This window comes from Actinomadura sp. NPDC000600 (assembly GCF_040492135.1).
Lineage (GTDB): Bacteria > Actinomycetota > Actinomycetes > Streptosporangiales > Streptosporangiaceae > Spirillospora.
Genome location: NZ_JBEUPD010000042.1, coordinates 1 through 57671, shown reverse-complemented (window position 1 = coordinate 57671; position 57671 = coordinate 1). Strand labels below are relative to the sequence as shown.

Sequence of the window (57671 nt, the reverse complement as noted above, 5' to 3'; positions counted from 1 at the left end):
GGGATCGGCGCCGTCTACACGGCCCTCGCCGCGGAGACGGGCGTGCCGATCGACACCGACCAGGTGGTGCGCCGCATCGGGCCTCCGCTGGAGGAGGAGCTGGCGTACTGGTTCCCGCCCGCGGAGGTGCCGGCGATGGCGGCGCGGTACCGGGCGATCTACGCCGACATCGCGGTCCCGGCGACCGTCCTCATGCCGGGCGCGGCGGCCGCGCTGGACGCGGTGCGCGCCCGGGGCGGGCGGGTGGTCGTCGTGTCGGGCAAGAACCAGGCCGACACCGAGCGGACCGTCCGGTTCCTCGGGCTGGCGGCGGACGCCGTGGTGGGCGGCCTGTTCGGCGCCGACAAGGGCGCGGTCCTGCGCGAGCACGGCGCCGGCGCCTACATCGGCGACCACACCGGCGACGTGGACGCCGCCCGGGCGGCCTCGGCGGTCGCGGTGGCCGTCGCGACCGGCGCGTTCGACTCGGCGGCCCTGACCGCCTACGGCGCGGACGTCGTCCTGCCGGACCTGCTGGCGTTCCCGGCGTGGCTCGGCGGGTTCCGGACGGGCTGAGCTGCGGGCCGATATTCGGATGCCGTCCCGGGGCGTCCGGGATAGCTTCTATCCCGTTGCCCCGCAGGCGTCGCGGGGGCACCCGGCATGTTCACCGGCCCGCGGCGAGGCACTAATCTTGGGGTCGATTCAGGACGATTACCGAACGAGGTCTCCGGTGCCGACTGGCAAGGTCAAGTGGTACGACTCCGACAAGGGGTTCGGCTTCCTCACCCGCGACGACGGCGGTGAGGTCTTCGTGCACTCGTCGGCGCTGCCGAGCGGGGTCACGACCCTCAAGCCGGGCCAGCGCATCGAGTTCGGGGTGGTCGAGGGGCGCCGCGGCCAGCAGGCGCTGCAGGTGCGGGTGCTGGAGACGCTGCCGTCGGTGGAGAAGACCATCGCCAAGCAGCGGCGCAAGAAGCCCGACGAGATGGTCGTCATCACCGAGGACCTGATCAAGCTGCTGGACGGGATCTCCAACACCTACCGGCGGGGCAAGCACCCGGCCCCCGCGGAGGCCAAGAAGATCGCCATCGTGCTGCGGGCCGTCGCCGACGACCTGGCGCCCTAGCGCTCCAGGGCCCGGAGGTCAGGCGCGCATCTCGTGGTGCGCGTCCGTCAGCGTGCCGCCGTGCTCGGTGCGGTGCGGGTGGCGCCGGGCTCCGGCCTGCCGCATCACCAGCACCCCGAACGCCAGGGCCAGCGCGGCCGCGACGACCGCGAGCGCGAGCCGCCCGTCCGCGACGATCGACATGGCGAGGCCGAGCAGCCCGCCGAGCACCCAGCTGAGCTGGTGCAGGGTCTCCGACACCGCGAACGTGGACGAGCTGACCTCCTCGCCGATCTCGCGCTGGACCACCGCGTCCATGGACAGCTTGCCGAGCACCTGGCCGAGTCCGGCCGCGGTCGCCACGGCGAGGGCCGCCCACAGCCCGAAGAACGCGGCGCCCGCGGCGGTGACGCCGGTGACGCACGCCAGCGTCGCCGACACGATGAAGCGCGGCGCCCGCGCCTTCATCCAGGCGCCGAGCGCGGTGCCGATCAGCCCGCCCGCGCCCGCGCACGCCGCCAGCAGGCCGAGCGCGACATGGTGCGACACGGGGTCGAAGCGCTCCTGCCGGAGCAGGAACGCCAGGTAGATGATCAGGAAGCCGGAGAACGCGCGGAGCACGGCGTTGGCCTGCATCGCCTCCGCGACGACCGGGCCGAAGCGCGGCAGCGCATGCCACCGCCGGCGCGGAGCGGCCGTCTCCGCCGCCGGCTCGGCCTCGGGGACGTCCACGTGCCGGGGCAGCCGCATGGTGAACACGACGCCGAGCAGGAACAGGGCCGTGCCGATGCGCAGCACCCAGCCCGGCCCGATGAGCAGGGCGAGGCCGGCCCCGGCCGGCGCGGCGATCGACGCGGTGATGAGCCCGGCGAACGAGCACCGCGCGTTCGCCGTCACCAGCGAGATCTCGTCCGGCAGGACGCGCGGGGTGACCGCGGCCCGCAGCACCCCGAACGCCTTGGACAGCACCAGCACGCCGAACGCGGCCGGCAGGAAGGTGACCTGGTCGCCGTGCGGGAGGGCGCTCGCCAGCGCCCAGCACAGCAGCGCCCGCATCACGAACGTGCTCGCGATCGCGTACCGGCGGACGTGCCGGGCCCGGTCCAGCGCCGGGCCGATCAGCGGGGCGACCAGCGCGAACGGGGCCATCGTGACGACGAGGTAGAGGGCGACCTGGCTCCGCGCCTGGTTGACGTCCAGGCCGAAGAACAGGGTTCCGGCGAGCGCGACGGTGACCAGCGCGTCCCCGGCGGAGTTGATCGCGGACGCCTCGATCAGGCTGCCGAGCCCGCTGCGGCCCGCGCCCTGCGCGTGGGTGACGCGGCGGGTGAGCCGGCCCGTCCCGAGCACGGCCGAGCGCGCGGCGCGGCACGCCCGCGCCGCACCCCCGGTGGCGGCGCGCACGGACCGACCCGCCCGTGTCCGGTCTGCCATGCGCCCTGATCTCTCCTCGCGGTCGATCGACCCGGCCCAGGGGCCGGGGGCGGCCATCGGAGTCCTTGATTGATGAGAGTACGTTCCCCGATGGAATGCGGGATCACCTCGCGGACGGCGCCCGTCTTGTGCGGGTCACGTGCCCGCATGGGCGAGAATTGACATGTGAGCCCACAGCGCCAGTCCAGCCCCGCGCGATCCGCCGCCGCGCGCACCACGTCCGGGGCCGCCCGCCGGCCCCGCACACCCGCCGTCGACACCGCCTGCGCCGAGGCGGTCGACCTCGCCCGCGAGGCCGCCGAGGAGACCGCCGGCGCCGCGCAGGTCGGCGAGCACCTCGGCCTGCGCGCCGAGGGCGACCGGGTGGTCACGCACTACTTCGCGTGCCTCGACCCCGCCTACACGGGGTGGCGGTGGGCCGTCACGGTGGCCAGGGCCTCGCGCGCCAAGAACGTCACGGTCAGCGAGTGCGTCCTGCTCCCCGGCGACGACGCGCTCCTCGCGCCGCCGTGGGTGCCGTGGCTGGAGCGGCTGCGCCCGGGCGACCTCGGCCCCGGCGACCTGCTGCCCACCGCGCCCGACGACGTGCGGCTCGCGCCGGGCTTCACGCAGGTGGACGACTCCACCGACCGCGAGGCCCTGTGGGAGCTCGGCCTCGGCCGCGTCCGGGTGCTGTCGCGGGAGGGCCGCGACGAGGCCGCCGCCCGCTGGTACGAGGGCGTCGCCGGGCCCCGCGCCCCGATCGCCGCCTCCGCCCCCGCCCAGTGCTCCACGTGCGGCTTCTACGTGGCGCTGGCGGGTGCGCTGCGGCAGGTCTTCGGCGTCTGCGCCAACGAGTACGCGCCCGACGACGGCCGGGTCGTCTCGGCCGACCACGGCTGCGGCGCCCACTCCGAGGCCGTGTCCCTCCCGGCGGTGTCCGAGCACAACCCCCCGGTCATCGACGAGCTCGGCTACGAGATCGTCCCCACCGGCGGTGACGAGGACGCCGCGTCCCTCGACGGGGCGTCCCTCGACGACGAGGCCCTCGGCCACAGCTGATCCCCATGGAGGACGTGTTCGGCGCGCGGGCGCTGCGTGAGCGGGTCCTGCGCGCCTGGGCGGAGTCCCCAGCGCGCTTCCGTGAGGACGCCAACGTCGAGGAGGACCACGCCCTCGGCGGCTACCGCGACCGCGTCATCATCGAGCTGGCGCAGAACGCCGCCGACGCCGCGCGGCGCGCCGCGGTGCCCGGCCGCCTCGCCCTGAGGCTGCGGACCGGCGGGGAGCCGGTGCTGGTCGCGGCGAACACCGGAGCGCCGCTGGACGCCGCGGGCGTCGAGGCCCTCTCCACGCTGCGCGCCTCGGCCAAGCGCGACGAGCCGGCCACCGTCGGCCGGTTCGGCGTCGGTTTCGCCGCGGTCGTCGCCGTCACCGACGACCCGGCCATCGCGTCCGGGGCGGCGGGCGTCCAATGGTCGGCGGCGCGGGCCCGGGAGCTGGTCGAGGAGATCCCGACCCTCGCCGAGGAGCTGGCGCGGCGGGGCGGGCACGTGCCGCTGCTGCGGTTGCCGTTCGCCCTTGAGCGGGCACCCGAGGTCCCGGCGGGCTTCGACACCGTCGTGCGGCTGCCGTTGCGGGGCGAGGCGGTCGAGTCCGTCCGGCGGCAGCTCGGGCAGGTGGGAGCGGCGCTCATGCTGGCGCTGCCCGCACTTGAGCGCGTCGACATCGACATCGACGGCGACGTCCGGACGCTGACCGCCGAGCGGCCCGCCCCGGGCGAGGTCGTCATCGACGGCGGCCTCTGGCGGACGGTCGAGGAGCATGGGGAGATCCCCGCGGCCCTCTTGGAGGACCGTCCCGTGGAGGAGCGGACACGGCCGTTCTGGCAGGTGCGGTGGGCCCTCCCAGGGGACGGTCTCCCCGAGGGCACGCCCAGCGTCCTGCACGCGCCCACGCCGAGCGACGAGCGGCTCGACCTGCCCGCGCTGCTCATCGGGTCGTTCCCGCTCGCCCCTGACCGGCGGCACGTCGCGCCCGGGGCATTGACCGACTTCCTCGTCGACCGTTCCGCCGATGCCTATGTTCGGCTGCTGGGCGAGCTGCCCGTCTCCCCGAAGGTGCTGGGGCTCGTGCCCGGTCCGGTCGGCGCCGGAGAGCTGGACGCGCGGATCCGGCGGGGGATCAGGGAACGCCTCCCGGAGGCGCCCGTCCTGCCCCACCGGACGCGCGGGCGCGACGCGGTCGCCGTGGACGCGCCGGCCCCGTTCGTCGAGGTGCTCGGCGGCCGCGCCGGCGACGGCGAGGGGGACATCGGCGAGGCCGCCGTCGTCGGCGGCCTGCTGCCGCCGGAGTGGCCCGCGCGGAGCCCGGCGCTGGCGGCGCTCGGCGTGCGGCGGGTCGAACTGGCCGACGTGGTCGACGAGCTGGCCGCTGTGGACCGGGAACCGGCGTGGTGGCACCGGGTGTACGAGGCGCTCGCCGGGGCCGCCACGGACGCGCTGGGGGCTCTCCCGGTACCGCTGGCGGGCGGGACGGGCCGGGTGATGCGCGGGCCGCGCGGGCTGCTGATCGCGGACGGCGTCGACCCCGCGGGCCTGGACGCGCTCGGGCTGCGCTTCGTCCACCCGGAGGCCGTGCACCCGCTGCTGGCGCGGCTCGGCGCGGTGGAGGCGGGGCCGCGGGCCGTGCTGGCGGACGCCGCCGTCCGCGCCGCCGTCGAGGAGTCCTTCGAGTCCGACGATCCCGACGCGGTCGCCGAGGCCGTGCTGGGGTTGGTCTCCGCCGCGCATCTCGATCCCGGCGACGAGCCGTGGCTGGCCGAGCTGGCCCTGCCAGGCGACGACGGCGACCTCTATCCGGCGGGCGAGTTGCTCCTGCCAGAGAGCCCGCTACGAGGGCTCATGGCCGAAGACGCGCCGTTCGGCGTCGTGGACGGCGAACTCCTGGAGCGCTGGGGCACGGAGACGCTCACGGCCGTCGGCGTCCTGGACGGTTTCGCCCTGGCCAAGGCCGAGGACGTCAACCTCATGGGCCTCGCCGACGAGGCCGAGAGCCTGGACCTCGACGACGAGGACGTGTGGGCCGACGACGTTCTGCGCCGGATCGGCGAGCAGGACCTTCCGCCGCTCGTCCCCGAGTTCACGGCCGTCCGCGACCTCGAACTCGTCGACGACTGGGGGGCGGCCCTCAGGGTTCTCGCCGAGCCGCCGTGGCGGGCCGCGATCGTGGACCCCGCCCACGTCACCCTGCACAACGGGCGGCGCGTCGCCGTCCCTTCCTACACGGCGTGGTGGCTGAGCCGTCATCCCGTTCTGGAAGGCCGCAGGCCGGGCGAGTTCCGCCTGGGCGGCGACGAGGCGCTCACGGGGCTCTACGACGTCGCGCCGTCGGGCCTGGAAGAGCGGCTCCTGCTCGCCTTGGGCGTCCGCACGTCACTGGCGGACCTGCTCGATGAGCCTGGGGGAGCGCAAGAGCTGCTCGACCGCCTCGGTGATGCCCGGCGGTCCGTGGGGCGGTCCCAGTTGGGCGGGCTCTGGACGGCGCTGGCCGACGCCCCGGACGCGGCCGTCGAGCCGCCCGACCGGGTGCGGGCGGTCGTGGACGGCGAGGTCGAGGTGGTCGACGCGGCGGACGCCCTCGTCCTCGACGGCCCCGACCTCCTCCCCCTGCTGGAGGGGCAGCCGCTCGTCATCGCCGGGCAGGGCCGCGACGCGCGGCTCGCCGAGCTCCTGGACCTGCCGCTCGCGGGCGAGGAGATCCCGGGGCTCGTGGAGTCGGCGGGTGAGGAGCGCCCCGTGCCGGAGGCCGTCAGGGCGGTCCTGCCGGACGCCCCTGCTGGGTACCTCGCCCACGAACGCCTCGTCGTGGACGGCCAGGACGTCCCGTGGTGGACCAGGGACGGCCGGATCCACGCGAGCGGTGCGGGCGGCCTGGCACGGGCGCTCGCCTGGTCCACCGGGCACTGGGCGGACCGCCTTCTGCTGGAGGCCGTCCTGCGCGCCCCCGAGGCCCTGCCCGTGCTACTCGCCGAGGACGACCTGGAGCCCTAGCCGGCGCCTTCGCGCTTGGCGGCGCGTTCGGCCTCCTGCCGGGCCCGCCCGGCCTGGAGCCTGGGGGTGTACCACATGCCGAACAGCCCGATCCCGATGCCGACCGCGCACACCCACAGCCACCAGCGGTCCTGCGACGGCAGCCCGACGATCAGCAGCACGACCAGCGCCACCGCCCAGGCGACCGCCCCGGCGGCCGCGACGCGGACGTCGTTGGTCTGCATCGGCGGCGGATCCGGGCGGCGCGGAGGGCTCATGCGCTCAGGCTACGCGGCTCCGGCCCGCCAGTCCGCCGGTGGTCATCGTGATGAGCAGCTCATAACTGGCCTCCAGGTCCTCGGGCAGCCCGAAGCCGCCCGCCGCCTCCAGGACGGCGAAGCCGTGGACGGCCGAGCGCAGGCAGCGCGCCGCGTGGACGAGATCCGGGCCCGCCAGGGCGTAGCCGCGCAGGGCCCCGTAAATGACGTTCAGCAGACGCTCGGCGGCGACGTGCACCGGGCCGTCCTCCGGGGCCGCCTCCTGCTCCAGCGCCCCGTAGCGGCCCGGATGCTCCACCACATAGGACCGGTAGGCGTACATCAGCGCTCGGACGGCGTCGTCGCCGGACCGTCCGAGCGCGGCCTCCCCGAGCCGTTCGGTGAGTTCTTCCAGGACGCGCGCGGTCACCAGATGTCGCAACTCGGCGAGATTGCGGACATGCTTATACAGGGAGGGCGTCGCGACCCCGGCCCTTCCCGCCACCGCAGCCAGCGTGAGGGCACCGGGGCCCTCGGCGTCCACGACGGCGACGGCGGCGTCCACGACCGCGTCGGGCGACAGTCCCGCACGGGGCATCGCGACCCTCCTCTGTGACTCTGTAGCTATAAGGCTAAGGACATTAGCAACAGTGTCAAGTGGCGGCGTGGCAGCATGGGCAGCACAGGAGACCGAGGACGATGACATTGCCACCGATCCGGGGCCGCACGGCGTCCGCGCCGGGCCTGGCCGAGGAGCTGCGCATCTCGATCGCGCGGCTGTCGCGCCGGCTGCGCACGCTGCGGCCGTCCGCGGCGGGCGGGAGCGGCCAGAGCCCGCTGTCGCTCACGCAGTTCGCCGCGCTCGCCGCCATCGAGCGGCACGGGTCGATGACGCCGCGCGAGCTCGCCGACCACGAGAAGGTGCAGCCGCCCTCGATGACCCGCGTCATCGCCTACCTGGAGGAGCGGGGGCTCGTCGCGCGCAGCCCGCACCCGACCGACGGGCGCCAGGTCGTGCTGAACGCGACCGACGCGGGCGCCGCCCTGCTCGCCGACGAGCGGCGCCGCAAGGAGGCGTGGCTCGCCATGCGGCTCGGCGAGCTGACCGACGACGAGCGCGAGATCCTCCGCCGCGCCGCCCCCATCATCGACAAGCTCAGCCGTTCCTGACCCCGGTTCGCGGGCACTTGCCGGAATGTACGCGCGGCCATTACCGTTAGCCTTGGTAATGACTTCTGCTAACGAACACCCCGACGAACCCGAGGGGCCCGCGACGCGCGGGGGCCGCGGGCGGAGGTCCGCACATCCGGCCCGGTCCGCCGCCCTGGCGAGCCCCGCCCGACCGCGCCGCCGCCGCCCCGCACCCCGTCCCGCCGCGCACGCGCCGACCCGTCCCGCCGCGCGCCCGGACGCCGCCCCTTCCTCGACCGCCCCCTCAGCGGCCGGGACCTCCGAGGCCTCCGCGGCCGATCCTTCGGTGAACGGTGCTTCCGTGAACGGTGCTTCTGTGAACGGCAGGGCCGGAACGTTCCACGAGCCCGTCGCGGACGCCCCGGAGCCCGCGCGCGAACCGTCCGCCCCCGAACTGCCGGAGACGGAGCGCTCCGCGGGAGCCGAGGCCCCCGGCGAGGAGCCCGAGGGCGGCGGCGGCATGTTCCGCTCGCTCCGCAACCGCAACTTCCGCCTGTACGCCGCCGGGCAGGTCGTCTCCAACACCGGGACGTGGATGCAGCGCGTCGCGCAGGACTGGCTCGTCCTCGACCTCGCCCACGGCAGCGGCACCGCGCTCGGCATCACGACCGGCCTGCAGTTCCTGCCGATGCTGCTGTTCGGCCTGTGGGGCGGCGTGATCGCCGACCGCTACCCCAAGCGCCGCGTGCTGATGCTGACGCAGGTGTCGATGGGCGTGCTCGCGCTGATCCTCGGCCTGCTCTCGATCTCGGGCTCGGCGCAGGTGTGGCATGTGTACCTGCTGGCGTTCGGCCTCGGCGTCGCGACCGTCGTCGACAACCCGAGCCGCCAGGCCTTCGTGGTCGAGATGGTCGGCCGGCGCGACCTGCCGAACGCGATCGCGCTGAACAGCGCCACCTTCAACGGCGCCCGGCTGCTCGGCCCGGCCGTCGCGGGGGTGCTCATCGCGCTGATCGGCACCGGCCCCGTCTTCCTCGTGAACGCCGCGTCGTTCGGCGCCGTCCTGTTCGGCCTCTACGCCATGCGGGCGGACGAGCTGCACCCCGCCGCCCCCGTCAAGCGCGCCAAGGGGCAGCTGCGCGAGGGGCTCCGCTACGTGCGCGGCCGCCGCGACCTGATGCTCGTCCTCACCCTCATCGGGTTCCTCGCCATGTTCGGGATGAACTTCAACATCACGGTCGCGCTGGTGGCGAAGCAGGTCTTCCACACCGACGCCTCCGCGTTCGGCCTCGCGTCCAGCATGCTGGCGGTGGGCGCGCTCAGCGGGGCCCTGCTGGCCGCCCGCAGGGTCGCCCGGCCCCGGCTGCGGCTGCTGGTGGCGATGGGCCTGGTGTTCGGCGTCCTGGAGGCCCTCACCGGCCTGATGCCGACGTACTGGTCGTTCCTGGCGCTGCTGGTGCCGACCGGGATCGCGATGATGACGATCATGACGGCGGCGAACGCGACCGTCCAGCTCGGCGTCGCGCCCGAGATGCGCGGCCGCGTCATGGCCCTCTACATGCTGGTGTTCCTCGGGACGAACCCGCTGGGCGCGCCCGCGATCGGCTGGCTGGCCCAGCAGTTCGGCGCGCGGGCGTCCCTCGTCCTCGGCGGGCTGATCTCCGTTGTCGCCGCGCTGGCCGTGGGAGCCCTCGCCATGCGGTGGTCGTCGGACGAGGCCGGCGGCTCACCGGACGGGCCGAAGGCGGCGCGCCCCGCGCCGGCCCGGTTCCGCCGCGTCCGCGCAGGCGTGCGGTAAGGGCCCGGCGCGGCCCCTGCGGTCCGCCGGGCACCAAGATTCGGGTGGCCCCATTTGCGTGACAAGGAGTGCCACCTGTTGACAAGCTGGCGGGGTGGCCCTGTGGACGGATTCATGAGGCTCTTCGTGGCACTCGTCCCGCCGGACGACGTTCTGGACGAGCTGGCGGAGGCGGTCCGGCCGCACCTCGGGGCGGTCCCCGAGCTGCGCTGGGTCCGGCGCGACCTGATGCACGTCACGCTGACGTTCCTCGACGAGGTCGACGACCGCACCCTGGAGAAGCTGCTCCCGCGGTTGGAGCGCGCCGTGGGCCGCCACGAGCGGATGGCGCTGTCACTGGCGGGCGCGGGCGCGTTCCCCGGCAGCGGCGCGCACGCACGCGTCCTGTGGACGGGCCTGTACGGCGACCGCCGCGCGCTGGCCCGGCTGGCGGCCTCCACCACCGCCGCCGGCCGCCGCGTCGGGACGCTGCCCGACAAGCACCGCGGCTTCCGCCCGCACATGACGCTGGCGCGGTCGCGGCGGCCGGTGGACGTGCGGTCGCTGATCGAGGCGCTGTCGTCGTTCGCGGGCATGCCGTGGACGGCGGACTCGGTCCAGCTGATGCGCAGCCACCTGCCCGGCAAGGACTACACCCGGCTCACCTACGAGCCGCTGGTGACGTGGCCGCTGCGTCACAGCTCCGGCGGCGGGGGCGCGGGACGGTCGGCGTCCGGCGGGCCCCAGGGGACGCCGTAGCGCTCGCAGGCGCGGCGCAGCTCGCCGAGGTCCGGCGGGAACGCGATCTGACGCAGCACCCGCCCGGACGGCCCCCACACCACCAGCCGGGGCATCCGCTCGACCGCCTCGTCGACGCCGACGCCGCCGAGCCGGTCGTGGGCCACGTCCCACTCGACCTTGCCGCGCCGGGTGATGACGGCGACCCCGGCCGACGACACGCGCAGCTGCGACCGGTTGCGGTCGTACAGCCAGTAGCCGACGAGCCCGATCACCAGCCCGGCGGGCACCGACCACATCGCCGTGGTGTTGAACCCGCCGAGGTCGGGGCCGAGCCATACCGCGCCCAGCAGTGCCACCGCCTCGCACAGCAGGACGCTCATCCCGTAGGTGCCGACGCGGGACCGGCGGGTCGCGTCCAGGACCGTGCCCGGCGCGGTCACCGGGCTGGGCGCGGTGTGGACGGGGAAGGCGAGCCCGGGTTCGTCGGACGGCTCCGGCCGGGGAGCCGCGCCCTCCCGCACGGCGCTCTTGGCGGACAGGGCGGGGGCGGGCTCCGGATCGGGGGCGGAGAGCGAGGACATGGCCGAGTGGAACGCGGCGCTCAGGTAGGCGTCGTACTCCGCGTCGTTGACCGGGAGCCCGGCGCGGCGCGCGGAGTCGCGCAGGTCGGTACGGGAGATCCGCAGCGCCGACAGGGGCGCGGCGAAGAACTCGTCGCCGTCGGCGTCGTACAGCCGGACCCAGGCGTGCCCGGAGACGGTGAGCAGTTCGATGCCGCCGATGCGGTCCTGGGGCATCTTCAGCACCACGTCGCCGGCGGCGTCGGCCCAGCCGAGCCCGTCGTCCTCGACGACGAGGCGCCCGCCGGGCACCTGCGCGAAGATCTCCGGCAGCCCTTCGAGCCCGTAGTCGGGGCGGCGCGGCGACCGCGCCCCCGGGGTGATCACGCGGTAGCCGTGGTCGTCGAGGGCGTGCGCGAGCTGGAACCCGTCCAGGCCGTGCGCGGGGAGCCGGGCGACCAGCTCCATCCGGTGGCCGAACGCCAGCGCGGCGAGGTCGGCGCGGCGCGGCTCGCCGCTCACCGGGTCCAGCCGCAGGCCGGGCCCGACGACGACCGCCGCGACGTCCCGGGCGCGCAGGTCCTGGATCTCGCGGCGGCGGCCGGGGCGGGCCCGCACCAGCAGCCGCTCCGCCGTGATCGTCCAGCGGACCTGCGCGGCCCGCAGCAGCCGGCGGCGCGCCGCGAAAACGCCGCCGACCGCGGCGAGCGTCCAGCAGCCCGCGGCGAGCCGGGCGCCGAACTCGCTCGTCCCGTCGAGCGCGATGCGGACGACCATGACGGTGCCGAGCAGGACGGTGAGCGCGCCGAGGAGCACGATCCGGCGGCGGCTCGGAAGGGGCTCGGGCGTGGCCAGCCGCTGCTCGTCGGGCGTCGCCGGGGACGTGCCGCGGGCGGGCGTCTCGGCGGGCGGCTCGTGCGCGGCCGACAGCAGGGCCGCTTCCTGGTCCAGGAGGCGCTTCTCGGCCGCGTGGTCGCGCGGCAGGGCGCCGCCGCCGGGGACGTCGTCCTCCAGCCCGGACATGCGCAGGGCCTCGTCAAGCGCCGGGTCGAGCAGGTCGGTGGCCTCGCCGTCCAGGACGTGCATGGGGATGCCGAGCCTGCGGGCTGTCACGAACACCGACAGCGGCTCCAGGCCCATCGCCGTCATCCCGCCCACGGCGGTGCGCCCGAACCGGTGGAAGACGGTCAGCACGCCGTCGCCCGTCGTGATGGCCAGGCCGTCGATCCGGGACCGCTCGTAGGAGGTCATCGTCAGCCCGCCGGGGCCGATCCGCTCCAGGCCGGCCGCCGACAGCCGCCAGTACGGGCGCGGGCGGCGGCGGCGCGCCTCCGGGACCGCGCCGAGCAGCCACGGGAACGCGGCGACGGCGCCGATCAGCGCGGCCCACAGCCACACCGGCCGGATCGGCAGCAGCGCGAGCGCCACCGCGAGGACGGTGAACGGACCCGCGGCGACGGGGCGCCAACGGCCGCCGGATCCCGCGAGGCCCACCAGCTCATGCTCCACAGTCCGCATCCTCACACGGGTCCCCGCGGGCCCGTCGCCCCCTTCCACGATCCGGTCGCCCTCCGGAACCGACATCCATCGCGCCGGTCAGGTCGGGGCTCCACTTCCGCCACATGAGTCTCACCGGTCATGCGGAAACCCCCGGTCACCGGCGCCGCCGAAGCAGGCCGTAGCCGACCGCCCCCGCGATGGCGAGCGCGAACAACAGCCCCATCCGTGTGTTGGTCGCGTCCCGCCGGCCGCTTCCGGCGTCCTTTGCCGCTCCCGCGTTCTTCGCGCCCGGGGACGGGGCCGGGAGCGCCTCGTCCGGCAGCGGAACCCGGTAGACCGGCTGGTTCGTGCCCTCCGACCCCACCAGCAGCGACCTGCCGTCCGGGGTGTAGGTCACCGACTCGCCCTGCACCTGCCGGGGCAGGTCGAGGGACTTGATCGTCTCGCCGGGGCGGCCGTCGGCGCCGACCGAGTACAGGCGGGCGCCGAAGTAGGTGCGGATGACGCAGGTCCGCCCGTCGGGGGCGAACGCGCCGTCGGTCGCGATCGGCGGCGCGTCCCCGGCCTTGCGCAGCACGTTGAACCCGCCGGTCCGCAGCCGCGCCGGCGCCTCGTAGACCTTGCCGCCGAACAGCTTGCTCGCGATGTAGAGCCGGTTCGTGCGCGGGTTGATCATCATCGTCTCGGCGTTGCGCGGCCCGTCCTCGTACTTCATCCGGAACCGGACGGCCTGGAGGGTCCGGCTCCGCAGCCGGGCCGGCTCGGGAATGCGGTAGACGGTCACGTACGGCCAGGCGCCGCCGAGGTTGTCGCCGATGTCGGCCACGAAGATCGCCGGACGGCCGCGGCCGTCCCTGCCGATCGCCATCGCCTCCCAGTCGCGGGCGCCGGCCCCGGCGAGCGTGAGCACGGCGACGACCTGCCCGCCCGGCCCGAGCGCGTAGATCTTCGGGACGCCGCCGGAGTCGTTGTGGGTGTACACGACGCCCTTGTGCACGGCGCTGGCGGCCAGTCCGCTGGACTCGGTGATCCGCGGATCCTTGATCGTGAAGGCGACCGTGTCGCCGCGGGCCGTGCCGCCGGCGGGGGCGGCGGAGGCGGGGGCCGGGGTCAGCAGGCAGGCGGGGGCGGCGGCGAGGACGATCGCGGCGCCCGCTCGGACGGCGGCCCGGCGTGCTGACATGGATCGATCATCCCCGTTCCGCGCCCCGACGATCACCTGATCCGCGCCGCTCAGCCCAGCAGCGCCCCGACGACCACGGCCAGGATGAGCGCGGTCAGAACGGTGGGCAGCAGCCATTGGGGCGCGCGGTTCACGCCCCTGAGCTTATTCGTCCTCCCGGCCGCCTCGAACCGTCCACCCATGATCTGCATCTCATCCTGCATGTGCGGATTGTTCGGGGTGGTGCGCTCGCCGTTCGCGGCCGACCCGGGGCGGGCGTCGGACGTGGTCGTCATGCTGGGCGCGCTCGCCGAGGAGCGGGGGACCGGCGCGGCCGGCCTGGCGCTGCTCGGCGGCGCTCCGGGGCTCGGCGGGCAGGCCGCCGGCGGCGGGGGCTGCCGGGTGGTGCGGGGAGGCGGCCGCTTCTCGGGGGTCTGGCGGCCGGAGCTGCTGCCCGAGCTCGACCGCGCGGCCGCGGCCCTCGGCCACACCCGCCGGGCGGGCACCGCCGACGGGGAGCCGATCTACCGGCTCCTGGCGGGCCGCCGGACCCCGGCCGAGATCACCGGCGTCCTCGGCGCCCTGGCCGGACGGGTCGCGCTGGCGTGGGTCGAGCGCGACCGCCCCACCGAGGTGCACCTGGCGCGCGGCGCGCTCAGCCCGCTGGCCATGGCCGTGGACACCGACCAGAACATCTACTGGGCGTCCGACCCGCGCTGGTTCCGGGAGGCCGAGCGGCACGCCCGGGTCCGGTTCGCCACCGTCGTGCTGCTGCGCGAGGGGACCTATCTGAAGGTCGGCATGGAGCGCCGCCCGGGGCGCCGCGACCTGCCCGAGGTCCTCGCGTCGGCGGCCTTCACGCCGGCGGCGCGGGACGCCGGCACGGATCCGCGCGTCTGGACGGGCTTCACCCCGGCCGGCACCGGGGGCGACCGCGACGGCCTGATCCACAGCGTGGTGGAGCGGGCGGGCGGTGCCGGCGGTCTGCTGACCGTCGCCTGAACCGGCCCTCGGGGGAGCGGCGTGGCCCCCCGAGGGCTCCGGTCAGGGCTCGCGGATGCTCAGAGGCGCTCGACGACGTAGTCGACGCAGGCGGTCAGCGCCTCGACGTCGTCGGGGTCGATCGCCGGGAACATGCCGATGCGCAGCTGGTTGCGGCCCAGCTTGCGGTACGGCTCGGTGTCGACGATCCCGTTGGCGCGCAGCGCCTTGGCCACGGCCGCCGCGTCCACGTCGTCGTTGAAGTCGATCGTGCCGACGACCTGCGAGCGCTGCGCCGGGTCGACCACGAACGGCGTCGTGTACGCCGTCTTCTCGGCCCACGTGTAGAGCCGCTGGGACGACTCGGCCGTGCGGGACGTCGTCCACCGGAGGCCGCCCTGCCCGTTCATCCACTCGATCTGCTCGGCGAGCAGCAGGAGCGTGGCCACGGCGGGCGTGTTGTACGTCTGGTCCTTGGCGGAGTTGTCGACGACCGTCTTCAGGTTGAAGAACTCCGGGACGTACCGGTCGGACATGGCGATCTCGTCGATCCGCTCCAGCGCCGCCGGGGACGCGAGCGCCACCCAGAGGCCGCCGTCCGCCGCGAAGCACTTCTGCGGCGCGAAGTAGTAGACGTCGGTTTCGGTAACGTCGACGGGCAGGCCGCCCGCCCCGGACGTGGCGTCCACCAGGACGAGACCCTCCCGCGCGGTGGTGCCCGCCGGGCGCTTGATCGGCATCGCGACGCCGGTCGAGGTCTCGTTGTGGGTGAGCGCGTAGACGTCGACGTCCTCCTCGGCGGACGCCTCGGGGTGCGTGCCGGGCGGGCTGGAGATGACGGTGGGGTCGCCCAGCCAGGGCGCTCCCGTGGTGACCTTGGCGAACTTGCTGGAGAACTCGCCGAACGTCAGGTGCTGCGACCGCTGCCGCACGAGGCCGAACGCGGCCGCGTCCCAGAAGGCCGTGGTGCCGCCGTTGCTGAGCAGGACCTCGTACCCCTCCGGCAGGGAGAAGAGATCGGCCAGCCCCTCGCGGACGCGGCCGACGAGGGACTTCACCGGCTTCTGCCGGTGCGAGGTGCCCATGTAGGTCGAGCCGGACTCGGCCAGGGCGGCGAGCTGCTCGGGACGGACCTTGGAGGGACCGCACCCGAAGCGCCCGTCGGCGGGCTTGAGATCGGCGGGAATGTCGATGGTGGGATTCGCGCTGTCGGTCACTCACCCGAGGCTATCTGACCTGCGGCGAAGATCGCGGGTCGGGTTCACATGCCGAGACGGCGGCGCCGCCACGCCCAGGTGAGCAGGGCGATCAGGCCGAGGGCGCAGGCGCCGCCGACGACGCCCGGCGGGTAGAGCCAGTCGTCGCCCCTGGAATGCGCCTCGACGGCCGTGCGCGCGGAGTCGTAGGTCAGGAACGCCAGGAAGAGGGCGGCGAGCACGACGGCGATCCGCCCCGCGACGGCGTCGGTGCCCCGGCGGCGCTCCTCGCGCTCCGCGTCGAACCGCCGCAGCGCCTCGGCGGCCTCGGTTCTCTCCCGCCCGGCCCCCGGCGCCCCGGGCCGCGCGGCCGGGCCCGAGCCGGCCCCGGACGCCGCACCGGACGCGGGGCCGATGTCGCCTTCGAGCGGCTCGTCCGCCGCGGAGGGGACTTCTCTCATGCGGCCAATGATGACAAAGTGGCCGAGTTTCGCGAACCCGCACATGATCAGCGGGAAGTTTCGATCCAATACCTCCTTGTCCGCGTCCAATCCAGACGGGGGCTAGAGGCGCGGGGGGAGCGGCCGGGGCAGAGGCGAGCACGGAAGCGAGGCGGGACATGGCGGGCGACGGCGACCGGATCCTGAGCGAGGATCGGCTGCGCGGGGTGCTCGACCTGTTCGAGCGGCTGCGGGAGCGGCCGCCGAGGCGGTGGCGGGAGCGGCTGCGGCCGCTGCTCCTGCTGCTCGGGCCGGGGCGCGCCACCTCCCACGTCGCGGAGATGCTCAAGTCCCGCTGCGAGGACGAGCGGGCCCCGGTGTCGCACATCGCCGCCGACACGGCGGCCACCGACGTCGCGGGCGTCCTGCGGGAGGCCAAGCGCGAGCTGTCGCAGCCGAGCAGCCGCGCCCGCGGCGAGCCGGCGCTGCGGTTCCCGCTGCTGGAGATGGCGCTCTGGCTGCGCGACCTGCGGGAGATCCGGCTGGCCGGCGACCGCCCGCCGCCGCGCGGCGCCTCGTCGGCCGAGCGCGAGAACCACCTGCTCGTCCGGCGGCTGACGCACCCGCCGGTCGGCGACAACGAGAACGCGCGCCGCCGCGAGCTGAACCGGGTGATCCGCCGGCGCGGCCGGGACGTCCTGCGCGATCTCGAGGAGGTGCGCAGCAGGCCCGCGATCTTCTTATCCTTCCTGGAGCAGATCGCTCCCATCGGCATCGCGGCCGTCGCGCTGATCAGCGCCGGGACGGCGGCGGCGCTCGACCTCGCCTCCGCCGTGCTCGCGGCCGTCATCGGGCTGGCGTTCGTGACCGTGCAGATCGTCGCCCGGACGCGCGGCTGGTACGGGGTGCGCCGGTTCGGCTGGTTCCTGCGCCAGCCCTACGTCGACCGCGACTCCACCGGCTTCCTCGGCTTCGCGCTCGGCGTGTTCGACCCCCGCCCGGTCGAGCCGGACGACCACGGCGAGCAGCTCGACCTGCTGCTCGTCGCCGCGTTCCTGGAGGACCTGCGCCGCAACTACCGGCGCGACTACCGGCGGGCGGCGTGGGCCCGGATCCGCTACCCGGTGCTGATCTTCGAGCGGCTGTCCGCCGGGCATCCCGGGGTGGAGTTCGTGGAGCTGGTCGAACGGGTCCGCGCCGACAGCCAGGCGAGCGACCGGCTGCCCGGGTTCGACCCGCTCGTCGTCGTCGCGGGCATCGACCCGACCGCGCCCGCGAGCGACGACCCGGCCGCGGCGTCCGGGCCCCTGCTGCTCGACCGGATCGCGCGGGCCGTCCGGGTGGACGTGGCATCGGACGAGCCGCAGAGCGTCATCGCCGCGCGCGGCCTGTGGGACCGCTACACGCGCGAGCAGCGGCGCGTCGGCGCCCTCGGCTCGCGCCGCGAGCTGCGCGTGGACATCACCCGCGACCCGGGCGGCGACCTGCCGCCCGTCCGGCCGGTGCGGCGCCGCCCCCGGCTCGCCCATCCGGCGCTGCCGTGGATCGCGATGGTCGCGGTCGCCGCCGCGTCCGTCTCGGTGATCTCCGTGCAGGCGGTGCGCTACTGCTCGCCGTTCGGCATCAGGCGGATGGCGAACGGCGAGTGCGTCGGCATCACCGACGGCTCGTTCCGCTTCGGCGAGGACTCCGGCGGCAAGAACAACGACAACCGGCTCAACAAGGTCCTCGACCGGATCCAGGCGCTGAACGACCATGTCATGGAGTCCGGCAAGCCGTACGCGACCGTGGTCTACCTCGGCCCGGTGACGGCCGACCCGTCCATCAAGAACAAGCGGATCGACCTGCTCGCCGGGGTGCAGGGCGAGCTGATCGGGCTGGCGATCGCGCAGAAGCGGTTCAACGACGCCGCGGAGGGCGACGACCTGCGGCTGCGGGTGCTGGTCGCCAACGCGGGCGCGAAGTTCCGCTACGCCGAGGACGTCGCCCAGCAGATCCGCCGGCGCGCGCTGGAGGACCGCTCGATCGTCGCCGTGATCGGGTTCGAGCAGAGCCGCCGGCAGACCCAGCAGGCGATCAGGCTGCTGGCCAAGTCGGCGCTGCCCCTCGTAGGCACCGCCAACAGCTATGACGGGACGGCGCTGCTGGACGGCGACGCGGGCTACTCGCCGTACTACTTCAGGCTGGCGTCGCCGAACGCGCGGACCGCCCAGCACGCCGCCTACTGGGCGCGGCACGGAGACGTCGGCGACACGAAGGCCGACGACGCCGTGGTCATCTACGACGGCGACCGCGACGACCTCTACAGCGCGAACCTGGCGACCGACTTCCAGAAGTCGTTCCGGCCCGGCAGGGCGCTCATGCGCCCGTACCGGAACCCCGGCGAGCTGAACAAGTCGGTCAGGGAGGCGTGCCAGGACCAGCCCGACCTGTTCTACTACGCGGGCCGGTCGGACGAGTTCCGCTCGTTCGTCAACGTCCTGGAGCTGTCGTGCCCCCGGCGCCCGCTGGTCCTCGCCGACGACGAGATCGCCAAGTACGTCAGCGACAACGCCGAGGAGCTCGGCCGCAAGAACACCTTCGACCTGTACTTCACGCCGCTGGCCGCGCGGGAGGCGTGGACGTGGCGCTGGATCGGCGACCAGTCGCCGCAGACGTTCTACTCCGACTACGACCCCGCCGTCCGCGAGATGACCGACGACGAGGACGACCCGACGGGGCGGCGGCCGTCCATCACCCGCGCCGCCGTCAGCTACGACGCGGCGACCCTCGTCGCGACCGTGGCGAGCAAGGTCTACTGGCAGGAGAAGGCGCTGCCGTCGGCGGGCTCGGTGTTCGCCGCGCTCAACGACCCCGACCACGACGTCCTGCGCAACGGCGCGAGCGGCGTGCTGCGCTTCGGCCCCCGCGGCACCGGCCACCAGGTGCTCGACCGGCCGGTGATCCTCGCGACGATCGAGCAGGACGGGACGACGGAGGTCAAGCAGGTCTGCGGCCGCCTCATCGCCGGGGTGCAGGGCCGGGCCGACTGCCCGCCCGGAGAGAAGCGGGGCGGGGGCGCCGCGCGGTAGGCGCCGGACGGGCGCGACCCCCGGACACCGCACGACCTCCGGACACGGCAAAGGCCCCCGGTTCTCCCGGGGGCCTCAGGCGCGTCGGTGCGGGGGGACGGGCCGGTCAGCCGGCCTGGCGCTTGAGGACCTCCGCTGCGCCGGCGACCTCGCTGAGGGAGCGGCTGCCGGGGCCGGTGTACCGGGCGCTCGGCCGGACGAGGCGGCCGGTGCGCTTCTGCTCCAGGATGTGCGCCGCCCATCCCGCGGTGCGGCCGCAGGTGAACATCGCGGGCATCATCGCGGTCGGTACCTCGGCGAAGTCGAGGATGACCGCGGCCCAGAACTCCACGTTCGTCTCGATCGGGCGGTCCGGGCGGCGCTCGCGCAGCTCGGCCAGCGCCGCGTCCTCCAGGGCCTTGGCGGCCTCGAAGCGGGGCGCGTCCAGCTCCTTGGCGGTGCGGCGCAGCACGCGGGCGCGCGGGTCCTCGGCGCGGTAGACGCGGTGCCCGAAGCCCATCAGCCGCTCGCCGGAGTCGAGGATGTCGGTGACGACCTTGCGGGCGTCGCCGAGCTGCTCGACCTTCTCGATCATCGGCAGGACGCGGGCGGGGGCGCCGCCGTGCAGCGGGCCGGACATCGCGCCGATCGCGCCGGACATGCTGGCCGCGACGTCGGCGCCGGTGGAGGCGATGACGCGGGCGGTGAAGGTGGAGGCGTTCATGCCGTGCTCGGCGGCCGAGACCCAGTACGCGTCGATGGCCCGGACGTGCTTGGGGTCGGGCTCACCGCGCCAGCGGACCATGAACCGCTCGGTGATGGTGCCGGACTCGTCGATCCGGCTCTGCGGGACCATCGGCTTGCCGACGCCGCGCGCGGACTGCGCCACGAACGACAGCGCCGTCACCGACACCCGGGCGAGGTCGGCGCGGGCCTCCTCGTCGGAGATGTCGAGCAGCGGCTTCATCCCGTACGCGGTGGCGAGGGTGGGGAGGGAGCTCTGCACGTCCACCCGCACGTCGCCGGAGGTGACCGGGAGCAGGTGCGGGTCGGCGGGGGCCAGGCCCGGGTCGAGGCTGTCGTCCACCAGGAGCCCCCAGGCGTCACCGAAGGAGACGCGGCCGACGAGCTCCTCGATGTCGACGCCCCGGTAGCGGAGGGCGCCGCCCTCCTTGTCCGGTTCGGCGATCTCGGTCTCGAAGGCCACGACCCCCTCGAGACCGGGTTTGAAGTCGGACATGTCGTCCTGCCTTTCGTCCCCAAGAGTGATAAGGCGGTGCCGTGCCATTGAACCCTGTCCGCCTTACTGACCAGTACCCAGGGGTCATGTGAGTTGCACAAGGCCCAGGTGAGAGGCTCGGACGCTGTGGATTCCCCAACGCCCGATCCCGCACGGCTCCGCAGATCCTACGAGGGGGGCGAATTGTCCGAGTCGGCGCTCCCCGCCGACCCGCTCGCCCTGTTCGCCGCCTGGTTCGCCGAGGTGCACGCCTCGGGGCTGGCCGAACCGAACGCGATGATCCTCGCCACCGCGTCCGGCGACGGCGTCCCGAGCGCCCGGACCGTCCTGCTCAAGGGCTACGGGCCGCAGGGCTTCCGGTTCTTCACGAACCTGACGTCCCACAAGGGGCGCGACCTCGCGGAGAACCCCCGCGCGGCGCTGGTGTTCCCGTGGCATCCGATGTACCGGCAGGTGCGGGTCGCGGGACCGGTCCTCGAGCTCGCGCGCGAGGAGTCGGCCGCCTACTTCCGAACCCGCCCGTACGGTTCGCGGATCGGCGCCTGGGCGAGCGAGAACCAGTCCGGCGTCATCCCCGGCCGCGAGGTGCTGGAGCGCCGCTACGCCGAGGCGGCCTCGCGCTGGCCGGATCCGGCCTCCGGACGGCCCTCCGGCGCGGCGGAGGCGGACGCGGCCGACGCCGTCCCGCTGCCGGACTTCTGGGGCGGCTACCGCGTCGTCCCCGAGTCGATCGAGTTCTGGCAGGGCCGCCGCGACCGGCTCCACGACCGGATCCGGTACCGCCGGACGACCCCGGGAGACGAGAGGGGATGGGTGGCGGAGAGACTGTCTCCGTGACAGCGGAACCGCCCGGGACGGCCCGCCGCAGGCGGCTGCGGAGGCTCGCGATCGACACCCGCCCGCTGGGCCACCCCGCCTACCGGCGGCTGTGGCTGGGGCAGGGCGTGTCGTTCGTCGGGTTCCAGGTCACCGCCGTCGCGGTCCCCGTCCAGGTCTACGACATGACCCGGTCGTCGGCCTGGGTGGGCGCCCTCGGCGTCGTCAACCTCGTCCCGCTGATCGTGTTCGGGCTGTGGGGCGGCGCGGTGGCCGACCACATGGACCGGCGCAGGCTGCTGCTCGCCTCGTCCTGCGTCATGTGGGCGGCGACGCTGCTGCTGCTCGTCCAGGCGCTGCTGGGCGTGGGCAGCCTCGCGCTGATCATGGCCGTGGTGGCGGTCCAGGCGGTCGGCTTCGCGGTGTCCTCGCCGACCCGCAGCGCGATCATCCCCCGGCTGGTCGACCGGCCGCTCGTCCCGGCGGCCAACACCCTCAACTTCACCGCGAGCCAGTTCGGGATGCTGGCCGGGCCGCTGTTCGCCGGCGTCCTGCTCGCCCACTGGCACTACGCGGCGGCCTACGCGCTCGACGCCGTGCTGTTCACCGTGGTGCTGTACGCGGCGCTGCGGCTCCCGCCGATCCCGCCGCTCGGCGAGATGACCGGCACGCCCGGCCTGCGGTCGGTCTTCGACGGCCTGCGCTACCTGGCCACGCAGCCGGTGCTCCTGATGTCGTTCGTCGTGGACGTCATCGCGATGGCGGTCGCCATGCCCCGCGCCCTGTTCCCCGAGGTGGCCGAGACGCGGTTCGGCGGCGAGGGCGCGGTCGGCTACCTGTTCGCCGCGATCGCGGTCGGCGCGTTCCTCGGCGGGCTGTCGTCCGGCTGGATCGGGCGGGTGCACCGGCAGGGGATCGCGCTCGTCGCGTCCATCGCCGTCTGGGGGCTCGCCGTCGCGGCGTCCGGGCTGGCCGGCCATCTCTGGCTCGCGGTGGCGCTGCTCGCCGTCGGCGGCGCGGCCGACCTGGTGTCGTCGGTCTTCCGCCAGTCCATGCTCCAGACCTACGCGCCCGACCGGATGCGGGGACGGCTCCAGGGCGTCTTCACCGTCGTCGTCGCGGGCGGGCCCCGGCTCGGGGACGTCCGGGCGGGGGCGACCGCGAGCGCCGTGGGCGCGACCGCCTCGTGGGTCGGCGGGGGCCTGGCCTGCGCCGCGCTGGTCATCGCGGTGGGGTTCGCCGTCCCCGCCCTGCTCCGCTACGACACCCGCACCGCCGAGACCGTCACGGCCGAGGCGGTGGCGGCCGAGCGCTGAGGCCGCCGGAGCACCGAGGCGCCGGGCGGGTGTCAGCCGAGCGCCGAGGCGGCGATCTTCAGGTCCTCAAGGAGGCCCTGGTACACGGCCTCGCGGTCCTCGGCGCGCAGGACGGCCGACGGGTGGATCGTCGCGAGGAGCCGCGGTTCGGCCGCACCGGGCGGCTCGTCCCCGATCTCCCGCCCGGCGGCCGGGGTGCCGAGCGTCTCCAGGTCGGGCATCGGGAGCAGCCGCCCGCGCTGCCTGGTCACCCGGAACGAGGAGCCGAGCAGCGCCTTGCCCGCGGTCGCCCCCAGTGCCACGACGACCTCCGGGTCCAGGAGCCGCAGTTCCGCGAGGAGCCAGGGGCGGCACGCTCGCATCTCGCCCGCGTTCGGCGTCTCGTGGATGCGCCGCTTGCCGCCGCCCTCCGGCTTCTTGTACTTGAAGTGCTTGACGGCGTTGGTGACGTAGACGTCGCCGCGCTCGATCCCGGCCTCCTCCAGCGCCTGGTCGAGGACGCGCCCCGCGGGGCCGACGAACGGGTGGCCCCTGCGGTCCTCCTGGTCGCCGGGCTGCTCGCCGATGAGCACCATCCGCCCGCCGGGGGAGCCCTCGCCGAAGACGGTCTGCGTGGCGTTCCGGTAGAGGTCGCATCCGCGGCACCCCTCGGCCGCCCGGCGCAGGGCGTCCAGGTCGGCCCGCCCCTCCGGGGTCCCGGGCAGGAACGGTTCCGCGTCTTGGGAAGGTTTCGCGTTCATCTTGCGTTGCCCCGTACCCGGCTTGACGGGGATATTCGCGGGACCCGGCGACGTGGGGTCCGAGCAAGTAGACTCTTGCCCATAAGACTGGAGGGAGCTGTGACCTCACACGGCCTGATCGACACCACGGAGATGTACCTCCGGACGGTCTTCGAGCTCGAAGAGGAGGGGATCATCCCCCTCCGCGCGCGCATCGCCGAGCGGCTCTCCCAGAGCGGCCCGACGGTGAGCCAGACGGTCGCGCGGATGGAGCGCGACGGGCTGCTGCGGGTCGAGGGCGATCGGCACCTCGAACTGACCGAGAGCGGCCGCGGTCTGGCCACGCGCGTGATGCGCAAGCACCGCCTCGCCGAATGCCTCCTGGTCAACGTCATCGGACTGCCCTGGGAGGACGTCCACATCGAGGCGTGCCGGTGGGAGCACGTGATGTCGGAGGACGTCGAGCGCCGCCTGGTCGCGCTGCTGGACAACCCGACCACCTGCCCGCACGGCAACCCGATCCCCGGCCTCGACGAGCTGGGCGGGCACGGCGACGACGCCGACGAGGCGCCGCTGGCGGTGATGACCGCGGTGGCGAGCCCGCAGGGCGCGGACGTGGTGATCCGGCGGATCAGCGAGCAGGTGCAGAGCGACAGCGACCTGATGCTTAGACTCAAGCAGATAGGGATACAACCGGGACGAGAAGTGATTCTCCGGGCGACCGACGACGGGGTGCGGGTGATCGGTGACGACGAGGACGACAGTCCCGCGACGGAACTGCCGCGCGGCATCGCCGAGCACGTCTTCGTCAGCAGGCGCTGACACGGTCCGCGTGTGCACCCCCGCCTCGACGGTCTATACCGAAGATCTCCATAACATCGCGTCTTCCGGGCGTATCCCGACGGCGGGTTCGTCGTTCAATACGACGAGGCGACCACGTAGGACGCCCGCGCCGCGACGTGCGGTGATCAACGGGGCGAGGATCGGGACGGGTATCGGGATGGGGAGATGAGCCACTGGGGGGAAGCGCCTGACGAGGCGCACCTGCCGCCCGAGACCGTCCTCGCGCAGATGGAGATGGCGGTCATCGTCTGCGACCGCTTCAGCAACATCATCTACGGCAACGCCTTCGCCCGGCAGCTGTTCGGCTTCGGCGGAGACGCGTTCATCGGCCACTCCATCCTGTCGCTCGGCATCGCCGAGGAGGACCACGAGCAGGCGACCGAGCTCGCCAGGCACGTCCTCAAGGGCGGCGTGTGGGAGGGCACCTTCTGCAACCTGCGCGCCGACGGCACCACGGTCTACACGCGCGCGCACGCCGTCCCGCTGCGGCACCCGTCCGGCGCCGTCGACGGAGTGGTGATCTTCGCGCGCGAGGCGCTGCGCTCCAACCAGCGCGAGCAGGACCGCTACGGCCTGATGGAGCGCATCGGCGAGCGGCTCGCCGGGTCCCTGGAGCTGGAGAGCACCCTGCGCCGGGTCGCCGACACGCTGGTCCCGCAGTTCGCCGACCACTGCTTCATCGACCTCTACAGCGGCGACCGCCTCTACCGGCGGGTGTCGCGGCACGCGGGCGACTGGGAGCCGCCGCCCGGCACGTGGGCGGAGGTCGGCGAGCCCGTCTCCTACCCGCCCGGCCACTTCAGCGCCAAGGCGATGGACCGCCGCGACGCCGTCCTCGTCGAGGACATGATCCAGCACCGGTTCACCGCGCCGAACGAGTCGTCCCAGCGGCTCGGCCACGAGATGGGCATCACCTCGGTGATCTCCGCGCCGCTGCTGGTGCGCGGCGAGCTGCTCGGCGTGATGAGCCTGGCGCTGTCGAACCTGTCCAAGCGGCCCGACCCGCACTACGACGGCTTCGACCGCGACCTGCTCGGCGCGATCGCCAGCCGGGTCGCGCTCGCCGTCGACAACGCGCTGCTGTTCGAGGAGGAGCGCGAGACCGCGCTCGCCTTCCAGAAGCACCTGCTGCCCGGCGACCGGCCGCCCCGGCTGGACGGCCTGCAGATCGCCTGGCGGTACGAGCCGGCCCGCCCGCTGGAGTCGCACGGGCACGGCATCCAGACGCAGGTCGGCGGCGACTGGTACGACGTCATCCCGCTGTCGGCGGGGCGCGTCGGCCTCGTCATCGGCGACGTCGAGGGCCGGGGGGCGCGCGCCGCCGCCGTCATGGGCCAGCTCCGCGCCGCGCTGCGCGCCTTCGCCCAGGACGACAAGCCACCCGCCGACATCCTGCGCAAGCTCGACGAGTGGGTCCGCACGATGACGCGGCCCGAGCGGATGCGGTCCGGCTGGAACAGCGACGACCTCGTCCGGCCGCCCCTGGTGTCCTGCACCTACTTCGTCTACGACGCGTGGTCGCGGGTCCTGGAGTTCGCCAACGCCGGGCACGACCCGCCCCTGCTGGTCGTCGACGGCGAGGTCAGCGAGCTGGACTTCGAGAGCGAGGGCGGCATGCTCGGCCTGCGCGCCCCCGGCATGGGCGGCGAGCTCCTCTTCAACGAGGAGTCGGCCGAGCTGAAGCCGGGCTCCACGCTCGTCCTCTACACCGACGGCCTGATCGACCGGCGCTCCAAGGACGACGGCGACCACTACACGCGCGAGGAGGCGCGGGAGATGGTCCGCGCCGCCGTCGCCGAGGTGGCGCACGGCGGGGTCGAGGCGATCGCCAACGCCGCCTACGACGCGGTGCCCGGCGACATCGACGACGACGTCGCGATCGTGGTGATCCGCACCGCCGCCGAGGAGCTGGCCGTCGAGGAGCGCACCTTCACCGCCGAGCCGATCATGGTCTCGGAGGCGCGCCGGATGGCCGCCGACGCGTTCGCGGCCTGGGGGATGCTCGACGAGCAGGCCGAGCTCGCGTGCCTGCTGGTGTCGGAGGTCGTCACGAACGTCGTCCTGCACGCCACCTCCACGCCGACGCCGCGCCGCGAGATGGTCGTCCCGGTCCCGGCCGGGCCGCCGGGCCGCGGCGGCGAGCCGCTGGGCGCGCCGCCGCCCGTGCAGTTCAACACCGACTTCGGCGCCCTGGACGGCGACCCGTTCGAGGGCGGCGCGTTCGACGAGGACGACTGGAACCTCGGCGCCGACCTCGGCCGCCGCGAGCCGCCCACCAAGGAGTTCCGGCTCCGGCTGCGGCGCGGCGCGGGCGCGATCTGGGTCGAGGTGTTCGACTCCGACATGCGGCTGCCGCGCATCCGCAGCGCCGGCGAGACCGACGAGGGCGGCCGCGGCCTGTACCTCGTCGACCAGCTCGCCACCCGCTGGGGCGCCCGTCCGACCGCCGACGGCAAGGCCGTCTGGTTCGAGCTGCCGCTGAACCCGGGATGAGCCGGTGCGCGCCTGGGTGGTCGAGAAACCGTCCCCGATGGCGACGGGGCCGCTCCGGCGCGCCGACCGCGAGGTGCCCTCGCCCGGCCCGGGCGAGCTGCTGGTCCGCGTGCTCGCGTGCGGCGTCTGCCGGACCGACCTGCACGTCGCCGAGGGCGACCTGCCCGTCCACCTGCCGGGCGTGACGCCGGGCCACGAGATCGTCGGGGAGGTCGTGTCCGCCGGCCCCGGCTGCCTGCACGGGCCCGGCGACCGCGTCGGCGTCGCGTGGCTGCGCGGGACGTGCGGCGCGTGCCGGTTCTGCCGCCGAGGCGCCGAGAACCTGTGCCCGTCCTCGGTCTACACCGGCTGGGACGCGCACGGCGGCTACGCCGAGTACGCGCTCGCCGTCGACGCCTACACCTACGCGCTGCCCGCCGAGCTGGACGACGTGCGCGCCGCCCCGCTGCTGTGCGCCGGGATCATCGGGTACCGGGCGCTGCGCCGCGCGTCCCTGCCGCCGGGCGGCCGGCTCGGCATCTGGGGGTTCGGCGGCTCGGCGCACCTGGCCGCGCAGATCGCGCTCGCCGAGGGCGCCGACGTGCACGTGTTCACCCGCAGCCCGGCCGCCCGCGAGCTGGCCCGCGAGCTCGGCGCGTCCTGGGCGGGCGACTCCTTCGACGCCGCCCCCGCCCCGCTCGACTCGGCGATCATCTTCGCGCCGGCGGGCGAGCTCGTGAACGCCGCGCTCGAACGGCTCGACCGCGGCGGAACCTGCGCCGTCGCGGGCATCCACCTGAGCGACGTCCCGCCCCTGGACTACCAGCGGCACCTGTTCCAGGAGCGCCAGGTCCGCTCGGTGACGGCGAACACGCGGGCTGACGGCGAGGAGTTCCTGACGCTGGCCGCGCGCCTCGGCGTCGCCGTCACGACGCACGCCTACGGCCTGGACGACGCGGACCGCGCCTTGGCCGACCTCGCCGGAGACCGCTTCACCGGCGCGGCCGTGTTGGTCCCCTGACCCTCCGCATCCTCCGCGAGCGGCACCTCTCACCTGGCATTCGCCGGCGGGGCGAGCCCTATTGACACCGCGTCTCGCATGCCGTTGGATCGCTCCATACTCGCGAGTAGCCTACTTCGGTCAGGCCGACTCGGGAGGCCCCCCGCCGCGTTTCACTCCTGCGAGAGGACCCCCGTGTCGTCAATCATCAAGCGGCTGGCCGCACTGTCCCTGTCGGCGGGCCTCGCCGGCACCGCCCTGGCCACCGCCCCCGCGGCGTCCGCGGAGCCGACCCCGGCTCCGAGCGCCCAGACGACCGCTGACGCCCCGCCCGCGACGCTGGACCTGTCGGACTGTCCCGACGTCCTGCCGGTCGGCGCGGACCCCGCGAACTGGTACTGCAACGTGCTGGTGACCAACGGCGGCAGCATGAAGATCGGCAACATCGACCAGCAGATCACCGCGCCGATGCGGATCACGCTGCTGGCCGGCTACGACCCGAAGACCGGCGCCGAGATCTCCAAGTTCGTGAAGATGCGGAGCACGGCGATGAGCGTGGCCGGCGGCGCCCTCGGCGTCCCCGGGAGCGAGAGCATCCCGCTGCTCGCGCTGAAGGTGAAGCCCCAGTACGCCGGGAAGATCGACATCGACATCCCCAACCGCAAGACCCGGCTGGACCTGAAGCTGAAGCTCATCAACCAGCTGCTCGGCGACACGTGCTACGTCGGGTCGAACGCGGCGCCGATCACTCTCAACCTGGACCTTCCGGACATCACGGGGGCCTCGGGGCCGGACGGCACGTTCTGGGTCAGGATCAGGGCCACCGACGACACGTTCGCCGTGCCGAAGACCACCGGGTGCGGGTTCGCCGCGCCGATCGCCGACCTGCGCGGCGGCCTGCCGTCCGCGTCCGGCAAGAACCACGCGGAGCTGATCTCGTACTTCGGCGGCAAGGGGTACTCCGAGATGTACCCGACGATGGGCATCCGCAAGAAGTGACGGCTTGACGCCGGCGAACGGGCCCGCGCCGTGCTCCCCGGCGCGGCCCTTCGCGTTGCTAGATGGGTTCCGCGGCGACGTGGGCCCAGGACTGGGTGAACCAGAGTTCGCCGCCGATGACGCGCGGCTTGGCGCCGGTGCGGGGACCGCCGTCCACCTCGTCGAGCATGGCCTCGCGGATGCGGTCGGCCGCGGCGTCGTCGCGGGCCCCGGCGAGCCACGGCTCCACGGGACGCTCCACGGTGAACACGTCCAGCCGCCGGATGCTCCCGCCCGCCGAGGTGATCATCTCGGTGAGCCGGGCGATGGACGGGGTGCCGGGGTGGTCGGGGTCGCGGAGCCGCTCGATCCGGTCGCGCTCGGGTCCGGAGAGGTTGCCGCGGACGAGGTCGGCGATGACCACCCGCCCGCTCGGCCGGCACACCCGCAGCAACTCCCGCAGCACGTCGTCGGGGTCGCCCAGGGTGTAGAGCGAGAAGCGGGCCGTGACCAGCGAGAACGTGTTGTCCCTGTACGGCAGGGCGGTGGCGTCCGCCTTGACGGGGTCGCGCCGGGCCGGACCCGCCGGGCGCGGCCGCGGATCCTCGCGCGTCACGGCGGCCGGGGGGCGGCGGGCGCCGTCGCCGCCGTCCTGGCCGTCGCGGGCGCCGTCCGGGTCGCGGGTCCCGCCGGTGATGCGGACCGGGCCCGTCCCGAACTCCACCGTCTCCATGCGGGCCGACCTGGCCGACGTGGACGCCGCCGTCACGGGCGTCGCGTCCACCGCGGTCATGTGGCGGACCTGCGGCCCGAGCGCGGCGGGCATCGGGCCGCGCCCGCGCGCGACGTCCAGGCACACGTCATCGGGACAGGGTTCGACGAACTCCAGCAGGCGCCTCAGATGCGGGGCGATCGTGCCCCCGGTCTCCTGGACGGCGGTCGCCGGATGCGGCACGGGTGCTCTCCCTCGGCTCGGCCGGCTTCGCCGTACGGGGTTCCGTTCGCGTCCGCCGCGCAGGCGCGGGCCGGGGGAGCCCACCCGCCAGAGGTGGGCGCGTCGGCGTCGGCGGGACGTCGAACGGGCGTGAAGCCGGTTTCGCCAGTTATGACTCCCGGTCGGGCCGGGAGGTTCGGAACGGCCGCGAAAAATCCGTCCGCCGTCCGGCCCGCGCCCTTCAGTTCCGCAGGTGCTCGCCGTACAGCGTCAGGACGACGATGACGAAGACGATGATGACCGCCATCCGGCCCGGCATGGGAAGCCGGAGTCGCATCGCGGCCCAGCGCACGCAGAACGCGGCGAGGAGTGACACGACGATGAGAGCGAGGATGCCTTCGTCCATGGCCGCCTTCGTTCCGGGGGGATTGCCGCCTCTTTGAACCATAGACGGGTAAGGAGGGGGTTACCCGCCGGTCGGGGGGTGACGGTCGGCCGATACTCTCACCTTTGTGGCAGATGCTAAGGAAACAGACGGCCGGGACAGGGTCGACGAGATGGCGGCCAACCTGGCGCGCGGCCGTGTCGCGCTCGGGCTCGCGGCGCTCGCGGTGCCGAGGCTGACCGTGAAGCTGATGGGGCTCGGCGGCGGCGCCGACCCCGGCCGCGACCTCATGGTGCGGATGTTCGCCGCCCGGGAGATCGCGCTCGGCGCGGGCTACCTGCTCAGCGGCGACGACTCGGGGCGCCGGCTGTGGGCGCGGATCGGCCTCGCCGTCGACTCGATCGACCTGGTGAGCGGGCTGAAGACCCGCAAGGGCCTGCCGCTGTGGGTGACCGCGGGAACGGCGGGGGTGGCCGGCGGCGCGGCCGCGATCGGCGCCGCGAAGGTCGGCCGCGACCTGGTGAGCTGACCGCCTCCCCGGCCGCCCGCACGGGCCGCGTGATCCCGTTCGGCTCGTGGGTAGGCATCCCCGCACGCATCCGGCACAGGGACGGCGGCAGGGGACGGCGGCAGGGGGAAGACGGGCATGACGGCGACGGCGGCGCGGGACGAGCGGGCCATGCCGAAGGGCAGGGAGCTCTACGTCGTCCTCGGCGCCCTCATGCTCGCCATGCTGCTGGCGGCGCTGGACCAGACGATCGTGTCCACCGCGCTGCCGACGATCGTCAGTGAGCTCGGCGGGCTCAACCACCTGTCGTGGGTCGTCACGGCGTACCTGCTCTCGGCCACGGCGTCGACGCCGCTGTGGGGCAAGCTCGGCGACCAGTACGGCCGCAAGCGGCTGTTCCAGGCGTCGATCGTCATCTTCCTGATCGGCTCCGCGCTGTGCGGGCTGTCGCAGAACATGACGGGCCTGATCGTGTTCCGCGCCCTGCAGGGCCTCGGCGGCGGCGGGCTGATGGTGCTCGCCGTCGCCATCGTCGGGGACGTGGTGCCGCCCCGCGAGCGCGGCCGCTACCAGGGGCTGTTCGGCGCGGTCTTCGGCGTGGCCAGCGTGTGCGGCCCGCTGCTCGGCGGCTGGTTCGTCGACAACCTGACGTGGCGCTGGGTGTTCTACATCAACCTGCCCATCGGGGTGGTGGCGCTGGCGGTGATCGCCGCCGTCCTGCACGCGGCGGGCGAGCGGGAGCGCCACCGCATCGACTACCTCGGCACGCTGCTGATCGTCGGCTGGGCCGTCGGGCTCGTGCTGATGACGACCTGGGGCGGGACGCGCTACCCCTGGCTGTCCGCGCCGGTCATCGGCCTCGCCGCCGGCTCGGTGGTGCTGATCGCGCTGTGGCTGCTGGTGGAGCGGCGCGCCGCCGAGCCGGTCATGCCGCCGGCGCTGCTGCGCCATCCGGTCTTCGCGCTCGGCGGCGCGATCAGCTTCGCGGTCGGCTTCGCGATGTTCGGCGCGCTGACCTTCCTGCCGATCTTCCTCCAGGTGGTGCACGGCGTCTCGCCCACGCTGTCCGGCGTCTACCTGCTGCCGATGATGCTCGGCATGCTGCTCAGCTCGATCGGCTCCGGGCAGCTGATCACCCGGTTCGGCCGCTACAAGATCTATCCGATGGTCGGCACGCCGATCATCGCGCTGGCGCTGTACCTGTGCTCGGCGCTGGACGAGAACTCCACCACCCTGAGCATGAGCCTGCGGTTCGCGCTGCTCGGCTTCGGTCTCGGCCTGGTCATGCAGGTGCTGGTCATCGCCGTCCAGAACGCGGTGGCGTACGAGGACCTGGGCTCGGCGACGTCCGGCGTCACCTTCTTCCGGCAGATCGGCGGGTCGTTCGGCGTCGCGGTGTTCGGCTCGGTCTTCAGCAACCAGCTCGCCGGGCATGTGGCGGATCTGGCGCGGGTCCTGCCGCCGGGCTTCGATCCGGCGGCCGTCCAGGGGAACCCGGGGCTGCTGGACCGGTACCCGGCCGCGGTCAAGAACGCCGTCCTGCACGCCTACGCGGAGTCGATCGACTCGGTGTTCTTCTGGGCGGTGCCGGTGGCGGCGGTCGCGTTCGTGCTGACCTGGTTCCTGCGCGAGGTCCCGCTGCGGGCGACCTCGCGGACGCCCGACTACGGGGAGGGCTTCGGCGCGGCGCCGACCGTCCGCTCGTCCAGGCACGAGATGGAGCGGGCCCTGAGCAAGCTGATGCGCAAGGACGCCAGGGCCTTCGAGATGTACGACCGCCTCGCCGCGCACTCGGGCGTCTCCCTGCCCGCGGGCAGCGTGTGGGCGCTGTGCCGGATCGCCAGGGACGGGACGGTCACCGGCCGGGAGCTCGCCGAGCGCGCGGGCGTCCGGGCCGAGCAGGGCCGCCCGTACGTCGACCGGCTCGTCGACGCCGGTTACGTCCTGCGGCGGGAGGGCACTCTTACCGTGACACCGTCGGGGCGGGACGCCGCCGAGCGCCTGTTCGCCGTCAGGCGGGAGGGGCTCGCCCGGCATCTGGACGGCTGGGCCCCCGAGGAGCATCCTGAACTCGCGGACGTCCTCTCGCGGCTGGCGGAGGAGTCCCTCGGCGACGAGGCGGACGGCGAGGTCCTGGGTCCCGGAACGCGGCCCGCGGAGCGGGGAGCGTAGGCTCCCCCGAGACCCAGCTCACATAGCGTTGCGCCGTGAGCGATGTAATCTCATACTGACTAACCGAATCACACTCGGTTTCGGGACGGAACCCCAATTTTTGGAGGCGTAGTGGCCGAGGCGTACATCGTCGGCGCGGTCCGTACCCCCGTCGGTACCAAGAAGGGCGCCCTCAAGGACGTCCACCCCGCCGACCTCGGGGCCCACGTGCTCAAGGAGCTCGTCAACCGCACCGGGGTCGACCCCTCCGCGGTCGAAGACGTGATCATGGGCTGTGTCATGCAGGTCGGCCCGCAGTCCCTCGACATCGCGCGCACCGCGTGGCTGTCGGCCGGGCTGCCGGAGAGCGTGCCCGGCGTGACCATCGACCGGCAGTGCGGATCGTCCCAGCAGGCGATCCACTTCGCCGCCCAGGGCGTGCTGTCGGGCACCCAGGACCTCGTCGTCGCCTCCGGCGTCGAGCAGATGGCGATCGTCCCGATGGGCTCTTCCGTGGCCATGGCCATGGAGAAGGGCATGCCCTTCCCGTACGGCGAGGGCTGGGCCGAGCGCTACGGCATGCAGGAGATCTCCCAGTTCCGCGGCGCGGAGCTGATGGCGGAGAAGTGGGGCCTCAGCCGCGAGGACATGGAGAAGTTCGCGCTGGAGAGCCACCAGCGCGCCGCCAAGGCCATCGAGGCCGGCTACTTCGACCGCGAGATCGCCCCCATCGCCGGGCTGTCCAAGGACGAGGGCCCCCGCCCCGACACCACGCTGGAGAAGATGGCGGGCCTGAAGACCCTGCGCGAGGGCGGCCGGATGACCGCCGCCGTCGCCTCGCAGATCTCCATCGGCGCCTCCGCCGTGCTGGTCGCCTCCGAGGAGGCCGTCAAGCGGTACAACCTCACCCCGCGCGCCCGCATCCACACCCTCGCCGTGTGCGGCTCCGACCCGGTCTACATGCTGACCGGCCCGATCCCCGCCACCGAGAAGGCCCTGGACCGCGGCGGGCTGAAGATCGACGACATCGACGTCTTCGAGGTCAACGAGGCGTTCGCCCCGGTCCCGATGGGGTGGGCGCACGACACCGGCGCCTCGCTGGAGAAGACCAACCCCAACGGCGGCGCGATCGCCCTCGGGCACCCGCTCGGCGCCACCGGCGGCATCCTGATGACCAAGCTGCTGCACGAGCTGGAGCGCACCGGTGGCCGCTACGGCCTCCAGACGATGTGCGAGGGCGGCGGCCAGGCCAACGCCACCATCATCGAGCGCATCTGAGTCCACCGGACCGCCCCCTGGAGCCCGCTCCAGGGGGCGGTACCGTTCGGGGATGGGCGGCGACATGTACGAGACGATCCTGTATTCGGCGGACGAGCGGATCGCGCGGATCACGCTGAACCGCCCCGACGCCCGCAACGCGCTCAGCGACCGGATGATCGGCGAGCTGCTCGACGCGTTCGACCGGGCCAAGGCCGACCCCGACGTCCGGGTGATCGTCCTGACGGGCGCCGGCGACCGGGCGTTCTGCGCGGGCGCCGACCTCGGCGGCCTCGGCGAGGCGCAGGCGGACGGCCGCTCGGTGGCCGACGCCGCCGCCATCCGCGAGAGCGCCCCCTTCCGCCTCTTCACGGCCTTCCCCAAGCTCGGCAAACCGATCATCGCGCGGCTGGCCGGGCACGCCGTCGCGGGCGGCCTCGGCCTCGCCGCCGCCTGCGACCTGGTGATCGCGGCCGACGACGTCAAGCTCGCCACCCCCGAGGTCAACGTCGGCCTCTGGCCCATGATGATCATGGCGATCATCAACCGGAACGTCGCCCCGAAGCACGCCTTCAAGCTCTACTACACCGGCGCCCGCGTCACCGCCGCCGAGGGCCGCGACATCGGCCTGGTCACCGAGGTCGTCCCGCGCGCCGAGCTGGACGCCCGGGTGGACGAGCTGGCCCGCGTGATCGCGTCCAAGAGCCCGGTCGGCCTGCGCCGCGGCCGCGACGCGTTCTTCGCCATCGAGGGCCGCCCGCTGGAGGACCAGGTCGCCCACCTGCTGTCCGAGCTGGTCGAGCTGACCGCCACCGAGGACGCCAAGGAGGGCATCACCGCCTTCCTGGAGAACCGCCCCCCGGACTTCCAGGGCCGCTGAACCGCCCGGCCGGTCCGGGTGTGTGACACTTCGGGCCATGGAGATCGGGGAGGCCGTCCGGCGGATGGGGCTGGCGGACACCTACAGGGACCGGCACTGGGGCGGGGCCGTCAAGGTGACCGACGACACCGTCCAGAAGGCGGAGCCCGAGTGGCTGGAAGGGCTGCTCGCCGCGCTGCTGGAGGTGGAGAAGCCGACCTACCCGATGCGCTACGGCTTCGAGGCCGCGTTGCGGCGGCTGGCGGGCGCGCCCGGGGACGCGGGCCGTGTCGCGAGCGTCCGCGCACTCGCGGCCAAGGGGCGTGCGTGGTGCGGCGACCTCCGCTACGACCTGCCCGAGGTCGCCGAATGGCTGGCCTGCGCCCAACCTCCCGAGCATCTCCTCGCGGTCTTCGACGATGCCGAGGCGTCGGACGAGCTCGCGGCCTGCCTGCTCCAGGAGACGGCCCTGCGCTACGACGCGACGTCCGCCGAGGGGTTCGCCGAGCGGCTGCGGGCCGCCGGGCACCCGCTCGCGGAGCTCCCCCTGCGGCCGGCCGAGGCCGAGCGGCGCCACGGGCTGCCCCGGTACCCGGGTACGCTCCCGGCGGGCTGGCGTCCGCCCGGTGAGGCCGCGCCGGGGCCCTCCGGCCTCGACATCGAAGTGACGGCGGTCGACTGGCTCGAAGCCCGGCGGGCGCTGGGCGCCTACCGCAACTGGCCGACGGGCGAAGAATGCCTGGAGGCCGGTCTGTTCCAGTTGGACCGTCCACTGGCTCCCGCCGACCTGGGCGCCTCACTGGTCCGCGCCCTTCCGGCCCTCAGCACCCGCTCCGGTGTCACCGGAGTGCGGCGGGTGACGACTCCCGACGTCCTGCGGGAGCTCTTCTACGGGGCCGGGTCCGGCGGCGCGTACGGGCCCCGCATGCGCGCGGGCGACGCGCGCAGAGCGTCGTGGGAATCGCTGGCGGGCCTGGTCGGCTTTCCCGGGGACGACTTCACGGCGGTCGAGCGGGCCGCCGACCGGTGCGCCTGGCTCTTCTACGGCTCGGACTGGCACATGCGGGTCGCCGAACCGCTGGACGTCGGCATCGCCGTCCTGCGTCCCGACCGCCGGACGGTGGCGGTCCTAGCCGCCACCGACTCCGACTGACCCGCGGGCGGCCTAGGAAACCGGGCCCGATCACCGGCGCAACCGCACGTCAGCGGGACCCGGCCGGTCAGTGGACCTGGCGGTCCATTCCGGCCCAGTACGGCTTGCGCAGCTCGCGCTTGAGGACCTTCCCGGTGGTCGACAGGGGGAGGGCGTCGACGAACTCGTAGCTGGTGGGCGTCTTCCAGGCGATCAGCGGCTCGCAGTGCCGCTGGAGCTCGTCCTCGCTCGCCGTGCGGCCGTGCTTGAGGACGACGACCGCGTGCACCTTCTCGCCCGGCTTGTCGTCCGGGATGCCGATCACCGCGACCGCGGCCACCGCCGGATGGGACGCGACCGCCTGCTCCACCTCGGTGGAGTAGACGTTCCAGCCGTCGACGTTGATCACGTCCTTGATCCGGTCGACGATGTGGAGGTAGCCGTCCTCGTCCAGGTATCCGCCGTCGCCGGTGTGGATCCAGCCGTCCCGGAGCGTCCGCGCCGTCTCCTCGGGCTTGTTCAGGTAGCCGAGCATCAGGGCGCCGGTGCGGACGATGATCTCCCCGACCGCGCCCTGCGGCAGGTCCGCGCCCGCGTCGTCGACGATCCGCACCTCGGCGCCGATCGCGGGCCGCCCCGCCGAGCGCAGCTTGCGGCCCGCGACGTGGTCCTCCGGCGGCAGCAGCGTGGCGAGGCCGAACTCGTTCATTCCGTACCACTGGTGGAAGGCGGCGTTCGGGAACGCCTCCATCACCCTCCCCAGGAGGGCCTCGGTGATGGGCGCCGCGCCGTAGGCGATGCTCAGCATGCTGGACAGGTCGCGCGCGGCGATGCCGGGGTGGTCGACGATCTGCTGCAGGGTGCCGGGGGCGAACGGCGCGTGCGTGACCCTGTGGCGTTCGATCGCGTCGAGGAGCCCGTCGACGTCGGTCGTGCGCGGGACGACGGTGAGCCCGCCCCACATCCCCTGGACCAGCCAGGTCACCAGCATGGAGATGGAGGAGAAGTTCGACGTGATCAGCATGTGCCCGCCGGGGAGGCCGTGGCACGGGACCCTCGCCGGCATGGTCATCGCCGAGTGGACCAGGCGGCCGTGGGCGACCACGACGCCCTTGGCGCGTCCGGACGTCCCGCTGGTGTAGACGATGCCGGCGGGCGCGTCGCCGCCCCGGCGGGCGTCCTCGACCGGCTCCGTGCGCGAGATGAGCTCCTCGAACCCGGGCATGCCGTCCGGCGCCGGCCCGTCGCCGACGTGGACGACCTCGCGCAGCTCGGGGCAGGCGTCCCTGATCTCGCCCAGGCGGTCCAGGAACGCGTCGTCGACGAAGAGGATCCGGGTCCGCGACTCGGCCAGCGCGTAGATCATCTCCTGCGTGCTCCAGGCGGGGTTGACCGGGTGGAACACCCCGTCCGCCCACGCCACGGCCAGGAAGAACTCGAGGTAGCGGTCCGAGCCGAGGGCCAGCATCCCCACGGGTTCGCCGCCGCCCGCGCCGCGCTCCCGCAGGGCCCCGGCGAGGCGGGCCACCCGGTCGGCCTGCTCGCGCGCCGTGCGGAACCGGTCGCCGTAGGCAGTGACCGGCTCGTCCGGAGCGAGTTGCAGGGCCCGGTGGACGATGTGGGTGATGTGCACGGGGTCTCCTCCGAATGGCGCGTGATCAGCTCGTTCCCGCGGACGCGGGTGCTCGGACGGCCGCCCGGCGGAAGACGGTCAGGGCCGTGACGAGCATGAGCAGCGAAAGGACCAGGGCGCCGGTGAAGGCCCCGGCGAGCGACTGGACGCGGCTCCCGTCCACCTCCTCGTAGACGGCGACGAGGACGGCGATCCCGAGCGGCCCGCCGACCTGCGTGGTCTGGATGAGGCCGGACGCGCCGCCGTGCTCGCCGGCGGGCAGGCCGGTCATGGCGATCGCCGTCGCCGCCACCGACACCAGCCCGTGGCCCGCGCCGAAGAGCAGCACCGGCCCGAGGATCGTGGACACGTAGGTGCTGGCCGCCGAGATCTGCGTCAGCCACGCCATCCCGATGACGGTGAGCACGGACCCGGCAGCCATGACCTTCATCGGGCCGACGCGCGTCAGCAGCGACGGCACGGCCCTGTTCGCGGCGATCACGGTGAGCGTGGTGGGGAGGAAGGCCAGCCCGGTCTCCAGCGGGCCGTACCCGAGGACCCCCTGGACGTAGAGGGTGAGGAAGAACATCATGCCGCTCATCGCGGCGGTGAGGAGCAGCCGCATGACGCAGGCCCCCGCGCGGTTCCGGTCGCGCAGCAGCCCCAGCGACATGATCGGCTGCGGGGCCCGCGCCTCCACGGCGACGAACAGGGCCAGGAGGACCGCCGCCGCGGTGAGCGCGGCGGCGACCGGGCCGTCACTCCAGCCGGACTCGGCCGCGCGCACGACCCCGTAGACGAGGAGCGTCATCCCGGCGGTGGCGGTGAGCGCCCCGGCCGCGTCGAAGCGGCCCCTGATCCGCGGGGACTCGTGGAGGCACCATCGGGAGAGCGCCACCACGGCGGCCCCGACGGGGACGTTGACGAGGAACGTCCACCGCCACGTCCCCCACTCGATCAGCAGCCCGCCGGCGACCAGGCCGAGCAGCATGCCGACGCTGCCGGCGCTCGTGGTGACGGCGTAGGCCCGGTTCCTGGCGCGGTCGTCGGGGAACCCCGTCGAGATCAGCGCCAGGGAGGCGGGTCCGGCGAGTGCGGCCCCTGCTCCCTGCCCGGCCCGCGCGAGGAGGAGCAGTTCGGGGTTGACGGCCAGCCCGCCGAGGAGCGAGGCGGCGGTGAACAGCGCGGCCCCCGCGGTGAAGACCCGCCGGTGCCCGAGGATGTCGCCCGCTCGTCCGCCGAGCAGCAGGAGGCCGCTGAACACCAGCGTGTACGTGTTGACCACCCAGGAGAGCTGGGCCGCGGACGTGTCCAGGTCCCGCTGGATGCTGGGCAGGGCGACGTTGACGATCGTCAGGTCGAGCAGCAGCATCACCTGGCTCGCGGCGAGGAGGCCGAGCAGCAGAGCACCGCGAGTAGGTGCGTATGTCGGCATCGCCGGAAGCGTACCCCGGCTTTTTGATCAAGGAAACCCGTCCGAACGGCGCGCGTCGCACCCCTCGCCGGGCGGGCTCCCGGCCTCGCGGCGGGTGGTGGTCGAGGACGGCGCACCCGGGCTGCGCGGGTCCGATTGCGGTGGGTCTCGGCGGGGTTGGGGTGGGCTTTACCCGCCTCGGGGAAAAGGGGCGATGTGGGGGCATGGTTCACGCGCGAGATCGCGGACGCCGGGCGGCTCCGGCTGTTCTGCTTCCTCGTGGCGTTCATCCTGGCCTTCCTGTTCATCCGGTTCAGCGTGCGGATGATCCGGCGGCAGGTGCGGTGGTGGCCCGGGAACGTGACGCCCGGCGGGCAGCACATCCACCACGTCGTGTTCGGGCTCGTGTTCATGTGCGTCGGCGGCGTGGGCGGGCTGGCGGTGCAGGACGGCACGTCCGGACTGGCGGCGGCCGCCGCGGGCGTGTTCGGGGCGGGCACGGCGCTCGTCCTGGACGAGTTCGCGCTGGTGCTGCACCTCCAGGACGTCTACTGGAACGAGCAGGGCCGGTTGTCGGTCGAGGTCGTCTTCATCACGATCGCGCTGTGCGGCTTGATGCTGCTGGGCCTGCGGCCCCTGGGCGCGAACGACGCCGCCGGGGACGGGGTGTGGGGGATCGTGGGCGTCCTGCTGTTCAACCTGTGCGTCGCGGTGATCGCGCTGCTCAAGGGCAAGGTCTGGACGGGCGTCATCGGCCTGTTCATCGGCCTGGTCGCGATCATCGGGGCCGTCCGGCTGGCCCGGCCGGACTCGCCGTGGGCCCGGCGCCGCTACGCCGAGGGGTCCCGCAAGGAGCGGCGGGCGCGGATCCGGGAGCGCCGGTACCGGCTGCCCGTCCAGCGCTTCGGGGACTGGCTGAGCGACCTCATCGCGGGCCGCCCGTCCGCGAAGTAGCGGGCCGGGACACCTTGATCGAATTTTCTCGGCGGAGCGCGAACTCCGGCGGGGGGCCGGACGTCTGACTGTCCGGTGGCCGTGGACATCGGGGGACCACGGCCACCCTCCGAGACTCCCGTTGACGGCGCGGGGGCGGGCGGGCACCGTGAGGCGGGCGACCCGAGAGGAGCCCCCCATGGCGCCGTTGGACGGACTGCGCGTCCTCGACCTGACGATGTGGCGGCCCGGTCCCTACGCCACGCAGCTGCTCGCCCAGCTCGGCGCGGACGTGATCAAGGTGGAGCCGCCCGGCGGGGAGCCGATGCGGATGTTCCGCGACCACTTCGACGTCCTCAACCGGCACAAGCGCGGCATCGTGCTCGACCTGAAGTCCGCGGACGGGCTCGCCGCGCTCAGGGAGCTGGCCGGTGACGCCGAGGTCTTCGTCGAGGGGTTCCGTCCCGGCGTGGCCGAGCGGCTCGGCGTGGGCCACGGGACGCTGAGGGAGCTCAACCCGCGGCTCGTCTACTGCTCGATCTCCGGGTACGGGGCCGAGGGGCCGCTCGCGGACGTCCCCGGGCATGACATCAACTACCGCGCCTACGCGGCGGCGCTGCCGCCCGACGCGGTCTCCCCGGAGGCCGACGAGCTGCCCCTCGCGGACATGGCCGCCGCGACGATGGCCGCGTTCGCGATCACCGCCGCCTGCCTCAAGGCCCGCGCCACCGGGGTCGGCGACCGCATCGACCTCGGGATGGCGGACGTCCTCGCGCACTGGGTGGGCACCGTCCCGGCCGCGACGCGGCGATCGGGGGTCGGGCCGGTGCCCGGGTACGGCGTCTACCCCACGAAGGACGGCCAGAAGATCACCCTGGGGGTCGTGTCGGAGGAGCGGCTCTGGGCCGCGACCTGCCGCGCGCTCGGCATCGGCGAGCACGCCGGCGTCCCGTTCGCCGAGCGGCTCCAGCGGATCGGCGAGCTGGACGGCGCGGTCGCCGCCGCGGTCGCGGGGCTCACCCGGGCGGAGGCCATCGAGCGCCTCACGGAGGCGGGGGCTCCGGTGGCGCCGCTGCTGTCCCGCGCCGAGATGCTCGAACTCGATCACTTCCGGTCGCGCGGGGTCCAGGACGAGGGGCCGGTGCGGACGGCCGTCCATCCGCCCCTGGCGGGGGGAGCGGCCCCGGAGCTGGACGAGCACCGGGGCCAGATGTGGCGTCTCACGGAGTGATATACGGGTGGGATTGTCCGATCTGTTTGGCATGCTTGGTACGTGAACGCGCGCGCGATGAGTTCCGTCCTGATCGGCAGATCGGCCGAGCTGCGGCGGCTGCGGGACGCCCTGTCCGCCGCGCCGGGCGCCGTGCTCCTCGGCGGTGACGCCGGGCTCGGCAAGACCCGCCTGATCAGGGAGTTCGCCCGGGAGGCCGACGCCAGGACGCTGGTCGGCGGCTGCCTGGAGCTCGGCTCCGACGGCCTGCCCTTCGCACCGTTCACCACCGTTCTGCGCGGGCTCGTCCGCGACATCGGCATCGACGGCGTCGCCGGGCTCGTCCCGCGCGGCGACACCGGCGCGCTCGCCCGGCTGCTGCCCGAGTTCGGCGAGCCGGAGAGCGACTCCGCGTCCGGCGAGGAGCGCGCCCGGCTGTTCGAGGTCGTGCTGGCGCTGCTGGAGCGGCTCGCCGAGCGCGGCCCCGTCGTGCTGGTCATCGAGGACGCCCACTGGGCCGACCGCTCCACCCGCGACCTGCTGGCCTTCCTGATCCGCAACCTCGGCACGGCGCCGCTGCTGATCGTCATGACGTACCGGTCGGACGAGCTGCACCGCACCCATCCGCTGCGCACGCTGCTCGCCGGGCTGGAGCGCCTCGAACGCGTCCGCCGGGTGGAGCTCGGCCGGCTGGCCCGCCCCGACGTCGCCGCGCTCGTCACCGAGCTGCTCGGCCAGACGCCGCCGCCCGGCCTCGTCGAGCGCATCGAGGCCCGCAGCGAGGGCAACCCGCTGTTCATCGAGGCGCTGCTCGACGACGACGGCACGCTGGCGTGCGAGCTGCCGGAGTCGCTGCGCGACCTGCTGCTGGCCGGCGTCCAGCGGCTCCCGGAGGAGACGCAGGAGGTGCTGCGCGACGCCAGCGGCGGCAGCACCCGCATCGAGCACGCCCTCCTGGCCGTCGTGTCCGGGCTCGACGACGCCGCGCTGACCCGCGTCCTGCGGCCCGCCGTCGCCGCGAACGTCCTGGTGGTGGACGGCGACGGCTACGCGTTCCGGCACGCCCTGATCCGCGAGGCCGTCCACGACGACCTGCTGCCGGGCGAGTACACGCGCCTCCACACCCGCTACGCCGAGGCCCTGGAGAAGGAGCCCGGGCTCGTCCCGGCCGGGCGGCTCTGGGTCGAGCTGAGCTACCACTGGACGCAGGCCCACGACAGCACGTGGGCGCTGGTCGCGTCCTGGCGCGCCGCGGGCGAGGCCCGCAAGGCGGTCGCCTACGCCGAGTGCCTGGCGATGCTCGAACGCGTCCTGCAGCTCTGGGACAAGGTCCCCGACGCGGCCGAGCGCATCGGCGCCGACCACATCACGGTCCTGGAGAGCGCGGCGAACGCCGCCGAGCGCGCCGGGGAGTACGACCGCGGCATCAAGCTCGTCACCGCCGCGCTGAAGGAGGTCGAGGCCGCCGACGGCGAGCGCGACACCGCCCGCTGGGCGGCGCTGCTCGAACAGCGCGGCCGCATGCGGTACCAGGTGGCGCGCCCGGGGTTCGTCGAAGACCTGCGCGCCGCCGTGGAGGCTCTGCCGGTCGAACCGCCGAGCATCCTGCGCGCCCGGGCGCTGTCCACGCTGGGCAACTACGTGCGCATCACCACCTCCATGGACGAGGCCCGCGAATCTGCACTGGAGTCGCTGGCCATCGCGCGCGCCCTCGGCGACCCCGTCGCGGAGAGCGAGGCGCTGATCACGTTGTTCTGCGCCCACACCGACTACGAGGACGAGGGACGCCTCACCGTGATCAGGGAGACCGCCGAGCGCAGCGGGGACTTCCAGGTGCTGCTCCGCTACTACGTGATCCAGTCGCACTTCCTGGAGGGCGTCGGACGGCACGAGGAGGCCGCCGCCATCGCCGGGCGCGGCACGGAACTGGCCCGCGAGCACGGCGTGGCCCGCACCCAGGGAACGTTCCTGTCCATCAACCAGGCGGAGCCGCTGGTCTCACTCGGCCGGTGGGACGAGGCCATGGCCGTCATGAACCACGCCATGGAGCAGGACCCGGCCATCACGACGCGCACCTCGCTGCTCGTCCTGTCCGGCTGGGTGGCACTGGTGCGCGGCGACCTCGCGACGGCCAAGGAGCGGCTCGCGCAGTCGCGCGAGATCATGAAGCTCAGGCTGAAGTGGCGCAAGACGCAGGACTACTTCAGCACCCTCTGGCTGGACGCGAGCATCGCGCTAGCCGAGGGGCGCGCCGAGGCCGCGCTGGACACGCTGGATCCCGTCCTCGAACTCGTCGGCCTGCCCGACGACGCCCGCTACGCGTGGCCGGCGCTCGTCGTCGGGGCGGCGGCCTGCGGCGAACTCGGCGACGCCGCCGAGGACCGCCTGCGCCGGCTCGAGAAGCGCGCCGCCGGCCTCGGGGCGAGCGGTCCGCTCCAGCACGCGCACTGCCGCACGTTCGCCGCCGAGCTGGCCCGGGCGCGGGGCATCCTCGACCGGGCCGCCTGGGAGGAGGCCGCCGCGGCGTGGGAGGCGCTCGCCAACCCGTACTACCGGGCGCGGGCCCTGTCCCGCGCGGCGGAGGCCGCGCTCGCGGCCGGCGACCACGAGGCCGCCACGGCGGCGCTGCAGACCGCCGCCGAACTCGCGGACGGGCTGGGCGCCCGGCCGCTCGCGGAGGGGATCGCCGACCTGCGGCGCCGCACCCGGATGCCGCGCCGCGGCGACGCCTCGGCGCCGCTCGGGCTGACGCCCCGCGAGTTCGAGGTGCTGCGCCTGGTCGCCGAGGGCCGCAGCAACCGCGACATCGCCGAGGAGCTGTTCATCTCGGTGAAGACGGCCAGCGTCCACGTGTCGAACATCCTCGGCAAGCTGGAGGTGGCGAGCCGCGGCGAGGCCGCCGCGACCGCGCATCGGCTGGCCCTGTTCGCCACCCCGAAGGTCGGCGCCTGAGCCGCGCGCTCGGCTGATTCACGGTGGGGAACCTCCCCTCCCGGATTCCCCACCGCGAACCGTCGGACCACACGGGAATTTCGTGGCTGGCCCTTCGGGGCCGCGGCCCGCGGAAGCAGGCGGTGCTTCTCCGCCCGGAGAGGCGGACCGGGACCCCGTCCGGCCACTGCACAGTCTTGCGGTCCAGGGCCTGGAGGGGGAGTGAGACATACCGTGTCCGCGCCAGGAAAATAACGACGGGGACGGGTCGGCCTTCGTGAGCCGTCCCCGTCCCCGTGCGCGCGAGGCGCGGAGCGCTAGCGCGGGACCCGCGCGACGCAGAAGACCGTCTGCCCGAACGGAGGCTTGACGAAGCGCTCGATCGTGCGGGTGAGCGGTACGACCGTCCGGTCGTAGATCTTGACGAGCTTCGGGTCGGGGTAGCCGGCGCCGCCGCGGCGGACCGCGAACCACCAGGCGATCCCGCCCAGGAAGTTGATCGGCTTGAGCACCTCGGGGACCAGCCCGGCCTCGCGGACCGACGCCTCCAGCGTCGCCGGCGTGTACCGGGTGACGTGCCCGACCTTGCGGTCGAAGTCGCCGTAGAGCTGCATGTAGCCGGGCACCCAGATGACGATGCGGCCGCCGGGCTCGGTCACGGCGGCGAGGTCGCGCAGCGCCTGGACGTCGTCCTTGATGTGCTCCAGGACGTTCATCATCACGACGGTGTCGACCTTGCGCCGGATCTTGATGTCGGCGGGCAGCGCCAGGTCGATGACCTCGACGTCGTCGTTGCCCTCGTGGCGCTTGCGCAGCTCGCCGACGCAGTAGGGGTCGTTGTCGCTGACGACGAGGTAGTCGAGGCGCCCGGCGAACTGCTCGGAGAAGTGCCCGAGGCCGGAGCCGACCTCCAGCATGGAGCGGCCGACGTGCGGGGCGACGGTCTCGTACTCGTACTGGCGGTAGTTGCGGGCCTCGTCCCCGCCCAGATGGTTCTCCAGCGCGCCCTCACCGGCGGCGGGCTGGACGACGTCCCCGTCAGGGGCGGGCCCGGCGGCCGGCCCGGCCTTCTTCGGGCCGCTGCCGACGAGGTTGAGGAGGGTGCCTGCGATGGACTTCTTCTGACCGGATGGCTGCATTACTTCCCGCTCGCTGGGTGCGTTGGCGTTCGGCTTCTCGTTCGCGGGACCGTTCCCCTGTCCTCCCGGGACGGTTCGATCTCTGGCGCGAAGGTCGGGTCAGTCTATCCCCGCCCCGATGCCGGACGCCCCCGCGACGGCGGGACGCCCTCCCGCGACCCGCCCGCCGGGTCAGCCGATGGTCCGGTGCACGTCCTCCTCACCGCTCGGGCCGGGCTCGGACGGCGCGATCCACGGCCCCGGGATGGACGGGTCGAGGACGCCTTCCTCCACCCAGGCGAAGTGGCCGGCGAGGACGGCCCGCGCCAGCTTCACGTCCATCGCGTCGGTGTTGCGCCACAGCCCGTCGAACAGCTCCTCGACGCGGACGCGCGACTGCCGGCAGAACGCGTCGGCGAGCAGCAGGGCGGACTTCCCGGGCGCCGTCGCGGCCCCCGTGCCGTTCGCGCCCGTACTGGCGAGCGGCCCTTCCTCGGAAGCGTCGGCGTGGGCGCGGACGCAGACGGCGCTCATGGCGAACAGCTCGGCGCCGATGTCGACCATCCGGCCGAGGAACCCCTGCCGGTACTCCAGGCCGCCCTGCCAGCGCCCGGCCGCGTAGAAGATCGAGCGGGCCAGCTTGCGGGACGCCCGCTCCACGTACCGCAGGTGCCGGGCCAGCGGGCCGAACTCCGCGTAGGCGTTCGGGCGGTGCCCGGCGCCGGTGACGAGCGTCGGCAGCCAGCGCGCGTAGAACCCGCCCGCCTTCGCCGCGGCCCGCGCCTTCGCCCCGGTGGAGGCGTCCGGGTCGATGATGTCCCCGGCCACCGACAGGTGCGCGTCGACGGCCTCGCGGGCGATCAGCAGATGCATGATCTCGCTGGAGCCCTCGAAGATCCGGTTGATGCGCAGGTCGCGGAGCAGCTGCTCGGCGGGCACCCCGCGCTCGCCGCGCGCCGCGAGCGACTCGGCCGTCTCGTAGCCGCGGCCGCCCCGCAGCTGCACCAGCTCGTCGGCCACGCGGCACGCCATCTCCGACGACCACAGCTTGGCGAGGGCCGCCTCGATCCGTATGTCGTTGCGCTCGTCGTCGGCGAGCTGGCCGGACAGGTCGAGCACCGCCTCCATCGCGTAGGCGGTCGCCGCGATGAACGCGATCTTGGTGGCGACGGCCTCGTGCTCGCCGACCGGCCGGCCCCACTGCACCCGCTCCTTCGACCACTGCCGGGCGATACCGGCGGCCCACTTGCCGCTCGCCGCGCAGATCGCGGGCAGCGACAGCCGGCCGGTGTTGAGCGTGGTCAGCGCGACCTTCAGGCCGGCGCCCTCCGTGCCGATCAGGTTCGCCTTCGGGACCCGCACGTCGTGGAACCGGGTGACGCCGTTCTCGATGCCGCGCAGCCCCATGAACGCGTTGCGGTTCTCGACGGTGATGCCGGGGGCGGACATGTCCACGATGAACGCCGAGATGCCGCCGCGGTGCCCCTCCGACTTCGGGACGCGCGCCATCACCACGACGAGGTCGGCCACGACGCCGTTGGTCGTCCACAGCTTGACGCCGTTGAGGACGTAGTCGTCCCCGTCCGGCACGGCGGTGGCGCGCAGCCGCGCCGGGTCGGACCCGACGTCGGGCTCGGTGAGCAGGAACGCGCTGACCTCCCTGGCGCAGCGCGGCAGCCACGCGTCCTTCTGCTCCCGCGTGCCGAACATCTTGACCGGCTGCGGGACGCCGATCGACTGGTGCGCCGACAGCAGCGCGCCGAGCGCCGGGCTGACCGACCCGACGAGCATCAGCGCGCGGCCGTAGTAGAGCTGGCTGAGCCCGAGCCCGCCGTACTTCTCCGGGATCTTCATGCCGAGCGCGCCGAGGTCGCGCAGGCCCCGCACGACCTCGTCCGGGATGCGCGCCTCCCGCTCGATCCGCGCCGGGTCGACCTCGGCGGCGCAGAACTCCGCGAGCCGGGCGAGGAACTCCTCGCCCTTCGTCCGCTGGTCCCCGGACGGGCGCGGATGCGGGTGGATCAGATCGAGGCGGAGGCCGCCGAGGAACAGCTGCCTGCCGAAGCTCGGCAGCCGCCATTCGGTCTCGCGTGCCTCCTCGGCCACCTTGCGGGCCGTCCGCTCGTCGACGTGCTCTTGGGTTCGCTGGCTCATGGGGTCGGGATTTCCCGTGACCGGGGTGGGAAACCCGCCCCCGCCCGCGACGGGGAGGCAATTAGAGGTGATTCGGTCGGAGATGCAACCTTTTGTGGGGGACGGCGCATCAGGAGGATGTGGAGCAGTCGAGCAGCGCGCGGACGGCGAGCCGTGACGAGGAGTTCACCGCCTACGTGACGGCGCGGATGACGTGGTTACGGCGGGTCGCGTACCTGCTGTGCCAGGACTGGCACCGGGCGGACGACCTCGTCCAGTCCGCGATCACGCGGCTGTACCTGCACTGGCGGAAGGCGTCGGCGGCCGAGAACGTCGACGGGTACGCGCGGACGGTGCTGGTCAGGGTGTTCCTCGCCGAGCAGCGGGGCGGGTGGCGGCAGCGGGTCCGGATCGTCGAGCGGATGCCGGAGGAGGCCGCCGAGTCCGCCGACCACGCGGGCCGGATCGACCTGCGGGCGGCGCTGGCGGCCCTGCCGCCGAGGCAGCGGGCCGCCGTGGTGCTGCGGTTCTACTGCGACCTGTCGATCGAGCAGGCCGCCGACGTCCTGGACTGCTCGGCCGGGACGGTGAAGAGCCAGACCGCGCGGGGGCTGGACGCGCTGCGGCGCGCGCTGGAGCCGGCACGGGATCTCGCGGAAGGGGAGAAGCTGGCATGAACGACCTCAAGGAGAGGCTGGAGCGCCTCGCCGACGCCCCCGCCCCCGTCTCGGCCGTGGACGTCGCGGCGGCGGTGGCGCGGGCGCGGCGGATCCGGCGGACGAGGCGGGCCGCCGTCGCGGCCGTCGCCGCGGGGGTCGCGGCGGGCGTTGCCGGGATCACGGTGCTCCCCTCGTCCTCGGCGGAGCGTCCGAGCGCGGTGGCCGGGCCGGCCAGGTTTCCGAGCCCGCTGATCGAGAAGGCCGCGTTCGGGTGGCTGCCCCCCGGCTACGCGCGGACGCGGGTGGCGCAGGACGCCCAGCGGGGGACGGTGTTCACGGTGTCGGCCGGGCGCGGGCCGGGCAGCACGGCCATCGAGGTGAGCGTGGGCCCGCCCGGGGTCTCGCCGGGCGTGCCGCTGCTGCCGGGAGGCGGGAAGGGGCACCTGACGAAGGCCGCGCCGGTCGGCGGGCGGCCCGCCTACTGGTCGATCAAGCCTGGCGGGCCGGGGTCGGACCAGGTGCCGGCCGAGTTCCGGTGGGAGTACCGGCCGAAGAGCTGGGCCGTGCTGACGGTCAACGACCGCGCCGTCGCCGACCCGGTGACCGTCCAGCGCATCGCGGCGGGGGTGAGGTTCGGCGGCGACCGCCCGGCGGCGTTCCCCGTGCGCGTCACCGGGCTCCCGGACGGGCTCAGGGCCACGAGGACCTGGGTCGCCGCCCCCGCGGAGGTCATGATCTCGCTCGCCGTCCCCGGACGGGACGGCGACCTGCTCATCTCGCTGCAGCCGGCCGCTGCGCGGAGGGGCGGGGTGTTCCAGCCCAACACCACCGTCGACGGGCATCCGGCGTTCGACACGCGGCTGCCGCACACCGGGCCGAACCCCGGGCCGAATGTCGGACTGGTGCCCCCGGCGAAGTCGCAGATCCTCAGGGTCTACGGAGTGCGCGGCTTCGACATCGAGATCAACGCGACCGGGGAGCCGCTGCGCCGCCTCCAGGCCGGAGGCGGGGTGACCGGCCTGTACCGCCGGACGACGCCCCTCGGCACCGACCCCGCGCGGTGGACGACGGAGCCGCTCCGCTGAGGTCCGTTTTGTGCCTGGGGCGTAGTTCGGCGATGCTTGGGGAGTGTCAACGGAGACTCTGAACAGCGCCGCCGAGCTGCGCGCCTTCCTGCACGGCCTCCCCGGCGTGGACCGGGTCGGCGCCGAGGAGCGGGCGGCGCGGCTCGCCACCCGGTCGATCAAGACGTCGGCGAAGGCCGCGGCGATCGACCTGGCGATCTCGATGGTGGACCTGACCACGCTGGAAGGCGCGGACACGGCGGGGAAGGTGCGGGCGCTGTGCGCCAAGGCCGCGCACCCCGACCCGGCGGACGCCTCGGTGCCGAAGGTGGCCGCCGTCTGCGTGTACCCCGACATGGTCGAGACCGCGGTCCGGGCCCTCGACGGGACGGGGATCGGCGTCGCCAGCGTGGCGACGGCCTTCCCGTCCGGGCGGGCGCCGATGGAGGCCAAGCTCGCCGACACCCGGGCCGCGGTGGCGGCGGGGGCGGCCGAGATCGACATGGTGATCGACCGGGGCGCGTTCCTGTCCGGCGACTACACCAAGGTGTCCGACGAGATCGTCGCGGTCAAGGACGCGTGCGGGCCCGCGCACCTGAAGGTGATCCTGGAGACCGGCGAGCTCGCCACCTACGACAACGTGCGGCGGGCCTCCTGGCTCGCGATGCGCGCCGGGGCCGACTTCATCAAGACCTCGACCGGGAAGGTGTCGCCCGCGGCGACGCTGCCGGTCACCCTGGTCATGCTGGAGGCCGTCCGCGACTACCGGGCCGCCACCGGGCGGCAGGTCGGGGTCAAGCCCGCGGGCGGGATCCGCACCACCAAGGACGCGATCAAGTACCTGGTGCTGGTGAACGAGACCGCCGGCCCCGACTGGCTGACGCCCGAGTGGTTCCGGCTGGGGGCCTCCTCGGTGCTGAACGACCTGCTGATGCAGCGCCGCAAGCTCGCCACCGGGGTGTACTCCGGTCCCGACTACTTCACGCTGGACTGATCATGGTTTTCGAGTACGCGCCGGCACCCGAGTCCCGGTCCGTCGTCGACATCCGCGGCTCCTACGGGCTGTTCGTCAACGGCGAGTTCACCGACGGGCACGGCGAGCCGTTCAAGTCGATCAACCCGGCCGACGAGAGCGTCCTGGCCGACATCGCGTGCGCGGACGAGGCGGACGTCGACCGCGCCGTGCGGGCCGCCCGCACCGCCTACGACAAGGTCTGGGGCCCGATGCCCGGGACCGAGCGGGCCAAGTACCTGTACCGGATCGCGCGAATCATTCAGGAGCGGGCGCGGGAACTGGCCGTCCTGGAGTCGATCGACAACGGCAAGCCGATCCGCGAGTCGCGGGACGTGGACGTCCCGCTGGTCGCGGCGTGGTTCTTCTACTACGCGGGCTGGGCCGACAAGCTGCGCCACGCCGGCTTCGGGCCCGACCCCCGCCCCCTCGGGGTGGCCGGGCAGGTCATCCCGTGGAACTTCCCGCTGCTGATGCTGGCCTGGAAGGTCGCCCCCGCGCTGGCGTGCGGCAACACCGTCGTCCTCAAGCCGGCCGAGACCACGCCGCTGACGGCGCTGCTGTTCGCCGACATCTGCCGCCAGGCCGAGCTGCCGCCCGGCGTCGTCAACATCGTCACCGGCGCCGGCGAGACCGGCGCGGCCCTGGTGTCGCACCCGGGCATCGACAAGGTCGCCTTCACCGGCTCCACCGACGTCGGCCGCCAGATCGCCCGCACCCTCGCCGGGACCGGCAGGAGGCTGACGCTGGAGCTCGGCGGCAAGGCCGCCAACATCGTCTACGAGGACGCCGCGCTCGACCAGGCCGTCGAGGGCATCGTCAACGGCATCTTCTTCAACCAGGGCCACGTGTGCTGCGCCGGGTCGCGGCTGCTGGTGCAGGAGTCGGTCGCCGAGGAGGTCCTGGAGCGGCTCAAGGCGCGGATGGCGACGCTGCGGGTCGGCGACCCCCTCGACAAGAACACCGACATCGGCGCGATCAACTCCGCCGCGCAGCTGGCGCGGATCCGGGAGCTGTCGGACGCCGGCGAGGCCGAGGGCGCCGAGCGCTGGTCGCCGCCCTGCGAGCTGCCGTCCCAGGGGTTCTGGTTCGCCCCCACCCTGTTCACCGGGGTGGCGCAGTCGCACCGGATCGCCCGCGAGGAGATCTTCGGGCCCGTCCTTTCCGTGCTGACGTTCCGCACGCCGGAGGAGGCCGTCACCAAGGCCAACAACACCCCGTACGGGCTGTCGGCGGGCATCTGGACCGAGAAGGGGTCGCAGATCCTGTGGACGGCGCAGCGGCTCCGCGCCGGGGTCGTGTGGGCCAACACCTTCAACAAGTTCGACCCGGCCTCCCCGTTCGGCGGCTACAAGGAATCGGGGTTCGGCCGCGAGGGCGGACGCCACGGACTGGAGGCCTACCTCAATGCCTGACCGTCTCGCCGTCCGCAAGACCTACAAGCTGTACATCGGGGGCGCGTTCCCCCGGTCCGAATCCGGCAGGTCCTACCCCGTGACCGACTCCAAGGGCCGCTTCCTCGCCAACGCCTCCCAGGCGTCCCGCAAGGACGCCCGCGACGCCGTGGTCGCCGCCCGCAAGGCCTTCCCCGGCTGGTCCGGGCGGACCGCCTACAACCGCGGCCAGATCCTCTACCGGATCGCCGAGATGCTGGAGGGCCGCCGCGACCAGTTCGTGGACGAGCTGCGCCAGGCCGGCGCGTCCAAGGGCGCCGCCGGGACCGAGGTGGACGCCGCCGTCGACCGGTGGGTCTGGTACGCGGGCTGGGCCGACAAGCTGAGCGCCGTCGCCGGGGCCGCCAACCCCGTGTCGGGGCCGTTCTTCAACTTCTCCACGCCCGAGCCCACCGGCGTCGTCGCCGTCGTCGCGCCCGACTCGCCGCTGCTGGGCCTGGTCTCCGTCCTGGCCCCGGTCATCGTGTCCGGCAACACGGCCGTGGTGGTCGCCTCCGAGCCGGCGCCGCTGCCGTCGATCACCCTGGCGGAGGTGCTGGCCACCTCCGACCTGCCGGGCGGTGTCGTCAACCTCCTCACGGGCCGGCGCACCGAGATCGCGCCCTGGCTGGCGACCCACATGGACGTCAACGCCATAGACCTGGCCGGCGCGCCGCCCGAGCACGTCCAGGAACTGGAAGAGAAGGCGGCCGAGAACCTCAAGAGGGTCCTGCGCCCCGCGGACGAGGACTGGACGGGCGAGCCGGGAACCGCGCGGATGACCGCTTTCCTGGAGACCAAGACGGTCTGGCATCCGGTGGGCGTCTGAGCTGAAATGACGCTGCGTGTGTAGAGGGTCACGAAGTGTGGAATAGATCTCCCCGTAACTGATCACAGTGGGGGGAGATCAGTGCCTACCAAGACCGCATCGCGTACGGCGAGCCGAGGGACGGCCGCGCGTACGAAGAGCACATCAGCGACCAAGTCCACCGCCGCCAAGAAACCGGCGGCCAAGCGGACCTCGGCGGCGAAGTCGCCGTCGAGGTCCACGACCGGCCGCACGACGAGCCGCACGGCCGCGACCAGGAGCAGCACGGCGAGGAAGCCGGCCGCGTCCACCCGGTCGTCGGCGTCGTCGTCGGCCGCCGCGACCCGCGTCACCAAGGCCGCGAGCCAGGCCAAGACCGCCGCGACGCAGATGAAGTCGGTGGCGACCAAGGCCTCCTCGTCGGCCAAGGCGATGACGGCGATGACCAAGGCGATGACCAGCGCCACCAAGGCCATGTCCGACGCCGCCAAGGCGATGGACGCCGCGGCCAAGGTCATCACCACCACCGCCAAGTCGACCGGGACCCGCGCCACGACGGCGCGGAAGACCGCGGCGAGCAAGAACGGCGCCGGCCGGACCACGGCCCGCAAGTCCACCTCGGCGGCGTCCGGCCGCTCCAGGACGACGGCGTCCGCCCGTACGGGTACGAAGACGTCCACGGCGCGCAAGCCCACGTCGAAGGCGACCACGTCCCGGACGGCGGGCACGTCCAAGACGGCGAGCGCGGCGAAGACCTCGGGAGCGTCGAAGACATCGGCGACGGCGAAGAAGACGGCCGCGCCCAAGTCCCGGACGAGCGCCGCGCCCAAGTCCCGGACGAGCGCCGCGCGCAAGTCGACGTCGTCGCGGACGACCGCGAGCACCAGGTCGGGCACCGCGAAGGGGGCGGCCAAATCGGGGACCTCCAAGTCCCCGGCCGCCCGCAAGACTCCCGCGCGGTCGAGCGCCGCACGGACCGCACCGCCTGCGGCGCCCGTCGTGGAGCCGAAGACCGATCCGCTCCAGCACTCGACGCGGACGGACGGCGGCTTCCTGAGCGGGCTCACCGACTACGGCCGCGAGCGCTGAGAACCGTGGACGAGAAGGACATCCTGGCCCGCGTCGACCAGTACGTGGGGGAGGAGCGGCGGCTCCGCGAACGGTACCAGCGGGGCGAACTGGACCGGGAGGAGGAGCACCGGCGGCTGGAGCGGCTGGAGGTCGCGCTCGACCAGTGCTGGGACCTGCTGCGCCGCCGCCGGGCCCGACTGGAGGCCGGCGAGGACCCCGGCGGCGCCGAGGTCCGGCCGCCGGACGAGGTCGAAGGCTACCTGCAGTGACGCCGCCTCGATCGAGGCGGCCGCTGCGGTTCGGCCTGTCCCTCGCCCCGGACTCCGCCGCCCCGCTGGTCCGCACCGCGCAGGAGGCGGACCGGTACGGGCTCGACCTGCTCGGCGTCCGCGACGAGCCGTACCGGCGCGACACCGCCGACGCGCTCACGCTGATGGCGGCCGTGCTGGCCGGCACGTCCCGGATCCGGGTCCTGCCGGCGGTGGCATGCCTGCCGCTGCGGTCGCCCGCCGCGCTGGCGAAGGCGATCGCGACGATGGACCGGCTCAGCGGCGGCCGCGCCGAGCTCGGACTCGGCACGGGGATGTCGCCGAACGGCATCGAGGCGTACGGGGGCCCGCGCCTGGACGGGAAGGCGTCGCGCAGGGCACTGGAGGAGGCCGTGCAGCTCATCCGGCTGCACTGGAGCGACCAGAACGGGCTGCGGTTCGCGGGCGAGCACTACCGGTTCGCGGCGGCGCAGGCGGGCCCGGCGCCCGCGCACCAGATCGGCATCTGGCTCGGCGTCACCGGTCCGCGCGGCATCGACCTCGCCGGACGGGTCGCCGACGGCTGGATCGCGCCGTCCTCGCTCGTCCCGCCGAAGCGGCTCGCCGACGGGCAGCGCCGCCTCAACGACGCCGCGCGGCGGGCGGGGCGCCGGCCCGCCGAGATCCGCCGCGTCTACGTCCTCGAAGGGAGCCTCGACGGGCGGGAGTCGCGGGGCTTCCTGCACGGCCCGCCGCGCCAGTGGGTGTACGAGCTGACCGAGCTGGCCGTCGGCCACGGCGTCGACTCGTTCCTGTACGGCGGCGGCCCCGAGCAGCTTCCGGTGTTCGCCCTGGAGATCGTTCCGGCCGTCCGGGAGCAGGTCGCCCGCGAACGGGCCGCGTCCGCCCAGGGAGAGGCCGCCCCGCAGGCCCCGGCACGAGCCGGCCAGCCCTCACCGCACGGCACGCGCGTGCCGTGACGCACGGGCCGGTGACGTGCCGGGCCGGGGACAGGCGGACTGCGGGGACGCGGGCCCGCGGGTCGCCGCCCGGGGCCCGCTCCCTTACATGCGCTCCGGGGTCGGGACGCCGAGGAGGCCGAGGCCGGTGACGAGCGTGCGCAGGGTCGCCGCGCAGAGCGCGAGCCGCGACGCCTTCGTCTCCTCGTCGGGGGCCTTCAGCACCGGGCAGTTCTCGTGGAACGTCGTGTAGACGTCCGCGACCGAGTAGACGTAGCTCGCCAGCCGGTGCGGCTCGGCGGTCTCGCCCGCCTGCTTGAGCACGGCGCCGAACCCGAGCAGCTCCAGCGCCAGCGCCCGCTCGGCCGGGTGGGTGAGCACGATCGGGCCGGTCGCCTCCTCGGGGGCGAGGCCGCCCTTCCGGAAGATCGACCGGATCCGCGCCACCGCGTACTGCAGGTACGGGCCGGTCTTGCCGTTGAACGAGATCATCCGGTCGAAGTCGAAGACGTACTCGCTGTCGCGCGCCACCGACAGGTCGGCGTACTTGACCGCGCCCATGCCGACAGCCTGAACGATCTCGGCCCGGGTCGCCTCGTCGAACGACGCGTCATGCTGGATCTCGTCGTACACGGCGCCGGCCCGCTCGACCGCCTCGTCCAGCAGTTCCGAGAGCTTGACGGTGCCGCCGGCCCGGGTCCGCAGGATCTTGCCGTCGGTGCCGAGGACATTGCCGATCTGCGCGTGCTCGGCCTTCACCTCGTCGTTCAGCCAGCCCGCCATCCGCGCGACGGCGAACACCATCTGGAAGTGCAGTGACTGCGGCGCGCCCACCACGTAGACCATCCGGTCGACGTGCTCGGTGTCGACCCGGTACCGGATCGTGGCGAGGTCGGTGGTGGAGTAGTTGTAGCCGCCGTCGCTCTTCCGGATGATCACGGGGAGGGGTTCGCCCTCGCGGCCGGTGAACCCGGGCGGGAACGCGCACAGCGCGCCGTCGCTGATGACCGCGATGCCCTTCTCCTCCAGCTCCTGGGCGGTCGGGGCCAGCAGGTCGTTGTAGTAGCTCTCGCCCTTGATGTCGTCGTCGGTGAGGGTGACGCCCAGCCGCCCGTAGACGGCGTTGAAGTACCGCTTCGACACCTCGACGAGGACGTTCCAGAGCCGCAGCGTCTCGGCGTCGCCCGCCTGGAGGGCGACGACCCGCCGCCGGGACCGGTCGGCGAACGCCTCGTCGCCGTCGAACTTCTCCCGCGCAGCCTGGTAGAACGCGGTCAGGTCGCTGACGGAGGAGTCGTCACGGGCGGCGGCGTCCTCGCCGAGGTCGAGCAGGTGCTCGATCAGCATGCCGAACGGGGTGCCCCAGTCGCCGACGTGGTTGTCCCGGACGACCTCGTGCCCGAGGAACGCCAGGATCCGCGCGATCGCGTCGCCGACGATCGTGGTCCGCAGGTGCCCGACGTGCATCTCCTTCGCCACGTTCGGGGAGGAGTACTCGACGACGACCTTCTGCGGCTTGTCGGCGAGGGGGACGGCGAGCCGCTCGTCCTCCAGGGCCCGCTGCGCCTCGCCGGCGATCCAGGCGTCGCTGAGCGTCAGGTTGATGAATCCGGGGCCGCTGACCTGCACGTCCGACACGACACCGGCGGTGTCGAGGTTCGCCGTGATCTCGTCGGCCACGTCTCGCGGCTTGCGGCCCAGCTTCTTGGCCAGCGGCAGTGCCACGTTGGCCTGAAGGTCGGCGAACTGCGACGGCCGGATGACCGGGTCGGTGTCCGCGTACGACGGTCCGAAGGCGGCGCTCAGCGCGGCCTGGACCCGGGCGGCGAGTACGAGTTGCGGATCGGGCATGTTCCAAGGTTATCGGCGACGTACCGGCGCCCGGAAACGGTTTCGCGCGAGGCTACGGCGCGGCGGGCGGCTCTTTGCGGTCGGGGACGGTGTCCGCGGCGGGGGAGGGCACCTCCGGGACCTTCTCTGCGGGCCTCTCGGACGGCCTCTCGGACGGCCTGGCCGACGGCGTTTCCGGGGGCCTGTCGGCGTCGCGCTCGCCGTGCGTCCAGCGCCCGAACCGGGACGTGCGGGTCGCCGCGACCTGCTCGCGGATCCGCTCGACGATCCGTCCGGCGGCCAGCCGGTGCGCGAGGTCGCAGGCCGAGGTGATCGCGCGGGCGCGGGAGGCGCCGTGCGCGATCACGACCGTCCCGTTCAGGCCGAGCAGGACGCCGCCGCCGTAGGTGTCGGGGTCGAGGCGGTCGCGCAGCTCCTGGAGGCGGCGCCGCTGGAGCAGCGCGCCCATCCGCGCGGCCGCGGTGGACGTCATCGCCTCGCGGATCTCCGCGAACGCGGTGGCGACCGTGCCCTCCACGGTCTTGAGCGCGACGTTGCCGGTGAACCCGTCGGCGACGATGACGTCCACGCGCCCGCTCAGCAGGTCGTGGCCCTCCACGTTCCCGGCGAACTCGATGCCGTGGCTGCCGCTCGCGAGCAGCTCGTGCGCCCGCTTTGTGAGCTTGTTGCCCTTGCCGGCCTCGGCGCCGATGTTGAGCAGGCCCACGGTCGGGCGGTCGAGCCCGAGCAGGATCTGCGCGTACGCGGTGCCGAGCGCGGCGAACTGGACGAGGCCCTCGGGCTTCACGTCGGCGGTGGCGCCCGCGTCCAGCAGGATCGTGGGGCGCGGACGCGTCGGCAGCGCCACCGCGATCGCCGGCCGCATCACGCCCTGCTGGCCCTTGAGCCGCAGCCGCGAGGTCGCCACCACCCCGGCGGTGCTGCCCGCCGAGACCAGCGCCGACGCCCGGCCCTGCTTGATCAGATGGCAGGCGATCGCGATCGACGAGCGGGGCTTGCGCCAGCTCGCGAGCGCGCCCTCGCCCATGTCCAGGGCCTCGTCGGCGTGCACGATGGGGATCGTGCCGAGGACGCCGTGCAGGTCCAGCTCCCGCCGGATCCGCGGCGCCCGCCCGACCAGCACCAGCCGGACGCCGTGCTCGCGGACCGCGGTCACCGCCCCCTCGATGATCTCCTCGGGGGCGTGGTCGCCGCCCATCGTGTCGACCGCGATCGGCAGCGGGCGCACCGTCGCCGGGCGGCGCGGCGCCGGGCGGGGCGACGGGTTCCGGGGCGGCGC

At 73.9% G+C, this 57671-nt stretch carries 48 protein-coding genes and 1 pseudogene (1 of these 49 running past the window's edge); 30 read left to right on the top strand and 19 right to left on the bottom strand.

Going from position 1 to position 57671, the window contains the following annotated elements:
• On the top strand, positions 1–555 hold the 3' portion of the coding sequence (locus ABWI07_RS37850) for an HAD family hydrolase (RefSeq protein ID WP_235037021.1). The gene continues 87 nt to the left of window position 1, outside the view; only the last 555 of its 642 coding nucleotides appear in the window; the start codon falls outside the window, past its left edge; the stop codon is at positions 553–555.
• A gap of 157 nt (positions 556–712) precedes the next feature.
• Entirely contained in the window at positions 713–1108 is a 396-nt protein-coding gene (locus tag ABWI07_RS37845) for a cold-shock protein (RefSeq protein WP_149261205.1), read from the top strand.
• Positions 1109–1126: 18 nt separating this feature from the next.
• Here ABWI07_RS37845 and ABWI07_RS37840 read toward each other — a convergent pair whose 3' ends face one another.
• Positions 1127–2521: an MFS transporter gene (locus ABWI07_RS37840; protein WP_353821478.1), complete on the bottom strand. Its 1395-nt coding sequence runs from the start codon at positions 2519–2521 to the stop codon at positions 1127–1129.
• 165 nt (positions 2522–2686) lie between these two features.
• Between ABWI07_RS37840 and ABWI07_RS37835 the strand changes: the two genes are divergently transcribed.
• A complete protein-coding gene (locus ABWI07_RS37835) occupies positions 2687–3562 on the top strand; it encodes a DUF3027 domain-containing protein (protein ID WP_353821477.1) in 876 nt (291 codons plus the stop codon).
• A gap of 5 nt (positions 3563–3567) precedes the next feature.
• Positions 3568–6552, top strand: a complete 2985-nt coding sequence (locus ABWI07_RS37830; RefSeq protein WP_353821476.1) for a sacsin N-terminal ATP-binding-like domain-containing protein — start codon at positions 3568–3570, stop codon at positions 6550–6552.
• On the opposite strand, the gene ABWI07_RS37825 is transcribed toward ABWI07_RS37830, so the two are convergent.
• Both ABWI07_RS37825 and ABWI07_RS37820 read right to left on the bottom strand, forming a co-directional pair.
• Positions 6549–6809: a DUF2530 domain-containing protein gene (locus tag ABWI07_RS37825; RefSeq protein ID WP_149261201.1), complete on the bottom strand. Its 261-nt coding sequence runs from the start codon at positions 6807–6809 to the stop codon at positions 6549–6551. The two genes, ABWI07_RS37830 and ABWI07_RS37825, sit on opposite strands and share 4 nt — an antisense overlap.
• 4 nt (positions 6810–6813) lie before the next feature.
• The gene (locus tag ABWI07_RS37820) at positions 6814–7386 is read right to left on the bottom strand and encodes a TetR-like C-terminal domain-containing protein (protein ID WP_149261200.1); all 573 of its coding nucleotides are present in this window, start codon (positions 7384–7386) and stop codon (positions 6814–6816) included.
• Positions 7387–7487: 101 nt separating this feature from the next.
• Here ABWI07_RS37820 and ABWI07_RS37815 point away from each other — a divergent pair, with 101 nt between their 5' ends.
• The 3 genes from ABWI07_RS37815 to thpR all read left to right on the top strand — a co-directional run bounded on the left by ABWI07_RS37815 (position 7488) and on the right by thpR (position 10455).
• Positions 7488–7958, top strand: a complete 471-nt coding sequence (locus ABWI07_RS37815) for a MarR family transcriptional regulator (RefSeq protein WP_353821475.1) — start codon at positions 7488–7490, stop codon at positions 7956–7958.
• A 481-nt stretch (positions 7959–8439) separates the two neighbouring features.
• Positions 8440–9717, top strand: coding sequence for an MFS transporter (locus ABWI07_RS37810; RefSeq protein WP_353821482.1), 1278 nt, complete (start codon positions 8440–8442; stop codon positions 9715–9717).
• A gap of 114 nt (positions 9718–9831) precedes the next feature.
• Positions 9832–10455: an RNA 2',3'-cyclic phosphodiesterase gene (gene thpR, locus ABWI07_RS37805; protein WP_353821474.1), complete on the top strand. Its 624-nt coding sequence runs from the start codon at positions 9832–9834 to the stop codon at positions 10453–10455.
• Here thpR and ABWI07_RS37800 read toward each other — a convergent pair.
• The 3 genes from ABWI07_RS37800 to ABWI07_RS37790 all read right to left on the bottom strand — a co-directional run bounded on the left by ABWI07_RS37800 (position 10392) and on the right by ABWI07_RS37790 (position 13883).
• A complete protein-coding gene (locus tag ABWI07_RS37800) occupies positions 10392–12515 on the bottom strand; it encodes a hypothetical protein (protein WP_353821473.1) in 2124 nt (707 codons plus the stop codon). The two genes, thpR and ABWI07_RS37800, sit on opposite strands and share 64 nt — an antisense overlap.
• Before the next feature lie 136 nt (positions 12516–12651).
• Positions 12652–13680 (bottom strand): hypothetical protein, encoded by a 1029-nt coding sequence (locus ABWI07_RS37795; RefSeq protein ID WP_353821472.1) that lies wholly within the window; start codon positions 13678–13680, stop codon positions 12652–12654.
• A 50-nt stretch (positions 13681–13730) separates the two neighbouring features.
• Positions 13731–13883, bottom strand: a complete 153-nt coding sequence (locus tag ABWI07_RS37790) for a hypothetical protein (RefSeq protein ID WP_160161009.1) — start codon at positions 13881–13883, stop codon at positions 13731–13733.
• On the opposite strand from ABWI07_RS37790, the gene ABWI07_RS37785 reads away from it, so the two are divergent.
• Positions 13882–14661 (top strand): hypothetical protein, encoded by a 780-nt coding sequence (locus ABWI07_RS37785; RefSeq protein ID WP_149261195.1) that lies wholly within the window; start codon positions 13882–13884, stop codon positions 14659–14661. The genes ABWI07_RS37790 and ABWI07_RS37785 overlap by 2 nt on opposite strands.
• 59 nt (positions 14662–14720) lie before the next feature.
• Here ABWI07_RS37785 and serC read toward each other — a convergent pair whose 3' ends face one another.
• Positions 14721–15857 (bottom strand): phosphoserine transaminase, encoded by a 1137-nt coding sequence (gene serC, locus ABWI07_RS37780; protein ID WP_149261194.1) that lies wholly within the window; start codon positions 15855–15857, stop codon positions 14721–14723.
• Positions 15858–15901: 44 nt separating this feature from the next.
• Positions 15902–16297: a hypothetical protein gene (locus ABWI07_RS37775; RefSeq protein WP_353821471.1), complete on the bottom strand. Its 396-nt coding sequence runs from the start codon at positions 16295–16297 to the stop codon at positions 15902–15904.
• Positions 16298–16455: 158 nt separating this feature from the next.
• Between ABWI07_RS37775 and ABWI07_RS37770 the strand changes: the two genes are divergently transcribed.
• A complete protein-coding gene (locus ABWI07_RS37770) occupies positions 16456–19347 on the top strand; it encodes an ABC transporter substrate-binding protein (RefSeq protein ID WP_149261192.1) in 2892 nt (963 codons plus the stop codon).
• Between the two features lie 106 nt (positions 19348–19453).
• Here the strand turns inward: ABWI07_RS37770 and ABWI07_RS37765 are convergent, their stop codons facing one another.
• Positions 19454–20566, bottom strand: coding sequence for a citrate synthase 2 (locus ABWI07_RS37765; protein WP_149261191.1), 1113 nt, complete (start codon positions 20564–20566; stop codon positions 19454–19456).
• A 183-nt stretch (positions 20567–20749) separates the two neighbouring features.
• On the opposite strand from ABWI07_RS37765, the gene pdxH reads away from it, so the two are divergent.
• Complete coding sequence (gene pdxH / locus ABWI07_RS37760) at positions 20750–21403, top strand: pyridoxamine 5'-phosphate oxidase (RefSeq protein WP_235037019.1); 654 nt, start codon at positions 20750–20752, stop codon at positions 21401–21403.
• Positions 21400–22698, top strand: a complete 1299-nt coding sequence (locus ABWI07_RS37755) for an MFS transporter (protein ID WP_353821470.1) — start codon at positions 21400–21402, stop codon at positions 22696–22698. Before pdxH ends, ABWI07_RS37755 begins: the two co-directional genes overlap by 4 nt.
• A 32-nt stretch (positions 22699–22730) precedes the next feature.
• Here ABWI07_RS37755 and ABWI07_RS37750 read toward each other — a convergent pair whose 3' ends face one another.
• On the bottom strand, positions 22731–23438 hold the full coding sequence (locus tag ABWI07_RS37750) for a UdgX family uracil-DNA binding protein (RefSeq protein ID WP_149261188.1): 708 nt from the start codon (positions 23436–23438) through the stop codon (positions 22731–22733).
• A gap of 99 nt (positions 23439–23537) precedes the next feature.
• Here ABWI07_RS37750 and ABWI07_RS37745 point away from each other — a divergent pair, with 99 nt between their 5' ends.
• From ABWI07_RS37745 to ABWI07_RS37730, 4 genes are all read left to right on the top strand, one after another.
• On the top strand, positions 23538–24239 hold the full coding sequence (locus ABWI07_RS37745) for an iron-dependent transcriptional repressor DtxR (RefSeq protein ID WP_149261187.1): 702 nt from the start codon (positions 23538–23540) through the stop codon (positions 24237–24239).
• Between the two features lie 186 nt (positions 24240–24425).
• A complete protein-coding gene (locus ABWI07_RS37740; RefSeq protein WP_149261186.1) occupies positions 24426–26753 on the top strand; it encodes an ATP-binding SpoIIE family protein phosphatase in 2328 nt (775 codons plus the stop codon).
• Between the two features lie 4 nt (positions 26754–26757).
• Positions 26758–27753, top strand: coding sequence for a zinc-dependent alcohol dehydrogenase family protein (locus tag ABWI07_RS37735; protein WP_149261185.1), 996 nt, complete (start codon positions 26758–26760; stop codon positions 27751–27753).
• 174 nt (positions 27754–27927) lie between these two features.
• A complete protein-coding gene (locus tag ABWI07_RS37730; RefSeq protein ID WP_149261184.1) occupies positions 27928–28731 on the top strand; it encodes a hypothetical protein in 804 nt (267 codons plus the stop codon).
• 58 nt (positions 28732–28789) lie between these two features.
• On the opposite strand, the gene ABWI07_RS37725 is transcribed toward ABWI07_RS37730, so the two are convergent.
• Positions 28790–29665: a class I SAM-dependent methyltransferase gene (locus ABWI07_RS37725; protein WP_149261183.1), complete on the bottom strand. Its 876-nt coding sequence runs from the start codon at positions 29663–29665 to the stop codon at positions 28790–28792.
• A 220-nt stretch (positions 29666–29885) separates the two neighbouring features.
• A complete protein-coding gene (locus tag ABWI07_RS37720; RefSeq protein WP_200842050.1) occupies positions 29886–30050 on the bottom strand; it encodes a hypothetical protein in 165 nt (54 codons plus the stop codon).
• Between the two features lie 106 nt (positions 30051–30156).
• On the opposite strand from ABWI07_RS37720, the gene ABWI07_RS37715 reads away from it, so the two are divergent.
• The 5 genes from ABWI07_RS37715 (at position 30157) to ABWI07_RS37695 (ending at position 35957) form a co-directional block, all read left to right on the top strand.
• Positions 30157–30558 (top strand): hypothetical protein, encoded by a 402-nt coding sequence (locus ABWI07_RS37715; protein ID WP_235037017.1) that lies wholly within the window; start codon positions 30157–30159, stop codon positions 30556–30558.
• Positions 30559–30675: 117 nt separating this feature from the next.
• Positions 30676–32709, top strand: a complete 2034-nt coding sequence (locus ABWI07_RS37710) for an MFS transporter (RefSeq protein ID WP_353821469.1) — start codon at positions 30676–30678, stop codon at positions 32707–32709.
• Positions 32710–32820: 111 nt separating this feature from the next.
• The gene (locus ABWI07_RS37705; protein WP_149261181.1) at positions 32821–33966 is read left to right on the top strand and encodes an acetyl-CoA C-acetyltransferase; all 1146 of its coding nucleotides are present in this window, start codon (positions 32821–32823) and stop codon (positions 33964–33966) included.
• A 52-nt stretch (positions 33967–34018) separates the two neighbouring features.
• Positions 34019–34825, top strand: coding sequence for an enoyl-CoA hydratase/isomerase family protein (locus ABWI07_RS37700; RefSeq protein WP_200842049.1), 807 nt, complete (start codon positions 34019–34021; stop codon positions 34823–34825).
• Between the two features lie 37 nt (positions 34826–34862).
• Positions 34863–35957, top strand: a complete 1095-nt coding sequence (locus ABWI07_RS37695; RefSeq protein WP_353821468.1) for a DUF6183 family protein — start codon at positions 34863–34865, stop codon at positions 35955–35957.
• Positions 35958–36024: 67 nt separating this feature from the next.
• Here the strand turns inward: ABWI07_RS37695 and ABWI07_RS37690 are convergent, their stop codons facing one another.
• On the bottom strand, positions 36025–37569 hold the full coding sequence (locus ABWI07_RS37690; RefSeq protein ID WP_353821467.1) for an AMP-binding protein: 1545 nt from the start codon (positions 37567–37569) through the stop codon (positions 36025–36027).
• Positions 37570–37594: 25 nt separating this feature from the next.
• A complete protein-coding gene (locus ABWI07_RS37685) occupies positions 37595–38983 on the bottom strand; it encodes an MFS transporter (RefSeq protein ID WP_353821466.1) in 1389 nt (462 codons plus the stop codon).
• Positions 38984–39178: 195 nt separating this feature from the next.
• Between ABWI07_RS37685 and ABWI07_RS37680 the strand changes: the two genes are divergently transcribed.
• The 3 genes from ABWI07_RS37680 to ABWI07_RS37670 all read left to right on the top strand — a co-directional run bounded on the left by ABWI07_RS37680 (position 39179) and on the right by ABWI07_RS37670 (position 44057).
• Complete coding sequence (locus tag ABWI07_RS37680; RefSeq protein ID WP_353821465.1) at positions 39179–39916, top strand: hypothetical protein; 738 nt, start codon at positions 39179–39181, stop codon at positions 39914–39916.
• Between the two features lie 178 nt (positions 39917–40094).
• Complete coding sequence (locus ABWI07_RS37675) at positions 40095–41126, top strand: CaiB/BaiF CoA transferase family protein (protein ID WP_353821464.1); 1032 nt, start codon at positions 40095–40097, stop codon at positions 41124–41126.
• 42 nt (positions 41127–41168) lie between these two features.
• On the top strand, positions 41169–44057 hold the full coding sequence (locus ABWI07_RS37670) for a helix-turn-helix transcriptional regulator (RefSeq protein WP_305790873.1): 2889 nt from the start codon (positions 41169–41171) through the stop codon (positions 44055–44057).
• A gap of 296 nt (positions 44058–44353) precedes the next feature.
• Here the strand turns inward: ABWI07_RS37670 and ABWI07_RS37665 are convergent, their stop codons facing one another.
• Positions 44354–45175 carry a class I SAM-dependent methyltransferase gene (locus ABWI07_RS37665; protein ID WP_149261175.1) on the bottom strand — a complete coding sequence of 274 codons (822 nt, stop codon included), beginning with the start codon at positions 45173–45175 and terminating at the stop codon, positions 44354–44356.
• A 171-nt stretch (positions 45176–45346) separates the two neighbouring features.
• Entirely contained in the window at positions 45347–47308 is a 1962-nt protein-coding gene (locus ABWI07_RS37660; protein WP_353821463.1) for an acyl-CoA dehydrogenase family protein, read from the bottom strand.
• Positions 47309–47427: 119 nt separating this feature from the next.
• Here ABWI07_RS37660 and ABWI07_RS37655 point away from each other — a divergent pair, with 119 nt between their 5' ends.
• The 5 genes from ABWI07_RS37655 to ABWI07_RS37635 are packed head-to-tail and all read left to right on the top strand — an operon-like array spanning position 47428 to position 52284.
• Positions 47428–47964 carry a SigE family RNA polymerase sigma factor gene (locus tag ABWI07_RS37655; RefSeq protein WP_235037016.1) on the top strand — a complete coding sequence of 179 codons (537 nt, stop codon included), beginning with the start codon at positions 47428–47430 and terminating at the stop codon, positions 47962–47964.
• On the top strand, positions 47961–49031 hold the full coding sequence (locus ABWI07_RS37650; RefSeq protein ID WP_149261173.1) for a hypothetical protein: 1071 nt from the start codon (positions 47961–47963) through the stop codon (positions 49029–49031). The genes ABWI07_RS37655 and ABWI07_RS37650 overlap by 4 nt, the downstream gene beginning before the upstream one ends.
• 43 nt (positions 49032–49074) lie before the next feature.
• On the top strand, positions 49075–50004 hold the full coding sequence (gene deoC / locus ABWI07_RS37645) for a deoxyribose-phosphate aldolase (protein WP_353821462.1): 930 nt from the start codon (positions 49075–49077) through the stop codon (positions 50002–50004).
• Positions 50005–50006: 2 nt separating this feature from the next.
• Positions 50007–51437, top strand: a complete 1431-nt coding sequence (locus tag ABWI07_RS37640) for an aldehyde dehydrogenase family protein (protein WP_149261171.1) — start codon at positions 50007–50009, stop codon at positions 51435–51437.
• The gene (locus ABWI07_RS37635; RefSeq protein WP_149261170.1) at positions 51430–52284 is read left to right on the top strand and encodes an aldehyde dehydrogenase family protein; all 855 of its coding nucleotides are present in this window, start codon (positions 51430–51432) and stop codon (positions 52282–52284) included. Before ABWI07_RS37640 ends, ABWI07_RS37635 begins: the two co-directional genes overlap by 8 nt.
• Positions 52285–52346: 62 nt before the next feature.
• Here the strand turns inward: ABWI07_RS37635 and ABWI07_RS37630 are convergent, their stop codons facing one another.
• Positions 52347–53177, bottom strand: coding sequence for a hypothetical protein (locus ABWI07_RS37630; RefSeq protein WP_353821461.1), 831 nt, complete (start codon positions 53175–53177; stop codon positions 52347–52349).
• A gap of 180 nt (positions 53178–53357) precedes the next feature.
• Here ABWI07_RS37630 and ABWI07_RS37625 point away from each other — a divergent pair, with 180 nt between their 5' ends.
• Together ABWI07_RS37625 and ABWI07_RS37620 are read left to right on the top strand one after the other, a co-directional pair.
• Entirely contained in the window at positions 53358–53603 is a 246-nt protein-coding gene (locus ABWI07_RS37625; RefSeq protein ID WP_149261168.1) for a DUF2630 family protein, read from the top strand.
• Entirely contained in the window at positions 53600–54562 is a 963-nt protein-coding gene (locus ABWI07_RS37620) for an LLM class flavin-dependent oxidoreductase (protein ID WP_353821460.1), read from the top strand. The genes ABWI07_RS37625 and ABWI07_RS37620 overlap by 4 nt, the downstream gene beginning before the upstream one ends.
• 84 nt (positions 54563–54646) lie before the next feature.
• Here ABWI07_RS37620 and argS read toward each other — a convergent pair whose 3' ends face one another.
• Entirely contained in the window at positions 54647–56392 is a 1746-nt protein-coding gene (argS, locus tag ABWI07_RS37615) for an arginine--tRNA ligase (RefSeq protein WP_353821459.1), read from the bottom strand.
• 202 nt (positions 56393–56594) lie between these two features.
• Positions 56595–57671, bottom strand: a pseudogene (plsX, locus tag ABWI07_RS37610) (phosphate acyltransferase PlsX); the annotation flags it as partial.

Excerpts from the sequence above, each read along its gene's own strand:
- ABWI07_RS37840 (WP_353821478.1), bottom strand. The coding sequence starts at position 2,521 with ATGGCAGACCGGACACGGGCGGGTCGGTCCGTGCGCGCCGCCACCGGG.
- ABWI07_RS37830 (WP_353821476.1), top strand. The coding sequence starts at position 3,568 with ATGGAGGACGTGTTCGGCGCGCGGGCGCTGCGTGAGCGGGTCCTGCGC.
- ABWI07_RS37825 (WP_149261201.1), bottom strand. The coding sequence starts at position 6,809 with ATGAGCCCTCCGCGCCGCCCGGATCCGCCGCCGATGCAGACCAACGAC.
- ABWI07_RS37820 (WP_149261200.1), bottom strand. The coding sequence starts at position 7,386 with ATGCCCCGTGCGGGACTGTCGCCCGACGCGGTCGTGGACGCCGCCGTC.
- ABWI07_RS37815 (WP_353821475.1), top strand. The coding sequence starts at position 7,488 with ATGACATTGCCACCGATCCGGGGCCGCACGGCGTCCGCGCCGGGCCTG.
- ABWI07_RS37810 (WP_353821482.1), top strand. The coding sequence starts at position 8,440 with ATGTTCCGCTCGCTCCGCAACCGCAACTTCCGCCTGTACGCCGCCGGG.
- thpR (WP_353821474.1), top strand. The coding sequence starts at position 9,832 with ATGAGGCTCTTCGTGGCACTCGTCCCGCCGGACGACGTTCTGGACGAG.
- ABWI07_RS37800 (WP_353821473.1), bottom strand. The coding sequence starts at position 12,515 with ATGCGGACTGTGGAGCATGAGCTGGTGGGCCTCGCGGGATCCGGCGGC.
- ABWI07_RS37795 (WP_353821472.1), bottom strand. The coding sequence starts at position 13,680 with ATGTCAGCACGCCGGGCCGCCGTCCGAGCGGGCGCCGCGATCGTCCTC.
- ABWI07_RS37785 (WP_149261195.1), top strand. The coding sequence starts at position 13,882 with ATGTGCGGATTGTTCGGGGTGGTGCGCTCGCCGTTCGCGGCCGACCCG.
- ABWI07_RS37790 (WP_160161009.1), bottom strand. The coding sequence starts at position 13,883 with ATGCAGGATGAGATGCAGATCATGGGTGGACGGTTCGAGGCGGCCGGG.
- ABWI07_RS37775 (WP_353821471.1), bottom strand. The coding sequence starts at position 16,297 with ATGAGAGAAGTCCCCTCCGCGGCGGACGAGCCGCTCGAAGGCGACATC.
- ABWI07_RS37770 (WP_149261192.1), top strand. The coding sequence starts at position 16,456 with ATGGCGGGCGACGGCGACCGGATCCTGAGCGAGGATCGGCTGCGCGGG.
- ABWI07_RS37765 (WP_149261191.1), bottom strand. The coding sequence starts at position 20,566 with ATGTCCGACTTCAAACCCGGTCTCGAGGGGGTCGTGGCCTTCGAGACC.
- ABWI07_RS37750 (WP_149261188.1), bottom strand. The coding sequence starts at position 23,438 with ATGAACGCGAAACCTTCCCAAGACGCGGAACCGTTCCTGCCCGGGACC.
- ABWI07_RS37740 (WP_149261186.1), top strand. The coding sequence starts at position 24,426 with ATGAGCCACTGGGGGGAAGCGCCTGACGAGGCGCACCTGCCGCCCGAG.
- ABWI07_RS37720 (WP_200842050.1), bottom strand. The coding sequence starts at position 30,050 with ATGGACGAAGGCATCCTCGCTCTCATCGTCGTGTCACTCCTCGCCGCG.
- ABWI07_RS37710 (WP_353821469.1), top strand. The coding sequence starts at position 30,676 with ATGACGGCGACGGCGGCGCGGGACGAGCGGGCCATGCCGAAGGGCAGG.
- ABWI07_RS37700 (WP_200842049.1), top strand. The coding sequence starts at position 34,019 with ATGGGCGGCGACATGTACGAGACGATCCTGTATTCGGCGGACGAGCGG.
- ABWI07_RS37695 (WP_353821468.1), top strand. The coding sequence starts at position 34,863 with ATGGAGATCGGGGAGGCCGTCCGGCGGATGGGGCTGGCGGACACCTAC.
- ABWI07_RS37685 (WP_353821466.1), bottom strand. The coding sequence starts at position 38,983 with ATGCCGACATACGCACCTACTCGCGGTGCTCTGCTGCTCGGCCTCCTC.
- ABWI07_RS37675 (WP_353821464.1), top strand. The coding sequence starts at position 40,095 with ATGGCGCCGTTGGACGGACTGCGCGTCCTCGACCTGACGATGTGGCGG.
- ABWI07_RS37665 (WP_149261175.1), bottom strand. The coding sequence starts at position 45,175 with ATGCAGCCATCCGGTCAGAAGAAGTCCATCGCAGGCACCCTCCTCAAC.
- ABWI07_RS37660 (WP_353821463.1), bottom strand. The coding sequence starts at position 47,308 with ATGAGCCAGCGAACCCAAGAGCACGTCGACGAGCGGACGGCCCGCAAG.
- ABWI07_RS37650 (WP_149261173.1), top strand. The coding sequence starts at position 47,961 with ATGAACGACCTCAAGGAGAGGCTGGAGCGCCTCGCCGACGCCCCCGCC.
- ABWI07_RS37640 (WP_149261171.1), top strand. The coding sequence starts at position 50,007 with ATGGTTTTCGAGTACGCGCCGGCACCCGAGTCCCGGTCCGTCGTCGAC.
- ABWI07_RS37635 (WP_149261170.1), top strand. The coding sequence starts at position 51,430 with ATGCCTGACCGTCTCGCCGTCCGCAAGACCTACAAGCTGTACATCGGG.
- argS (WP_353821459.1), bottom strand. The coding sequence starts at position 56,392 with ATGCCCGATCCGCAACTCGTACTCGCCGCCCGGGTCCAGGCCGCGCTG.